At 59.9% G+C, this 57,671-nt stretch carries 50 protein-coding genes and 1 other RNA gene (2 of these 51 only partly in view); 39 read left to right on the forward strand and 12 right to left on the reverse strand.

Annotated elements, in window-relative coordinates; genetic code table 11:
• Both ACSQ3J_RS09425 and ACSQ3J_RS09430 read right to left on the reverse strand, forming a co-directional pair.
• Positions 1–185 carry the start of a pyrophosphate--fructose-6-phosphate 1-phosphotransferase gene (locus ACSQ3J_RS09425; protein ID WP_436039030.1) on the reverse strand. It extends 1,030 nt beyond the left edge of the window, so only the first 185 of its 1,215 coding nucleotides appear in the window; it begins with the start codon at positions 183–185; its stop codon lies off the left edge, out of view.
• Positions 186–284: 99 nt separating this feature from the next.
• Positions 285–1,160, reverse strand: coding sequence for a DMT family transporter (locus ACSQ3J_RS09430; RefSeq protein WP_060506731.1), 876 nt, complete (start codon positions 1,158–1,160; stop codon positions 285–287).
• Between the two features lie 315 nt (positions 1,161–1,475).
• On the opposite strand from ACSQ3J_RS09430, the gene ACSQ3J_RS09435 reads away from it, so the two are divergent.
• The 17 genes from ACSQ3J_RS09435 to murB all read left to right on the forward strand — a co-directional run bounded on the left by ACSQ3J_RS09435 (position 1,476) and on the right by murB (position 19,850).
• Positions 1,476–2,183, forward strand: coding sequence for a J domain-containing protein (locus tag ACSQ3J_RS09435; RefSeq protein WP_060506732.1), 708 nt, complete (start codon positions 1,476–1,478; stop codon positions 2,181–2,183).
• The gene (locus tag ACSQ3J_RS09440) at positions 2,180–2,944 is read left to right on the forward strand and encodes an N-acetylmuramoyl-L-alanine amidase (RefSeq protein WP_060506733.1); all 765 of its coding nucleotides are present in this window, start codon (positions 2,180–2,182) and stop codon (positions 2,942–2,944) included. The genes ACSQ3J_RS09435 and ACSQ3J_RS09440 overlap by 4 nt, the downstream gene beginning before the upstream one ends.
• Before the next feature lie 227 nt (positions 2,945–3,171).
• Positions 3,172–3,702, forward strand: a complete 531-nt coding sequence (locus ACSQ3J_RS09445; protein WP_060506734.1) for a lytic transglycosylase domain-containing protein — start codon at positions 3,172–3,174, stop codon at positions 3,700–3,702.
• 107 nt (positions 3,703–3,809) lie between these two features.
• Complete coding sequence (locus tag ACSQ3J_RS09450; RefSeq protein WP_060506735.1) at positions 3,810–5,000, forward strand: NAD(P)/FAD-dependent oxidoreductase; 1,191 nt, start codon at positions 3,810–3,812, stop codon at positions 4,998–5,000.
• 66 nt (positions 5,001–5,066) lie between these two features.
• Positions 5,067–5,463, forward strand: an RNA gene (rnpB, locus tag ACSQ3J_RS09455) — RNase P RNA component class A.
• Between the two features lie 423 nt (positions 5,464–5,886).
• Positions 5,887–6,327: a division/cell wall cluster transcriptional repressor MraZ gene (gene mraZ, locus ACSQ3J_RS09460; RefSeq protein WP_060506736.1), complete on the forward strand. Its 441-nt coding sequence runs from the start codon at positions 5,887–5,889 to the stop codon at positions 6,325–6,327.
• A gap of 14 nt (positions 6,328–6,341) precedes the next feature.
• Positions 6,342–7,367: a 16S rRNA (cytosine(1402)-N(4))-methyltransferase RsmH gene (gene rsmH / locus ACSQ3J_RS09465; protein WP_060506737.1), complete on the forward strand. Its 1,026-nt coding sequence runs from the start codon at positions 6,342–6,344 to the stop codon at positions 7,365–7,367.
• A gap of 3 nt (positions 7,368–7,370) precedes the next feature.
• Positions 7,371–7,781, forward strand: coding sequence for a cell division protein FtsL (ftsL, locus tag ACSQ3J_RS09470; protein WP_060506738.1), 411 nt, complete (start codon positions 7,371–7,373; stop codon positions 7,779–7,781).
• Complete coding sequence (locus ACSQ3J_RS09475; protein ID WP_060506739.1) at positions 7,781–9,526, forward strand: peptidoglycan D,D-transpeptidase FtsI family protein; 1,746 nt, start codon at positions 7,781–7,783, stop codon at positions 9,524–9,526. Before ftsL ends, ACSQ3J_RS09475 begins: the two co-directional genes overlap by 1 nt.
• Positions 9,527–9,589: 63 nt before the next feature.
• Positions 9,590–11,050, forward strand: coding sequence for a UDP-N-acetylmuramoyl-L-alanyl-D-glutamate--2,6-diaminopimelate ligase (locus ACSQ3J_RS09480; RefSeq protein ID WP_436039031.1), 1,461 nt, complete (start codon positions 9,590–9,592; stop codon positions 11,048–11,050).
• A gap of 1 nt (position 11,051) precedes the next feature.
• Positions 11,052–12,485 (forward strand): UDP-N-acetylmuramoylalanyl-D-glutamyl-2,6-diaminopimelate--D-alanyl-D-alanine ligase, encoded by a 1,434-nt coding sequence (locus ACSQ3J_RS09485; protein ID WP_436039032.1) that lies wholly within the window; start codon positions 11,052–11,054, stop codon positions 12,483–12,485.
• Positions 12,486–12,606: 121 nt separating this feature from the next.
• Positions 12,607–13,707, forward strand: a complete 1,101-nt coding sequence (gene mraY, locus ACSQ3J_RS09490) for a phospho-N-acetylmuramoyl-pentapeptide-transferase (RefSeq protein WP_037096333.1) — start codon at positions 12,607–12,609, stop codon at positions 13,705–13,707.
• A 6-nt stretch (positions 13,708–13,713) separates the two neighbouring features.
• Entirely contained in the window at positions 13,714–15,105 is a 1,392-nt protein-coding gene (gene murD / locus ACSQ3J_RS09495) for a UDP-N-acetylmuramoyl-L-alanine--D-glutamate ligase (protein ID WP_436039034.1), read from the forward strand.
• Positions 15,106–15,165: 60 nt separating this feature from the next.
• Positions 15,166–16,320, forward strand: a complete 1,155-nt coding sequence (gene ftsW, locus ACSQ3J_RS09500) for a putative lipid II flippase FtsW (RefSeq protein WP_060506743.1) — start codon at positions 15,166–15,168, stop codon at positions 16,318–16,320.
• 22 nt (positions 16,321–16,342) lie between these two features.
• The gene (gene murG / locus ACSQ3J_RS09505; RefSeq protein WP_060506744.1) at positions 16,343–17,467 is read left to right on the forward strand and encodes an undecaprenyldiphospho-muramoylpentapeptide beta-N-acetylglucosaminyltransferase; all 1,125 of its coding nucleotides are present in this window, start codon (positions 16,343–16,345) and stop codon (positions 17,465–17,467) included.
• Positions 17,464–18,879 (forward strand): UDP-N-acetylmuramate--L-alanine ligase, encoded by a 1,416-nt coding sequence (murC, locus tag ACSQ3J_RS09510; protein ID WP_060506745.1) that lies wholly within the window; start codon positions 17,464–17,466, stop codon positions 18,877–18,879. Before murG ends, murC begins: the two co-directional genes overlap by 4 nt.
• On the forward strand, positions 18,876–19,850 hold the full coding sequence (murB, locus tag ACSQ3J_RS09515) for a UDP-N-acetylmuramate dehydrogenase (protein ID WP_060506746.1): 975 nt from the start codon (positions 18,876–18,878) through the stop codon (positions 19,848–19,850). The genes murC and murB overlap by 4 nt, the downstream gene beginning before the upstream one ends.
• A gap of 81 nt (positions 19,851–19,931) precedes the next feature.
• Here the strand turns inward: murB and ACSQ3J_RS09520 are convergent, their stop codons facing one another.
• Positions 19,932–21,236 (reverse strand): MFS transporter, encoded by a 1,305-nt coding sequence (locus tag ACSQ3J_RS09520; RefSeq protein WP_060506747.1) that lies wholly within the window; start codon positions 21,234–21,236, stop codon positions 19,932–19,934.
• Between the two features lie 381 nt (positions 21,237–21,617).
• On the opposite strand from ACSQ3J_RS09520, the gene aqpZ reads away from it, so the two are divergent.
• From aqpZ to ACSQ3J_RS09600, 16 genes are all read left to right on the forward strand, one after another.
• The gene (gene aqpZ, locus ACSQ3J_RS09525; protein ID WP_060506748.1) at positions 21,618–22,304 is read left to right on the forward strand and encodes an aquaporin Z; all 687 of its coding nucleotides are present in this window, start codon (positions 21,618–21,620) and stop codon (positions 22,302–22,304) included.
• 318 nt (positions 22,305–22,622) lie between these two features.
• Entirely contained in the window at positions 22,623–23,546 is a 924-nt protein-coding gene (locus tag ACSQ3J_RS09530; protein ID WP_436039035.1) for a D-alanine--D-alanine ligase, read from the forward strand.
• Positions 23,534–24,466 (forward strand): cell division protein FtsQ/DivIB, encoded by a 933-nt coding sequence (locus tag ACSQ3J_RS09535; protein ID WP_060506750.1) that lies wholly within the window; start codon positions 23,534–23,536, stop codon positions 24,464–24,466. Before ACSQ3J_RS09530 ends, ACSQ3J_RS09535 begins: the two co-directional genes overlap by 13 nt.
• On the forward strand, positions 24,463–25,794 hold the full coding sequence (gene ftsA, locus ACSQ3J_RS09540) for a cell division protein FtsA (protein ID WP_060506751.1): 1,332 nt from the start codon (positions 24,463–24,465) through the stop codon (positions 25,792–25,794). Before ACSQ3J_RS09535 ends, ftsA begins: the two co-directional genes overlap by 4 nt.
• Before the next feature lie 93 nt (positions 25,795–25,887).
• Positions 25,888–27,669: a cell division protein FtsZ gene (ftsZ, locus tag ACSQ3J_RS09545; protein ID WP_060506752.1), complete on the forward strand. Its 1,782-nt coding sequence runs from the start codon at positions 25,888–25,890 to the stop codon at positions 27,667–27,669.
• A 346-nt stretch (positions 27,670–28,015) separates the two neighbouring features.
• The gene (lpxC, locus tag ACSQ3J_RS09550; protein WP_060506802.1) at positions 28,016–28,948 is read left to right on the forward strand and encodes a UDP-3-O-acyl-N-acetylglucosamine deacetylase; all 933 of its coding nucleotides are present in this window, start codon (positions 28,016–28,018) and stop codon (positions 28,946–28,948) included.
• A 234-nt stretch (positions 28,949–29,182) separates the two neighbouring features.
• Positions 29,183–30,016, forward strand: a complete 834-nt coding sequence (locus ACSQ3J_RS09555) for an outer membrane protein assembly factor BamD (RefSeq protein WP_436039229.1) — start codon at positions 29,183–29,185, stop codon at positions 30,014–30,016.
• A gap of 34 nt (positions 30,017–30,050) precedes the next feature.
• Positions 30,051–31,724, forward strand: coding sequence for a DNA repair protein RecN (gene recN / locus ACSQ3J_RS09560; RefSeq protein ID WP_060506754.1), 1,674 nt, complete (start codon positions 30,051–30,053; stop codon positions 31,722–31,724).
• Between the two features lie 83 nt (positions 31,725–31,807).
• Complete coding sequence (gene ligA / locus ACSQ3J_RS09565) at positions 31,808–33,967, forward strand: NAD-dependent DNA ligase LigA (protein ID WP_060511780.1); 2,160 nt, start codon at positions 31,808–31,810, stop codon at positions 33,965–33,967.
• Between the two features lie 106 nt (positions 33,968–34,073).
• Positions 34,074–34,718 carry a DUF47 family protein gene (locus ACSQ3J_RS09570; RefSeq protein ID WP_060506756.1) on the forward strand — a complete coding sequence of 215 codons (645 nt, stop codon included), beginning with the start codon at positions 34,074–34,076 and terminating at the stop codon, positions 34,716–34,718.
• A complete protein-coding gene (locus ACSQ3J_RS09575; protein WP_060506757.1) occupies positions 34,718–35,719 on the forward strand; it encodes an inorganic phosphate transporter in 1,002 nt (333 codons plus the stop codon). Before ACSQ3J_RS09570 ends, ACSQ3J_RS09575 begins: the two co-directional genes overlap by 1 nt.
• Positions 35,720–35,868: 149 nt before the next feature.
• Positions 35,869–36,615: a fumarylacetoacetate hydrolase family protein gene (locus ACSQ3J_RS09580; protein ID WP_060506758.1), complete on the forward strand. Its 747-nt coding sequence runs from the start codon at positions 35,869–35,871 to the stop codon at positions 36,613–36,615.
• Between the two features lie 192 nt (positions 36,616–36,807).
• On the forward strand, positions 36,808–37,683 hold the full coding sequence (panC, locus tag ACSQ3J_RS09585) for a pantoate--beta-alanine ligase (protein ID WP_436039038.1): 876 nt from the start codon (positions 36,808–36,810) through the stop codon (positions 37,681–37,683).
• 2 nt (positions 37,684–37,685) lie between these two features.
• A complete protein-coding gene (gene panB / locus ACSQ3J_RS09590) occupies positions 37,686–38,507 on the forward strand; it encodes a 3-methyl-2-oxobutanoate hydroxymethyltransferase (RefSeq protein ID WP_060506760.1) in 822 nt (273 codons plus the stop codon).
• A gap of 182 nt (positions 38,508–38,689) precedes the next feature.
• Positions 38,690–39,406, forward strand: a complete 717-nt coding sequence (locus ACSQ3J_RS09595) for an AzlC family ABC transporter permease (RefSeq protein WP_060506761.1) — start codon at positions 38,690–38,692, stop codon at positions 39,404–39,406.
• A 2-nt stretch (positions 39,407–39,408) separates the two neighbouring features.
• Positions 39,409–39,720: an AzlD family protein gene (locus ACSQ3J_RS09600; protein WP_060506762.1), complete on the forward strand. Its 312-nt coding sequence runs from the start codon at positions 39,409–39,411 to the stop codon at positions 39,718–39,720.
• A gap of 38 nt (positions 39,721–39,758) precedes the next feature.
• Here the strand turns inward: ACSQ3J_RS09600 and ACSQ3J_RS09605 are convergent, their stop codons facing one another.
• From ACSQ3J_RS09605 to ACSQ3J_RS09630, 6 genes are all read right to left on the reverse strand, one after another.
• Positions 39,759–41,594, reverse strand: a complete 1,836-nt coding sequence (locus tag ACSQ3J_RS09605; protein ID WP_060506763.1) for an aminopeptidase P family protein — start codon at positions 41,592–41,594, stop codon at positions 39,759–39,761.
• Between the two features lie 345 nt (positions 41,595–41,939).
• Positions 41,940–42,119, reverse strand: coding sequence for a hypothetical protein (locus ACSQ3J_RS09610; RefSeq protein WP_156393892.1), 180 nt, complete (start codon positions 42,117–42,119; stop codon positions 41,940–41,942).
• A complete protein-coding gene (locus ACSQ3J_RS09615) occupies positions 42,106–42,984 on the reverse strand; it encodes a 50S ribosomal protein L11 methyltransferase (protein WP_060506803.1) in 879 nt (292 codons plus the stop codon). Before ACSQ3J_RS09615 ends, ACSQ3J_RS09610 begins: the two co-directional genes overlap by 14 nt.
• A gap of 86 nt (positions 42,985–43,070) precedes the next feature.
• On the reverse strand, positions 43,071–44,201 hold the full coding sequence (locus ACSQ3J_RS09620) for an FAD-dependent oxidoreductase (RefSeq protein WP_060506764.1): 1,131 nt from the start codon (positions 44,199–44,201) through the stop codon (positions 43,071–43,073).
• Between the two features lie 20 nt (positions 44,202–44,221).
• Positions 44,222–44,821 (reverse strand): SCO family protein, encoded by a 600-nt coding sequence (locus ACSQ3J_RS09625; RefSeq protein WP_060506765.1) that lies wholly within the window; start codon positions 44,819–44,821, stop codon positions 44,222–44,224.
• 104 nt (positions 44,822–44,925) lie between these two features.
• A complete protein-coding gene (locus tag ACSQ3J_RS09630) occupies positions 44,926–45,192 on the reverse strand; it encodes a hypothetical protein (protein ID WP_060506766.1) in 267 nt (88 codons plus the stop codon).
• Positions 45,193–45,360: 168 nt separating this feature from the next.
• Between ACSQ3J_RS09630 and ACSQ3J_RS09635 the strand changes: the two genes are divergently transcribed.
• The 3 genes from ACSQ3J_RS09635 (at position 45,361) to pncA (ending at position 48,591) form a co-directional block, all read left to right on the forward strand.
• The gene (locus ACSQ3J_RS09635; RefSeq protein ID WP_112834599.1) at positions 45,361–47,334 is read left to right on the forward strand and encodes a methyl-accepting chemotaxis protein; all 1,974 of its coding nucleotides are present in this window, start codon (positions 45,361–45,363) and stop codon (positions 47,332–47,334) included.
• Positions 47,335–47,336: 2 nt separating this feature from the next.
• A complete protein-coding gene (locus ACSQ3J_RS09640; RefSeq protein WP_037096270.1) occupies positions 47,337–47,801 on the forward strand; it encodes a chemotaxis protein CheW in 465 nt (154 codons plus the stop codon).
• A 160-nt stretch (positions 47,802–47,961) separates the two neighbouring features.
• Positions 47,962–48,591 (forward strand): bifunctional nicotinamidase/pyrazinamidase, encoded by a 630-nt coding sequence (pncA, locus tag ACSQ3J_RS09645; protein WP_060506768.1) that lies wholly within the window; start codon positions 47,962–47,964, stop codon positions 48,589–48,591.
• Positions 48,592–48,597: 6 nt separating this feature from the next.
• Here pncA and ACSQ3J_RS09650 read toward each other — a convergent pair whose 3' ends face one another.
• Both ACSQ3J_RS09650 and ACSQ3J_RS09655 read right to left on the reverse strand, forming a co-directional pair.
• A complete protein-coding gene (locus ACSQ3J_RS09650) occupies positions 48,598–49,095 on the reverse strand; it encodes a CreA family protein (RefSeq protein ID WP_060506769.1) in 498 nt (165 codons plus the stop codon).
• Positions 49,096–49,166: 71 nt separating this feature from the next.
• Positions 49,167–50,417 carry a GGDEF domain-containing protein gene (locus tag ACSQ3J_RS09655; RefSeq protein WP_060506770.1) on the reverse strand — a complete coding sequence of 417 codons (1,251 nt, stop codon included), beginning with the start codon at positions 50,415–50,417 and terminating at the stop codon, positions 49,167–49,169.
• 804 nt (positions 50,418–51,221) lie between these two features.
• Between ACSQ3J_RS09655 and ACSQ3J_RS09660 the strand changes: the two genes are divergently transcribed.
• Together ACSQ3J_RS09660 and ACSQ3J_RS09665 are read left to right on the forward strand one after the other, a co-directional pair.
• A complete protein-coding gene (locus ACSQ3J_RS09660; protein WP_060506771.1) occupies positions 51,222–52,370 on the forward strand; it encodes a DUF2778 domain-containing protein in 1,149 nt (382 codons plus the stop codon).
• Between the two features lie 226 nt (positions 52,371–52,596).
• Positions 52,597–53,544, forward strand: a complete 948-nt coding sequence (locus ACSQ3J_RS09665) for a FecR family protein (protein WP_436039039.1) — start codon at positions 52,597–52,599, stop codon at positions 53,542–53,544.
• Between the two features lie 43 nt (positions 53,545–53,587).
• Here the strand turns inward: ACSQ3J_RS09665 and ACSQ3J_RS09670 are convergent, their stop codons facing one another.
• Positions 53,588–55,804 (reverse strand): CHASE2 domain-containing protein, encoded by a 2,217-nt coding sequence (locus tag ACSQ3J_RS09670; RefSeq protein ID WP_436039040.1) that lies wholly within the window; start codon positions 55,802–55,804, stop codon positions 53,588–53,590.
• 192 nt (positions 55,805–55,996) lie between these two features.
• On the opposite strand from ACSQ3J_RS09670, the gene ACSQ3J_RS09675 reads away from it, so the two are divergent.
• Positions 55,997–57,671, forward strand: the 5' portion of a protein-coding gene (locus ACSQ3J_RS09675) for a diguanylate cyclase (protein ID WP_060506804.1). It continues 128 nt past the right edge of the window; the window shows 1,675 of its 1,803 coding nt (coding positions 1–1,675); its start codon is at positions 55,997–55,999; the stop codon falls past the right edge of the window.

Below are 57,671 nucleotides of genomic sequence, written 5' to 3' on the forward strand. Positions count from 1 at the left end.
TCGCGCATATCGCGGGTGATTTCGATGCGATCGACCAGCAGCAGGCCCTGATAGCCGGAGCGATAGGCTACCAATTCGATATCGGGCGCAATGTCGGTATAGCGCTCGATCAGGCCGCCCACGGCAGAGGATAGGCATGGCGCGAGCCCGCCTGCGGTCAGCATTGCAACTTTCTGTTTGGCCATGGAGTCCTCCTCGGGGATTGCGGCAAGATCGTTCGGGGTCTCTCTAGCGCAATTCCCATGGAAGTTAAATGACATGCTGCATGTATGGCGGTGGACGGATCAGGCGATCCGCGCTTTTCGTCCGAGCCAGACGATCAGGGCAACGGCAATGGCAAAGCCAATTGTCGAGGGGCTGATCACTTCACCGAGCAGGACGGCGGAGACGGCGAGCGTGACGAATGTTTGCAGCAGTTGCACCTGCGCCACCCGCGCGATACCGCCGAGCGCCAGCCCGGCATTCCAGAAGATGAAACCGGCAAACATCGACATCAGGCCGAGATAGGAGAGGGCGCCGAGTTCGGCAGCCGTTGGAGCTTGAATTCCATCCTTCATCACCAACAGCGTGGCAACGACGGAGAGCGGTGCGGTGATGACCAGCGCCCAGGAAATCACCTCCCATCCCGGGATGATCCGCGAGACCTTGGCCGACAAGACATAGCCGAGCGACGCGGTGATGGCGGCGAGAAAGAGCCATGCGTCGCCGGCCTGCAGGTGAAAGCCACTTTCGCGGATGGAGAAGAACACCACCAGTGCCGCACCGGCAAGGCCATAGGCCCAGAAGGCCGCACCCGGCCGCTCGCCATCGACAAGGGAGGCGAAGATCGAGGTCAAGAGCGGCAGGATTCCGAGGATGACGCCGCCATGGCTGGCAGGAATGGTCTGCATCGCTGTGGTGGAGAAAATGGGGAAACCGTAGACTACGCAGATGCCAGCGCCGAGCAGAATTGTGCCCTGTCCTTTTGGCCATCGCCTGCGCATCACGAGCAATGTTAGTCCGGCAGCGATCGAGGCAATGACGGCGCGGCCGAAGGTGATGAAGAAGGGGGAAAAGCCGCCAAGTGCGATGTGGGTCATCGGCAGGGTGACGCCGAAGATGATGACGCCGATCAGGCCAAGTGCCATGCCCATGGCCTGCGGGTGGGTGGAAATACGCATCGGAACTCCAACGGAACGTGGGTTGTCCGGTCGCACCTTGCCTGGTTCGAAGCCAAATTCATTTGCATGATTGGACGATCACGACAACGAATGCTATAATAGTGAGGTGCCATCACAAATTCGTCATTTCAGTCTGATCCGCGGCTCTGGCGCCTTGCAATCCGCGCCAACATCTGGTCATGCTGGTTGGTGAGCTGCATGATTGTCGTGGCGGCACAGCCGTGCGAGCCGCCTTGCATTTGCGCATGGACGCACTGCCCGTGCCATTTCCACTTCAAATACGTGGATCAGCCAACTATGGGAAAGAACGTGCCTATGTCATTCTGGGATAGCATCCTCAGCATCGTCACCGCGACGGGCAATGCGCTCGCCGGTGTGATTGAAGCTGTGCGGACGCTGTTTGAAGGCGATCCGGAAACGCGCCGAAAGGTGGCGTTTTCCGTTGCCATGATCGCGCTGTCCGCCAAGATGGCAAAGGCCGACGGTATCGTCACCGAGGCCGAAGTGTCGGCATTCCGCGATATCTTCAAGTTTCCCGACGACCAGGCACAGAATGTCGCCCGGCTCTACAATCTGGCCCGTCAGGACGTCGCCGGCTACGAGGCCTATGCCGAAAAGCTCGCTTCGCTTTGCGTGTCCTGCGATCAAAATTGCCCCGTGCTGGAAGACATCATCGACGGGCTCTTCCATATCGCCAAGTCCGACGGTGCCGTTCATGAGAAGGAATTGAACTTTCTCACGCGCGTTGCCGAGATCTTCCACATGAAGGAAGAGCGCTTTCAGGAGATTATGGCCCGCCACATTCATAGCGCCGGCGCCGATCCGTACAAAATCCTTGGCGTCTCGCCGAAGGACGATTTTGCGATCATCCGCAAGCGCTACCGTGTGCTGGTGTCGGAAAACCATCCGGACGTTCTGGTTGCCCGGGGCGTGCCGCAAGAACTGCAGGCGATCGCCAATGATCGCATGGCTGAACTCAATGCCGCCTATGAGGCGATCGAGAAAGAACGCCGCGCCGCATGACGGACTTCGCCTGTGACTACCCCACAGCACGTTTCGTGCCATCGCCCAATCATGGCGAAAGGGCAGGCGGGCTGAAGCCCGACATGATCATCCTGCATTATACCGGCATGGAGACGGCGGCTGCAGCCCTCGATTGGCTCTGCCGCGACGAAAGCCAGGTTTCCAGTCACTATTTCGTCCATGAGGATGGCCGTGTCGATCAGCTGGTTGCAGAGGATCGCCGCGCCTGGCATGCGGGCAAGAGCAGCTGGAAGGGCGAGACCGACATCAACTCGCGCTCGATCGGCATCGAAATCGCCAATGCCGGCCATCCCGGCGGGCTGCCAGATTTCCCCTCCATACAGATTGATGCGGTCGTTGAACTGTGTCGAAATTGCGGCGAGCGGTGGTCGATAACCCCGGAAAGGGTGCTGGCTCACAGCGATATCGCCCCTATTCGCAAGGTTGATCCAGGAGAAAAATTTCCTTGGGAACGGCTGCATACCGGCGGCGTCGGGCATTGGGTTCCACCGGCCCCGATCGGTGGCGGTCGATTTTTCCAGCGTGGCGATCAGGGCCAGCCTGTCGAGGCTGTGCAGACTATGCTGTCGCTCTATGGCTACGGAATTGAAGTGACAGGCGTTTTCTGCGAGAAAACCGAAGGTGCGGTGGCCGCGTTCCAGCGGCATTTCCGTCCAGCGCAGGTCGATGGCATCGCCGATATTTCGACGCTGGACACGCTGCACAGGCTGCTCTCGACCCTGCCGGATTTCAGCCGCTGAACCGTTGCCCTGCCGGTCATTCCGAAGGCCGTTTCCGGCTGCTTTCCGATTAATTTTGTGCACTGCCACATCATCACCACGATGCCGGGGTCTTTTGCGGCCATACCAAACCGCAGGGAATTCAGGCCTCCAGCCATTCCTGTTGATGACGAAAATCGGGATGTGAGACGGCAGGGCGGGGTGCGCCCAAGAGGCCGTGGCGCCCGAAAGTGGAGACTTCAAGCTAAATGAGACTATCGTATCTTGCTGCGGCGGCGGCATGCTTCTGCATGCTGTTTTCTGGGGTTGAAACGTCGTATGCCGGGGGCACCGACAAGACCATCACATCCTCCATCAAGCCAGTAAACAGAACGACCGGTTATCCCTCACCGGGCACGGATTCCCTCAAATCTTCCGTCTACAGCGGCCTGATCAAGACCTATGCCAAGCAGTATGGCGTCCCGGTCGATCTCGCCCATGCGGTGATCAAGGTCGAAAGCAATTTCAATCCCAAGGCACGCGGCAGCGCCGGCGAAGTCGGGCTGATGCAGATCAAGCCCGCAACAGCGCGCATGATGGGGTATTCCGGGGGGAAACAGGGCCTGTTCGATCCCGAAACCAACATCAAATTCGGTATGAAATATCTCGCCATGGCACATGAATTGTCCGGCGGTTTCACCTGCGGCACGATCCTGCGCTACAATGCCGGGCACGGCGCCAAGAAGATGAACCCGGTATCGCGCCGTTATTGCGGCAAGGTTCAGGCGATCATCGATTGATGCCAGAGGATGCCGGACCGAAAATCCGGCGCCGTATTTTCAAGTTCGCAGATGCCAGCTGGCTGGTGCCATGATATTGCCGAGGGATCGTTTCCCGAGGGCGCATCATGGCAGGCACATTCGATTTCATCATTGTTGGCAAAGGCATGATGGGGGCGGCGGCAGCCCGCCATCTGGCAAAGAGCGGCGCAAAGATCGCGCTGATCGGGCCGGACGAGCCGGAAAATTGGGCGAGCCACGATGGTGTTTTCAGCAGTCATTACGACAATGGCCGCATCACCCGCACGATCGATCCCGATCCTGTCTGGGCGCTTCTGGCGCAGCGATCCATTGAGCGCTACGCCGATATCGAAACGGGCAGTGGTGTCGGCTTCTACAGCGAAGCGGGCTGCCTGATCGCCGCACCTTTGCCGGGTGGTGAGGAAACAACGCTCGACCACGTCATCGCCGCCCGCAACCGTCTTGGCGTCGAGGCACCGTTTGTCGATGAGCAGGAACTGGCTGGGCAGTTTCCCTGGTTCCGGTTTCCGCCGGGCTATGGCGGCGTCTTCGAACCGCGCAACGCGGGCCATATCGATCCGCGCGCCTTGGTCAAGGCCCAAGTCATTCTCGCTCAAAAGGCCGGGGTTACGGTTGTTTCGTCAGAGGTCTCTGCAGTCGCGCGTGTCGGAAGCAGTGTGAATGTTCGTACGGTTGACGGAGCGATTTTGAAGGGCGGCCGCGCCGTTATCGCTGCTGGCGGATTTTCGATATCCGCGAAATTACTTGCCCGGCCTCTGGATCTCACCGTCAAGGCGCGCACCGTGCTGTTTGCCGAGGTGGCGGAGGCTGATCTCCCTCGATTTGCCGGAATGCCGTCGCTGATTGGGTCTGCGCTTCAGCAAGACGAGAGCTATTATCTCTTGCCGCCGATCCGTTATCCAGGTGGTAAGTTTTATATCAAGATTGGTGGCGATCCGAGCGACGTCAATATTGCATCGGAGCCGGAGGTTCGCGCCTGGTTCCGGGGAGAGGCCAATCGATCCGCTGCCGACCATATGGCGGGCTTGTTATCCCGCGCCATGCCGTCCTTTGTGCCTGCTTCGCTCCGCTGGAGCCCTTGCGTGACCACCTTCACCCGCCACGGTTATCCCTATATCGGCTTTGCCGATACGGATCGCGTTGCTGTTTTGACTGGTGGCAATGGCGCGGCGGCAAAAAGTTCGGACGAGATCGGCCGGCTCGGCGCGTCGCTGCTTTTGAACGGTGTGCTCGATGCGCCCGAATACGATACGGATTTTGCCGTCTGCTTCAGATAGAGTGCCCGCATATCTTTTTACTTTTGTCACTGGCAATTGCCGGACACCTCGGCTATGGACCGCGGGCCAGTTGGCCGGGCAGCCGCGCTCCGCTATGACCGAAAGGTTGCGGGGGGAGGAAAGTCCGGGCTCCACGGGAAAACGGTGCCGGATAACGTCCGGCGGGGGCGACCCCAGGGAAAGTGCCACAGAGAGAATACCGCCTGCCTCGGCAGGTAAGGGTGAAAGGGTGGGGTAAGAGCCCACCGCACGCATGGCAACATGAGTGGCAAGGCAAACCCCACCGGGAGCAAAACCGAATAGGGATGACGTGGTTCGCGCAAGCGTTCCGGCCTTTTCCGGGCCAGTCATCCGGGTGGGTTGCAGGAGGCAGCGCGCAAGCGTTGTCCCAGATGAATGGCTGCCACGTTCCGGCTTTCGGGCCGGAGCCATACAGAACCCGGCTTACAGGCCAACTGGCAAATTTCCCTTCTTTTTCAACTTCACAGGTGGCGATCTTCTAAATCTCGTATCTGTTTGAATATGTATTTAAATTTTAGATTACTAAAATATAATACACGAAATCCATGCGGCATGATTCGCCGGGGAATCCAAAGTCTTGACTGTGCGTTTGTAACCATTTGTTAAACTTAACAGACTATCAATATTTGCTGACGACGCGTGCTGAAATAGAGCAAATCCCATTGACGCCCATATGGTCCCATGTTATCCCAGTCATGCACTGCACACGGGCTGATTCAAGCCTACTCACCGCAAGTTTCGGAGTTGCTCCGTAAGGGGTTTTCGATCGGGCATGTCGCCCGGCTGTGGGGTGCTGCGTGTCCTTTTGATGGTGCGTGTGGGCTGTTGGGGCTGGCATGTCCACCGGGAACGGCTGTACCGTGTCATGAACCGCTTCCTTTCGCATGCGACAAACAGGATCGATTCCAAGGGGCGGGTTTCCGTTCCTTCGATGTTTCGTTCTGTCTTGTCGGCGCTCGATATTCGGGAGCTTTACTGCTTTCAGGATTTCGTCTTTCCGGCTATCAGCGCCGGCGGTCCCGAATTGCTGGATCGCTTCGAAAGGCAAATCAGTGGCGAGGATCCGTTCTCGCCACGGGCCAATCAGATGTCGCTCCTGGTTCATGGGGGCGGGGTCTTCATGAAGCTCGACCAGGAAGGCCGGTTGATGGTCACGGATTTCATCCGCGATTTCACGGGTATCGACACGGAAGTCACTTTCGTGGGGCGGGCGGATCATTTTCAGTTGTGGGCGCCGCACGTGTTTGCGGAAGCGCAGGCAGCGGCAAGGGAAGAGCACAGATTGCGAGGTCTGCGCTCGGGCTAGAGTGGAGAGGCGGAATGATGACGGATCAAGGCACAGGTTTTGCTGATGCCGAAGGCGGACCGGTCCGTCACATTCCGGTTCTTCTCCCCGAGGTTCTCGCAAGCCTGGATCTTGCTCCAGGTAAAATCATCCTTGATGGAACGTTTGGCGCGGGCGGTTACACGTCGGCGATTCTTGCTGCTGGTGCCGATGTGATCGCGCTTGATCGCGATCCGGCAGCCATTCTGGGCGGTCAGCCCTTGGTCGCTGCCAGCGCCGGTCATCTCACCCTTGTCCATTCCCAGTTCTCCGATCTTGCGCAGCATGCTCCCGACGGTGGTCTTGATGGCATCGTGCTGGATATCGGGGTTTCCTCAATGCAGATCGATGAGGCGGATCGCGGCTTTTCCTTCCAGCGGAAAGGCCCGCTCGATATGCGCATGTCGTCGGATGGCGTCTCTGCCGCCGATGTCGTCAATCGCGCCAAGGTGTCGGATCTCACACGCATCTTCGGCTTTCTCGGTGAAGAGCCACAGTCCGGCCGCATCGCCCGCGCCATCGAGAAGCGCCGCCTCGAAGAGCCATTCGTCACGACCCGCGATCTCGCCGGTCTGATCGAGCTGGTGACGCCGCGCAAGGCCAAGGACAAGATCCATCCCGCCACGCGCGTCTTCCAGGCGTTGCGCATTTTCGTCAATGACGAGCTTGGCGAGCTTGCCCGTGCGCTGTTTGCGGCTGAACGTTGCCTGAAGCCCGGCGGGCGGCTGACTGTGGTCACTTTCCATTCGCTGGAAGATCGGATCGTCAAGAAATTCTTCCAGGATCGCGCCGGCAAGGCCTCGGGTTCCCGTCATCTGCCGATCGCGCATGAACGCGCGGCAACTTTCGCACCAGTTGGAAAGTCTATGGTGGCGGCAAGCGAAGAAGAAGCATCCCGCAATCCACGCGCCCGGTCCGCCAAAATGCGGGTTGGTGCGCGGACCGCGGCTCCGCCCGAGGCAGATGACCTGTCCATTTTCGATTTGCCGAACCTTGCAAGCCTTGGAAAGATGGGGGGCTGAGACATGTTGCGTAGTTTTGACATCGTCCTGATCGTCGTCATGACAGCCGCCGCCACGGTCACGTACACGATCAAGCATCAGGCCGAGAACAAGCTTGAAGAGGTTCGCAAGCTGGAGGCGGGGATCAAGCTTGAGGAAGACACGATCGATCTCCTGCGCGCCGACTGGGCGCTGCTGACGCAGCCAAACAGGCTGGAGAAACTCGTCGGCGTCTACCAGCAGGATTTGCAGCTTGCGCCCACCGACCCGACCCAGCTTTCCCGCCCGGAAGAATTGCCGATGTTGAAGGCCGACATGCCGCCGCCCGCGGACGTTCTGGAAGCCATGGGGTTGGCGAAGGGCAAGGGCAACACCAAGGCGAAGAAGCCCGTGGTTGACACGGACGATATTGCAACCGGTTCGGTGGATCGCTGATGTCTTTTCTTTCCCGCATCATGGTCGTCAAGAGCAAGGCTCACTTCTCCGCCGGCGGCAACAATCATCCCGGTGATCTCGGCAAGCCGTTCGAAGGCACGCGCAAGCGGACCAGCAATCAGGCGAAAAGCCGGGTTGCGATCGTCATCGCCAGCTTTACGGCTGTTTACTGCATCATAGGTGGCCGTCTGGTCCAATACGGTCTGGCCCAGCCGGAGATGGTCTCGAGCATCGGCCGTGCCGATAATCTGATGGCGTCGCGCCCCGATATTCTTGATCGCAACGGTGAAATCCTCGCGACCGATATCCGCACGGTCTCGCTCTATGCGGAACCGCACAAGATCGTCGATGCCGATGAAGCCGTCGAGCAGCTGTCAACCGTTCTGCCCGGCCTGAACGTCGCCGATATCTACAACAAGCTGAAATCGCAGTCGCGTTTCCAGTGGCTGCGCCGTCAGTTGACCCCCAAGCAGCAGAGCGAAATCCTGGCGCTGGGCATTCCTGGTATCGGCTTCCGGCCGGAAAAGCGCCGCTTCTATCCGGGCGGCGCAACTGCCTCGCATATCGTCGGTCACGTCAATGTCGACAACCGCGGTATCGCCGGCATGGAACGCTGGATCGACAATCAGGGGCTGGCCGATCTCGCTGCCATCGGCATGACCAGCGATGCCAAGCTTGAGCCCGTCAAGCTGTCGATCGACCTTCGGGTGCAGAATATCATGCGCGATGTCATCGTCGACGCGATGACGAAATTCCGTTCGCTTGCCGCAGGTGGCGTGGTGATGGATGTGAAGACCGGCGAAATCCTCGCCATGGTCTCCTATCCGGACTACGATCCCAACAAGCCGGCCGATGGAGCCAAGGAAGGCTGGATGAACCGCATGTCGAACGGTACGTTCGAGATGGGCTCGACCTTCAAGTCCTTCACAACGGCGATGGCGCTCGATTCCGGCAAGGTAAAGCTTACCGACAGCTTTGATGCCACCAACCCGATCCGCATTGGCGGCTTCACCATCAAGGACTTCCACGGCAAGCGCCGTGTTTTGACCGTACCGGAAATCTTCCAGTATTCATCCAACATCGGTACCGCCAAGATGGCCGACATCGTCGGCATCGAAGACCACAAAGAGTTCCTGACCCGCATCGGGTTGCTGACCAAAATGCCGACCGAACTGCCGGAAGTGAAAACGCCGAGCCAGCCGCGTGTGTGGAAGAAGATCAACTCGATCACCATCTCCTTCGGCCATGGCGTCTCGACCACACCGCTGCAGACGGCAGTGGCGGGAGCGGCCCTTCTGAACGGCGGCAGTCTGATCGAGCCGACCTTCCTGCCGCGCACGGTGGAGCAGGCTCAGGCGGCCTCGACGAAGGTCATCAAGAAATCGACCAGCGACGACATGCGCTTCCTGTTCCGCTGGAACGGCGTCAACGGCTCAGGCCGCAACGCCCGCGTGCCGGGCTTCAATGTCGGCGGCAAGACTGGTACGGCCGACAAGGTCGTCAACGGCCGCTATTCGAACGACGCCAACTTCAACGCCTTTCTGGCCGGCTTTCCGATCGATGATCCGCGTTACGTGGTCCTGACCTTCATTGACGAGCCGAAAACCGACAAGGGCAATGGCGCGGCACTGGCAGGCAACACCGCTGCACCGATGGTGCGCGATATCATCAGCCGTTCGGCGCCGCTTCTCGGCGTCGAGCCGAAGTTCGGTGAAGACGGTTCTGCCTTGCTTGTGTCTTATTGACCATGGAATGACAATCTGGAGGATTCGCCGCCCGGCGCGTCGGTATAACTGAAAAGTGCATCCATGAAGATCAAAGACCTGATCGGGAAGGATTTCCCGGAAATTGCGTCACAGCTGGGCTCAGGGGCCGGCGACATCGATATCGCCGCCATTACCGCCGATAGCCGGCAGGTTGCCCCGGGTTCATTGTTCGTTGCTCTCTCGGGAAGCAAGGCCGACGGCAAGGCTTTTATCGACGATGCCATCGCCCGCGGGGCGGCTGCCGTTGTGACCGGCGTCAAGGCTGCAGGCGAGACGCCCGTTCCGGTCCTGTCTGCCTTCACACCGCGCCGCGTGCTGGCGATTGCCGCAGCCAACTTCTATGGAAACCAGCCGGATACGATGGTTGCCGTCACCGGGACCGCAGGCAAGACCTCAGTTGCCTCCTTTGCCCGGCAGATCTGGGCGCATGCGGGCTTTGCGGCTGCGATGATCGGCACGACCGGCGTGATTGCGCCCGGCCGCAACGATTATGGTTCGCTGACGACGCCCGACCCGGTTTCGCTGCACAAACTGCTGGCCGAACTGGCCGATGCCGGTGTTACCCATGCTGCGATGGAGGCGTCCAGCCACGGATTGGACCAGAACCGGCTTGATGGCGTCCGCCTTGCTGCTGCTGGCTTCACCAATCTTGGCCGCGACCACATGGATTATCATCCGACCGTCGAGGACTACATGGCTGCAAAGATGCGGTTGTTCGATGGTGTCTTGCCAAAAGGCTCGCCGGCGGTGATCTTCTCCGATGATGCCTGGTCGGCACAGGCGATTGCTGCTGCAAGAGCCGCGGGACATCTGGTGCTGACTGTTGGCCGTAAAGGTGACTACCTGTCGCTGAAGCGGGTCGAGCATTTCCGTCACAGGCAGATTGCCGAAATCCATGTCGGCGACGAGATTTTCGAAGTGCAAGTGCCGCTTGCCGGCGATTTCCAGATATCGAACGCGCTGGTTGCGGCAGGTCTCGCCATGTCGACCGGCGTTAGCGCCCGAGCGACGATGGCTGCCCTTGAAAAGCTGCAGGGTGCGTCCGGCCGTCTCGAACTGGTTGGTCATACCAAAGAGGGCGCACTCGCCTATGTGGACTATGCCCACAAGCCGGATGCCCTGGAAAACGTCCTGACCTCCGTCCGTCCGTTTACCACCGGCCGCATCATCGTGGTGTTCGGCTGCGGCGGTGACCGTGACAAGGGCAAGCGTCCGATCATGGGTGAGATCGCTACGCGGCTTGCCGATGTGGTGATCGTCACCGACGACAATCCGCGCTCGGAAGTGCCTGCCGTCATTCGCAGCGAAATCATGGCTGCGGCGAAAGGCGCCACCGAGATCGGCGACCGCGCCGAGGCGATCAAGGCTGCTGTCGACATGCTGAAATCGGGCGATACGCTGATCGTCGCGGGCAAGGGGCATGAGGAGGGGCAGACCATCGGCTCCGTTACCCTGCCATTCTCCGATCATGACGAATTGCGCAAGGCATTGGGAGGTCATTGATTTGGGCTTTCTGTGGACCACGAGCGACCTGATGGCGGCTATGCACGGCCGCCCGATGGGCAATCTGCCGGAAGGCATCACCGGCATTTCCATCGATAGCCGGTCTCTCGGCAAGGGAGAGGCCTTCTTCGCCATCAAGGGCGACCGTGTCGATGGGCATGATTATGCCGGTATCGCGATGGCCAATGGCGCAACCCTTCTGGTTGTCAGCGAAGCGAAACTGCCAGCACTTGGACGGTTGAACGCGCCGATGATCGTCGTCGATGACGTTCTCGACGCTATGGTGCGGCTCGGCTGCGCCGCGCGTGACCGCAGCGCCGCCAAGATCATCGCCGTCACCGGGTCTGTCGGCAAGACGACGACCAAGGAAATGCTGCGGCACATGCTTCAGCCATCCGGCCGGGTGCATGCGTCTGTCGCGTCGTTCAACAATCACTGGGGCGTGCCGCTGACCCTGTCGCGCATGCCGGAAAATACCGATTTCGGTATTTTCGAAATCGGCATGAACCATGCCGACGAAATCCGGCCGCTGGTCAAAATGGTGCGCCCGCACGTGGCGATCATCACCGCGATCGCTGCCGCCCATCTTGGCAATTTCAAGGACCTCAAGGAAATCGCTGCCGCCAAGGCGGAGATCATGGAAGGCCTTGTCGATGATGGCCACGTGATACTCAACCGCGATAACGAACAGTTTGCCATGCTTGAGAAGGCGGCAAACGCGCTCGGCGTTGCTCATGTTCATAGCTTCGGCAGCAGCGCCAAGGCCGATTTCCGCATGGTCGAATATGCCGGCGGCTCGGAACGCGGTACGCTTTGGGCCGCGCTTGACAACAAGACGCTGGAAATCCCGATTGGTGCGCCCGGTAGGCACATCGCGGAGAATGCCCTTGCAGCTCTGGGGGCGGTCAGCCTCGTTGGCGCGAATATGGAGGCGGCCATTGCTGCGCTCGCCACACTTCAGCCCGAGAAGGGACGCGGTGCACGCCATCGCCTGGCGATCGGGCCGGGTGCGTTTGTGTTGATCGATGAAAGCTACAATGCCAATCCGGCTTCGATGCGGGCTGCGATCTCGCTTCTGAAAGACACGGCCCTGCCTGAAGGAGGGCGCCGGATCGCCATTCTCGGCGACATGCTGGAAATGGGCGAATCCTCTGGCGACGTTCATGCCGGGCTGGCGCTTCCGCTGGTTCAGGCCGGGATTACCGATATCTGGCTCGCTGGCCCGGAAATGGCGCATCTGCGCGATGCTTTGCCGGATAACGCGCATGTCGAATACCGTCCGTCGGTCGGTGAACTGAAGGAATTTGCGCTTGGCTCCATCACCGCTGGGGATGTGGTGATGATCAAATCGTCGAAAGGAACCGGCTGCGGCAGGATCGTTTCGGCTCTTCTTGAGCGATATCCGGCCTCTTTTGGCCCGGAACACACTGAATAAGGCAGGACAAGGCTTTATTGGCCGCTGTTCTATGCTGACACTTTTGATACCACGCAGTTATCCTTCCATCAGGTGATTCTGATGGATGGCACTGCAACGAACCTTTGGGGAAAGGTCCCTCATGCTCATCTGGCTTGTCGAACTGGCGGACCATTTTCAATTCTTCAACCTGTTCCGCTACATCACGTTCCGGACCGGCGCCGCCCTGTTCACCTCGGCATTGATCGTTTTCCTGTTCGGGCCGCGGATGATTTCGTCGCTGCGTGTGCGGCAGGGACGTGGCCAGCCGATCCGCGCGGATGGCCCGCAGACCCATTTCAAGAAGGCGGGAACGCCGACGATGGGTGGCCTGATGATCCTTGCCGGTATTGTCGGAAGCTCGTTGCTCTGGGCTGACCTGTCCAGCGTCTACGTCGTCTCGACATTGCTGGTGACACTCGGTTTCGGCGCCATCGGCTTTTACGATGACTATCTGAAGGTAACGAAACAGTCCGACAAGGGCTTTTCCGGCAAGGCTCGGCTCGGTATCGAATTCCTCGTTGCTGGTATCGCCGTGTTCTTCATGATGCGCACGGCGCTTTCGGCTGGTGTATCGGGTTCGACCTTTGGATCGTCGCTGACATTCCCGTTCCTCAAGGATTTCACGCTTAATCTCGGTTATTTCTTCATCCTGTTCGGCGGTTTCGTCATCGTCGGCGCTGGCAATGCCGTCAACCTGACGGATGGCCTCGACGGTCTCGCGATCGTTCCGGTGATGATTGCTGCCGCCTCCTTTGGGGTGATCGCCTATCTCGCCGGTAACGCGGTGTTTGCAAACTACCTGCAAATCCACTTCGTGCCGGGAACCGGTGAGCTTGCCGTTATTCTAGGGGCCGTCATCGGGGCAGGGCTGGGCTTCCTGTGGTTCAACGCCCCGCCGGCGGCTATCTTCATGGGCGATACCGGTTCGCTGGCGCTCGGCGGCCTGATCGGTGCCGTTGCCGTCGCCACCAAGCACGAAATCGTCATGGTCATCATCGGTGGCCTGTTCGTCATGGAAACCCTGTCGGTGATCATCCAGGTCTTCTGGTTCAAGCGCACCGGCAAGCGCGTCTTCCTGATGGCGCCGATCCATCACCATTTCGAAAAGCTCGGCTGGACGGAAAGCCAGGTGGTTATCCGCTTCTGGATCATCGCCGTCATCCTCGCCATGGTCGGCCTTTCGACCCTGAAGCTGCGGTAAGAGACTATGATCCCGGTCACCACATTCAGCGGCAAAAAGGTCGCATTGTTTGGTCTCGGCGGATCAGGCCTTGCGACCTCACAGGCGCTGGTTGCCGGTGGCGCGATTGTCACCGCCTGGGACGATAATCCGGACAGCGTGGCAAAGGCTGCGGCTGCCGGGATCGGTAACGGCGATCTCCATCAGGCGAATTGGGCTGATTTTTCCGCCTTCGTTCTGTCGCCAGGCGTGCCGCTGACGCATCCGAAGCCGCATTGGACGGTCGATCTCGCCCATGCCGCCGGTGTCGAGATCATTGGCGATGTCGAACTGTTCGTGCGAGAGAGGCGGGCGCATGCGCCCGATTGCCCGTTTATCGCCATCACCGGCACCAACGGCAAATCGACGACCACGGCGCTGATCGCGCATATCCTGAAATCCAGTGGCCGCGATACGCAGCTCGGCGGCAATATCGGCACGGCGGTGATGACGCTCGATCCGCCAGCGCCTGACCGGTTCTACGTCGTCGAGTGCTCGTCCTACCAGATCGATCTGGCTCCGACGATCAATCCGTCGGCCGGCATCCTGCTCAACCTGACGCCCGATCATCTGGACCGGCATGGTAGCATGGAGCACTATGCTGACATCAAGGAACGGTTGATTGCCGGTAGCGACACGGCAATCGTCGGCGTCGATGACGTTTACACCGAAGCAATCGCCGACCGGGCGACATTGGCCGGTCAGCGGGTCATGCGGATCGCCCGCCACCGCGCGCTTGGCGAAGGACTGTTCGCGGATGGCACGCGTGTCATGCGTGCCGAGGGCGGACTGGCGGCAGAGATTGCCGATCTCGACGGTATCGCCACGCTGCGGGGCAATCACAATGCCCAAAATGCGGCGGCGGCCATTGCGGCCTGCCTGTCCGTCGGCGTTTCCGAAAGCGAAATCCTTGCCGGGCTATCTTCGTTTCCCGGATTGAAGCACCGCATGCAACCGGTTGGCCGCAAGGGCAGCGTCGTTTTCGTCAATGACAGCAAGGCGACCAATGCCGATGCGGCTGCACCGGCGTTGTCGAGCTATGAGCGAATCTACTGGATCGCCGGCGGCCTTCCCAAGGAGGGCGGGATCACGACGTTGGCACCCTTCTTTCCGAAAGTCGCCAAGGCCTACCTGATCGGCGAGGCCGCGCCGGCCTTTGCCGCGACGCTTGGCGAGGCGGTTGCGTTCGAGATTTCCGGAACTCTGGAGCGGGCGGTTGCCCATGCTGCCGCCGATGCGGCCAGCGACACGGCCGAACTATCGGCGGTGATGTTGTCACCGGCCTGCGCAAGCTTCGACCAGTACAAGAACTTTGAAGTGCGCGGCGATGCCTTCGTCAGCCATGTCGCTGCGATCGACGGCGTGACGATGCTGATATGAGGGCGATGGCCCTGACTTTGAGAGATTGGCGCCGGACGCGCCGTTGAAGGGGACGAACAAATGGTAAGCCGTGCCGAACGTGGCCCCGTGGCCGACTGGTTCTGGACGATCGACAGGTTCTTTCTGGCGACCTTCATTCTGTTGATGGGCATCGGTTTCATGCTGTCCTTTGCGGCAAGCCCGGCGGTGGCCGAGCGGCTCAATCTCGACAGCTTCCATTTCGTCAAGCGTCACGCGGCTTTCCTTTTGCCGTCGCTGGCGGTGATGGTCGGCATCTCCTTCATGTCGCCGCGGCAGGTGCGCCGCACGGCGATGATCCTGCTTTTGGCGTCGCTCGCCATGATGGTTCTGGCGCTGTTCTTCGGGGCAGAGGTCAAGGGATCGCGTCGCTGGATCTCGCTGGCCGGCTTGTCGGTGCAGCCGTCCGAATTCATGAAGCCGGCTTTTGTTGTCGTCTGCGCCTGGCTGTTTTCCGAGCATGCCCGCCAGCCGGAAATCCCCGGAAACCTGTTTGCCATCCTGTTGTTCGGCATTGTCGCCGCACTTCTCGTTGCTCAGCCTGACCTTGGTCAGACGATCCTGACCACCGCCGTCTGGGGTGGCATGTTCTTCATGGCCGGCATGCCCTGGCTGTGGATTGTCGTGCTGGGAGGTTCCGCTGTCGGTGGCCTGGTGGTCGCCTATACTGTTCTGCCGCACGTGGCCGGACGTATCGACCGGTTCATGACCGGTGAGGGCGACACGTTCCAAGTGGATACGGCCCTGCAGGCGATCATCCGCGGTGACTGGTTCGGACAGGGACCGGGTGAGGGTGTCGTCAAGCGGATCATCCCTGACAGCCACACCGACTTCATCTTCTCGGTTGCTGCGGAAGAATTCGGTATCGTCTTCTGCATGGTGATCGTGCTGATCTTCGCCTTCCTCGTCATGCGTGGTCTGAGCCATGCGTTTCGCGAGCGCAATGATTTCACCCGCTTTGCCGTTGCGGGCCTGGTGCTGCAGATCGGCATCCAGTCGATGATCAATATCGGCGTCAATCTGCAGTTGCTGCCGGCCAAGGGCATGACCCTGCCGTTGATCTCCTACGGCGGTTCGTCCATGGTGGCGATCTGCGTGACGGCGGGATTCATCCTGGCGTTGACCCGCCATCGTCCGGAAAAGCGCGCTGTCGAGCGTAGCCTGTTTCGTTCCGGCATGGGCGTTCCGGCCGAATAGGCCGATGGAATAAGGACTGAACATGACCAAAGGCATTATCATGCTCGCCGCCGGTGGTACCGGCGGCCATCTGTTTCCGGCGGAAGCGCTGGCGCACGAACTGAAGGCGCTCGGCTACTCCATTCATCTGGTGACGGACAGCCGGGCAGAACGTTTCGCCGGCAAGTTTCCGGCCGATGAAATCCACGTCGTTCCATCGGCGACGATCGGATCGAAGAACCCGTTGAAAGTCGCATCGTCGCTGTGGACGCTCTGGTCGGGTATCCGCGTTGCTGGCCGTCTGATGAAGAAGGTACGGCCGAAGGTGGTCGTCGGTTTCGGCGGTTATCCGACCATCCCACCACTGCTGGCCGCCGTACGTGCCGGCATCCCCTCGATGATCCACGAGCAGAACGCCGTCATGGGCCGCGCCAACAAAGCCTTGGCCAACCGTGTGCGGGCGATCGCCGGAGGGTTCCTGCCTGAAGCCGATGGCCCCTATGCGGCAAAGACGGTGACGACGGGCAATCCGGTGCGTCCGGCCGTTCTGGAGGCCGCGAAGGTTGCCTATCAGCCATCCGGAGAAGGCGAGGAGTTTCGTCTCGTGGTGTTCGGCGGCAGCCAGGGCGCCCAATATTTTTCGAAAAGCGTGCCGACGGCCATCAGTTTGCTCGATGACAATCTGAGGCAGCGGTTGAAGGTGACGCAGCAGGCGCGTGCTGAGGACATGCCGATGGTCGAAGGCTGTGTTGCCAAGCTTGAGATGACCGCCGATATTGCCCCCTTTTTCAACGATATGGCCGAACGGATTGCCAAGGCGCATCTGGTCATCTGCCGCTCGGGCGCCTCGACGGTTTCGGAAATCGCGGTGATCGGACGGCCGGCCATCCTGGTGCCTTATCCCTATGCACTTGATCACGATCAGGCGGCGAATGCGGCGGCGCTGGCTGCGACCGGTGGTGCCAAGGTGATCGCCCAGGCCGAACTTTCACCGGAGAAGCTGAGCAAAATTCTCGCCGGGGCGATGACCAGCCCGGAGAAGCTCGCGACAATGGCGGCAAACGCCAAACAGGCGGGCAAACCCGATGCCGCGCGCTTGCTTGCCGCCATGGTTGAAGCTATTGCCAGCGGTTCGACGATTGCACAGTTCAAGGAAACACGCTCATGAAAATGCCGCAGACAATCGGCCTGGTTCATTTCATCGGTATCGGTGGTATCGGCATGAGCGGTATCGCCGAGGTGCTGCACAATCTTGGCCACAAGGTTCAGGGCTCCGACCAGTCCGACAGCGCCAATGTTCAGCGCCTGCGTGACAAGGGCATCGAGGTTTTCGTTGGCCACAAGGCCGAGAATATCGGTGATGCGGAAGTCGTCGTGGTTTCCACCGCGATCAAGAAGAGCAACCCGGAACTGATCGCCGCGCGTGAAAAACTGCTGCCGGTGGTGCGCCGGGCCGAAATGCTCGCCGAACTCATGCGCTTCCGCAATGCCATCGCCATCGGCGGCACGCACGGCAAGACGACGACGACCTCGATGGTCGCGACGCTTCTCGAGGCCGGTGGTCTCGACCCGACCGTCATCAATGGCGGTATCATCAATGCCTACGGCACCAATGCCCGCATGGGCGAGGGTGAGTGGATGGTGGTCGAGGCCGACGAATCGGACGGCACCTTCCTGAAATTGCCCGCCGATGTTGCCGTCGTCACCAATATCGACCCGGAGCATCTCGATCACTATGGCAATTTCGATGCCGTGCGCGCCGCGTTCCGCCAGTTTGTCGAAAACGTGCCGTTCTACGGCTTTGGCGTCATGTGCCTCGATCATCCCGAAGTGCAAACGATGGTCTCGAAGATCGAGGACCGTAAGGTCATCACGTATGGTGAAAACCCGCAGGCCGACGTGCGCTTTTCCAATATCCGCATGGACGGCGCTACCTCGGTCTTCGACGTCGAAATCCGCCGCCGCCGCACCGGCAAGGTGATCCAGTTGAAGGATCTGCGCCTGCCGATGCCGGGCCGTCACAATGTCTCCAACGCCACCGCCGCTATTGCGGTTGCCCAGCGCCTCGGCATTTCGCCCGAGGATATTGCCAAGGGGCTGGCAGCCTTTGCCGGCGTCAAGCGCCGCTTCACCTTTACTGGCGAATGGAACGATGTTCGCGTCTACGACGATTACGGCCACCATCCCGTCGAGATCAAGGCGGTGCTGAAGGCCGCGCGCGAAGCCTGCCAGGGCCGCGTCATTGCCGTGCATCAGCCACATCGTTTCTCGCGTCTGCACAGCCTGTTCGAGGATTTTTCCGCCTGCTTCAACGAGGCAGATACGATCCTTCTGGCGCCGGTCTATTCGGCCGGTGAAGAGCCGATCGAGGGCATCAATTCCCAGGAGCTCGTCTCCCGCATCAAGGCCGGCGGCCATCGTGACGCGCGCTTCATCGACGGTCCGGAAGCAATCGCTCCGATTGTATCAGCCATTGCACAACCGGGTGACTTTGTGGTTCTCTTGGGGGCTGGCAGTATCACGTATTGGGCTGCGGCACTTCCGAAGGAACTCGCAGGCATTTCAGGAAATTCCGCATGAAACAGGTACACGGAGAAAAATTGCTGGCCTCGCTGGGGGATGGCGTCAAGGAATTGCGCGGACGTTTGACACCGGATGCGCCGATGGACCGCGTCACCTGGTTTCGTGCCGGCGGACTTGCCGAGCTGATGTTCCAGCCGCATGACGCAGACGATCTCATCACCTTCCTCAAGATGCTTCCCGCCGAGGTGCCCGTGATGGTTGCGGGCGTCGGCTCTAATCTTCTGGTGCGCGATGGCGGCATTCCGGGTGTTGTTATCCGGCTTTCCGCTAAGGGTTTTGGCGATGTCGAGCTGGTTTCGGAAACACGGGTCAAGGCCGGAGCGATCTGCCCCGACAAGAATCTTGCGGCAATGACACTCGATCATGGTATTGGCGGTTTCGCATTCTACTACGGCATTCCCGGCACGATCGGCGGTGCACTGCGCATGAATGCCGGCGCCAATGGCGGCGAGACGCGCGAGCGCGTTGTCGAGGTGCACGCGGTCGATCGCCAAGGCAATACGCATGTGCTGTCGAACGCCGACATGGGTTACAGCTACCGCCATTCGTCGGCGCCGAAGGGGCTGATTTTCACCCACGCCGTTTTCGAAGGCTACCTTGAAGACAAGGCGAAGATTCGCGCAGATATGGATGCGGTGCGCCAGCATCGCGAAACCGTACAGCCGATTCGCGAGAAGACCGGTGGCTCGACCTTCAAGAACCCGGAAGGCCATTCAGCCTGGAAGCTGATCGATGAGGCGGGCTGCCGCGGTCTGATGATCGGCGGCGCCCAGATGTCGCCGATGCACTGCAATTTCATGATCAACACCGGCCAGGCGAGCGGCTACGAGCTCGAATATCTCGGCGAAACGGTGCGCCAGCGCGTGTTTGAAACATCGGGCATCTCGCTCGAATGGGAAATCAAGCGGGTCGGCACGTTTATGCCGGGCTATGAGGTCAAGGAATTCCTCGGCGAACTGACAGCCTGAGCCGTTGCCAATGAATTGATATGAAGAAGCCGCCGTGGAGTGATCCGCGGCGGCTTTTTGGTGTTTGATGTTTGCTAAGCCTCAGACTTCATCCTTGCCGGAAAGCAGGATGCAGACCAGCGTGATCACGGCTGCTGCGCCGAGATAATAGCCGACATAAGCCATGCCGTAGTTCACCTGCAGCCATGTCGCGGCATAAGGAGCAAGCGAGGCCCCGAAAATGCCGGCGAGGTTGAAGGTGATCGACGAGCCGGTGTAGCGCACGTTGGTCGGGAAGGGGGCCGCAAGCGCCGTGCCGATCAGGCCGTAGGTCAGGCCCATCAAGGCCATTGCAATGATTGCAAAGACGAAGATGGCGGCTTCACCCGATGTCATCAGGATGTTCAGGAAGAACGAGAAGATACCGATAAGCACCGTCGTTACGATCAGCACTTCGCGCCGGCCAAAGCGTTCTGCCAGCTTGCCGGCGATCGGAATGAAGATACCGAACATGATCGAACCGACGATCTGGATTTCCAGTGCATCGAGGAACGGGATCTGCAGAACCTTGACGTTGTAGGAAAGCAGATAGGCCGAACCGATGTAGAACAAGACGAAAGTCGCCAGGGCTACGAAGGTGCCAAGCAGGAGGCTCCGCTTGTGGCTGCGGAACAGTTCCATCACCGGCACCTCGACGCGCTCATGCTTGTCGATGGCCTTCTGGAACGCCGGCGTCTCGGTGATCGACAGACGTACCCAGAGACCGACGGCGATCAGGATGATCGAGGCGATGAACGGGACGCGCCAGCCCCAGCTCAGCAACTGCTCCTGGGTCATCAGGTGCAAAAGCAGCCAGAAGACGCCCGAGGACAGGAACAAGCCAACAGGGGCGCCGAGCTGCGGGAACATGCCGTACCAGCTGCGCTTGCCTTCCGGCGCATTTTCCGTGGCGAGCAGGACGGCGCCGCCCCATTCGCCACCGAGACCGAAGCCCTGGCCAAACCGGCACAGCGCCAGCAGAAGCGGTGCGATGACGCCGATCTGCGCGTATGTGGGGAGCAGGCCGATGATGACCGTCGAAATGCCCATGGTCAGAAGAGCCGCCACCAGGGTCGTCTTGCGGCCGACCCGGTCGCCGAAATGGCCAAACACGACGGCGCCCAGCGGGCGCGCGAAAAATGCGATCGAGAAGGTCGCGAAGGAGGCGAGAAGTGCGGTGGTGGGATCGCTGTTCGGGAAGAACAACGCCGGAAACACCAGCACGGCGGCCGTGGCGTAGACGTAGAAGTCGAAGAATTCGATGGTCGTGCCGACCAGGCTTGCGAGGAGAACGCGGGCTGGCGAATTGAGTGGGCCCTTGTTCAACGGCTCTGCCGTCGGCGACGACGTGGAGAGTGTGTCGCTCATTATCATATGTCCGTCTTGGGAATGTTAGTGCCGTCTTGGGAGGCAGCCGCCCGGCTTTAACGCAGACGAACCGGCAATAAAACCCTTCAAGCGCAACTATCGGCAAGATTTCGGGGTGGATAGATTGTAAAAGTGTCGTCTGAGATGCAGCTTTATCGCCCTCTATTTCGTCAGGTTGATTAAAAATGCCACCTGATGCGCTCCTGGCGTGCTCAATCCTTGACCAGAATCGAATTGTCGCAAATCTTGGGTTGTGCACCCGGTGACCGGGTGCGGCAAACAGGCTGGGGTGCGCATGCGTTTCCTTCAGGGGGTCTGATGGGGCGCTGATGATGCGCATCGGGCACTTTAGGGGCATTTGCTCCGTTTGAAGGGGAAACCATGTTCAAGAAGCTTTCTGCTGAATTTTTAGGAACATTCTGGCTTGTGTTTGGCGGTTGCGGCAGCGCGGTGTTGGCAGCGGCCTTTCCGGACGTCGGCATCGGCCTGCTCGGTGTTTCGTTTGCCTTTGGTCTCACCGTCCTGACCATGGCCTATGCGGTCGGCGGCATCTCGGGCGGCCACTTCAATCCGGCTGTGTCCGTTGGTTTAACGGTTGCCGGCAAGTTTCCTGCCTCTTCGCTTCCCGGCTATATCATTGCCCAGGTGGCGGGCGGCATCGTCGCAGCCGCAGCTCTTTATCTGGTTGCGAGCGGCAAGGCTGACTTCCAGCTCGGCGGTTTTGCGGCCAATGGTTATGGTGAACACTCGCCAGGCGGATATTCGTTGACCTCGGCTCTGGTGATCGAAGTGCTTTTGACCGGCTTCTTCATCTTCATCATCCTGGGGGCCACTCACGGCCGCGTGCCGGTCGGCTTTGCGCCGATTGCCATTGGACTGACATTGACGCTCATTCACCTGATCTCGATCCCGGTCACCAATACATCGGTGAACCCCGCCCGTTCCACCGGTCAGGCGCTGTTTGTCGGCGGCTGGGCGTTGCAGCAATTGTGGCTGTTCTGGCTTGCCCCGATCGTTGGTGCTGCCATCGGTGCCATTATCTGGAAGGTTGTCGGCGAAGACGACTGATACGCTGCCATCCGACATGTTCCGCTTACGAAAGGCCCCGCAGAAATCGCTGCGGGGCCTTTCCGTTTTATCGGCCCCGTCAGCAGCCTTTTTCCTTGCGTTGAGAGTAACACTCTGATTCTAGGCGATGAATCTGAGCGCCGGCATGAATCGGCGGGAAATATTTTACCCATGTCTTGGATAGGGTTAACCAAAGTAAACGGTTCGTTAACCATAATGACGCTCTATGGGGGTGTGCCTGAAAGACGCGACTCGTCTGTGTCAACAAGCTAGGCGCAAGCAGCGATTTGTAAGGCTGGCGTAATGTCGGGGGTTTTTATGAGCAAGCATGTGGCTGTCCTAATGGGCGGATTTTCTTCGGAGCGGCCGGTGAGCCTGTCTTCCGGGGCTGCGTGCGCCGATGCTTTGGAGGCCGAGGGCTACCGCGTCACCCGAATCGACGTCGATCGCAATGTCGCGTCCGTTCTGGCGAATCTGCGTCCCGATGTTGCCTTCAACGCCCTGCATGGCCCTTTCGGTGAGGATGGTACCATCCAGGGCATCCTCGAATATCTTGAGATTCCGTATACCCATTCCGGCGTTCTTGCTTCGGCTCTCGCCATGGACAAGGCGCAGGCTAAGCTTGTTGCCGCTGCTGCCGGTATTCCTGTTGCTGAGGCGCGCGTCATGGATCGCCATGATTTCGGCTCGGCTCATCCGATGAAGCCGCCCTATGTCGTCAAGCCGGTTCGCGAGGGCTCGAGCTTCGGTGTGGTGATGGTCAAGGAAGATCAGTCGCATCCGCCGCAGATCGTTACGTCCAGCGAGTGGCGCTATGGCGATCGGGTCATGGTCGAGCGCTACGTGCATGGCCGCGAGTTCACCTGTGGCGTCATGGGGGATACGGCGCTTGGTGTCACTGAAGTGATACCGCAGGGACACGCCTTCTACGATTACGATTCAAAGTATGTGAAAGGTGGCTCAAAACACGTCATCCCGGCAGATATTTTACCAAATATTTACCAAAAAATACAAACACTCTCAGTCATGGCGCATCAGGCGATTGGATGCCGCGGCGTAAGCCGCTCCGACTTCCGCTTCGACGACCGTTTCTCTGCAGAAGGAGAGCTTATCTGGCTGGAGGTTAACACTCAGCCCGGAATGACTCCCACCTCTCTGGTCCCTGAAATGGCCGTTCATGCAGGCCATACGTTTGGTGAATTCCTCAAGTGGATCGTGGAGGACGCGTCGTGTTTGCGTTGAAGGGCAGGAAAGCAGCAAGAGGACGGGCTCCGCTGGAGGCGGTTGATCTTGATGGTCAGCGCGTTCTGCCGCGGCCGCTGCGCCGTGTTGTGCGTTTCCTTGTCAGTCTTGGAACGGGCCGCATCCACTTCATGCCGTATACCGGCACAGTCTCCGCTGTGGCGTTTTTCGCCGCGACCGGTTTTTATGGCATGTCGCTCGGCGGTCACAGTCAGGATTTTGCCCAGACGACCACCACGGCCGTTGGTTTTGCGATCGAGGACGTCAAGGTGTCTGGCAACGACCAGACCTCGGAAATCGACATCCTGCAGCAACTTGGGCTTGATGGTGCAACTTCGCTGGTTGCCCTCGATATCGGCGTGGCGCGCAAGCTGATCAGCGAAATGCCCTGGGTCGAAGACGTTGCCGTGCGCAAGGTCTATCCGGGCACGATCGAGGTTAGTCTGAAGGAGCGCAAGGCGTTCGGCATCTGGCAGCATGGCACCGATCTGTCGCTGATCGAAAAGAGCGGCAGCGTGATTGCGCCGCTGCGCGACAACAAATTCTCCGAACTGCCACTGTTCGTCGGCCGTGACGCCGAGACGACAGCCGCCGCGTTTTACGCCCGGTTCGAGCAATGGCCGGAAATCAGCAAGCGGGTCAAAGCCTATGTTCGCGTAGCTGGCCGCCGCTGGGATCTGATGCTCGACAACGGCATCACCATCAAACTGCCCGAGCACGATCTGGACCGCGCCATGCAGGTGCTCTCGACGATGGAAGAGGGGCAGCAACTGCTTGAACGTGACATTGCTGCGGTCGATCTGAGGCTGGAGGATCGCACCACGATCCAGTTGACCCCGGAAGCCGCTGCCCGCCGTCAGACTGTTCTGGAAGCCCGCACGAAGTTGTTGAAGAAGCAGGAAAAGGAAGGCCGTACATGAGCATCTTCGGCTCCTCGAATTTTGGGCTGCCGCGTCTGAAGCCGCTTTCTTCCAAGCGGTCGCATGTCGTTTCCGTGCTCGATATCGGCTCGACCAAAGTGGTCTGCATGATCGGCCGGCTGACGCCGCGCGCCGAAAGCCAAATCCTGCCGGGCCGCACCCATTCGATCGAAATCATCGGTATCGGCCACCACAAATCGCGCGGCATGAAGAATGGCGTGATTGCCGATCTCGACGCCGCTGAAAGCGTCGTCCGTCTCGCCGTCGATGCCGCTGAGCGTATGGCGGGGCTGACCATCGACAGCCTGATCGTCAACATTTCTGCTGGCCGTCTGCAAAGCGATATCTACACCGCTTCCATCGATCTCGGTGGCCAGGAAGTCGATTCGGCGGACCTGAAGAAGGTTTTGGCGGCTGCCGGCCAGCAGTCGCTGCGCCAGGACCGCGTCATCCTGCATTCGCTGCCCACGGGCTTCTCGCTCGACGGCGAACGCGGCATCCGGGATCCGCTCGCAATGTTCGGCGATGCGCTGGGTGTCGACATGCACGTGCTGACCGCCGAACGCGCTGCACTGAAGAACCTCGAACTCTGCATCAACCGTGCGCATCTATCGGTCGAAGGCATTGTCGCGACACCGTATGCAAGCGGTCTTGCGGCTCTGGTCGATGACGAGGTTGAACTCGGTTGCGCCGCCATCGACATGGGTGGCGGCACCACGACGATCTCGGTCTTTGCCGAAGGTAAGCTTGTTCATGCCGATGCGATCAGCCTTGGCGGTCACCATGTCACCACAGACCTTGCACGCGGTCTTTCGACCCGCATCGAAGATGCCGAGCGCCTGAAGGTCGTTCATGGTTCGGCACTGCCCAATAGCGCCGACGAGCGCGACATCGTTTCCGTTCCGCCGATCGGCGAGGACGACCGCGATCAGCCGACACATGTGCCGCGCGCACTGGTTTCGCGCATCGTGCGGGCTCGCATCGAGGAAACACTGGAACTGATCCGCGACCGTATCCAGCGGTCCGGCTTCTCGCCGATCGTCGGCAAGCGTGTCGTTCTGACGGGCGGCGCTGCACAGCTGACCGGTCTGCCCGAATCGGCACGCCGGATTCTCGCCCGCAACGTCCGCATCGGCCGTCCGCTCGGCGTTTCGGGATTGCCGGCAGCGGCAAAAGGCCCGGCCTTTTCGACGGCCGTTGGACTGATGATCTATCCGCAAGTCGCGGACATGGAAACACATGCGGCGCAGGGCGGTCTGCTCTCGTCGCTTGCAGGAAACAACAGCCGTATCGCCCGGATGGGTCAATGGCTGAAGGAAAGCTTTTGAGCCCTTCGGCTTCATGCTGACGGGATGCAATACGGGATTTAGTGATTTGGCCGGCTCGGCAAGGCGGCCAGAAACCAGGAAGGAACGGGAACAATGACGATCAACTTGCAAAAGCCGGATATCACCGAGCTGAAGCCCCGCATCACCGTCTTCGGTGTTGGCGGGGGCGGTGGCAATGCTGTTAACAACATGATCACGGCAGGCCTCGAAGGCGTCGATTTCGTCGTCGCCAACACCGATGCCCAGGCGCTGACCATGACCAAGGCTTCGCGCATCATCCAGATGGGTGTTGCCGTGACCGAAGGTCTGGGTGCCGGTTCGCAGCCTGAAGTCGGCCGCGCGGCGGCTGAAGAGTGCATCGATGAAATCATCGATCACCTCAACGGCACACATATGTGCTTCGTCACCGCCGGCATGGGTGGCGGTACCGGTACCGGTGCTGCTCCCGTCGTTGCCCAGGCTGCCCGCAACAAGGGCATCCTGACGGTCGGCGTCGTTACCAAGCCGTTCCACTTCGAAGGCCAGCGCCGCATGCGTCTCGCCGACATGGGCATCCAGGAACTGCAGAAGTCCGTCGACACCCTGATCGTCATTCCGAACCAGAACCTGTTCCGGATCGCCAATGACCGCACCACGTTCGCCGATGCGTTCGCAATGGCCGACCAGGTTCTCTACTCCGGCGTTGCCTGCATCACCGACCTGATGGTCAAGGAAGGCCTGATCAATCTCGACTTCGCGGACGTCCGCTCCGTAATGCGCGAGATGGGCCGCGCCATGATGGGGACCGGCGAAGCATCCGGCGAAGGCCGCGCAATGGCCGCTGCCGAAGCTGCAATCGCCAACCCACTGCTCGACGAGACCTCGATGAAGGGTGCTCAGGGCCTGTTGATCTCGATCACCGGTGGCCGTGACCTAACGCTCTTTGAAGTCGATGAAGCAGCAACCCGTATCCGCGAAGAAGTGGATCCGGACGCCAACATCATCCTCGGCGCGACATTCGACGAAGAACTCGAAGGCCTCATCCGCGTTTCGGTTGTGGCAACGGGTATCGATCGGACCGCTGCGGAGGTGGCCGGTCGCAATGCCGACTTTCGTCCGGTAGCAGCCAAGCCGATCGTTCGTCCGTCCATCGCAATCCCGGCAGCGCCAGTCCAGCAGACGGTTGCCGTTCAGCAGCCGGCTCCGGTTGCCCAGCAGCCAGTCGTTCAGCAGCAGCAGGCCGCCCAGCCGGTTCAGCAGACGAGTGATTCGATTGCCGAAGCCATCCGTGCAGCCGAACTGGAACGCGAACTGTTCCTGTCGATGCCGCGCGGTGGCGCAACTGCGCCGGTTCAGCAGGCTCAGGACGATTTCCGTCCGCAGAGCAAGCTTTTCGCGGGTGCTGCACCGGTTGAACAGCAGCCTGTCGTCCAGGCCGCCGCTCCGGTTCAGCGTGCGATCGAAACGCCGGTTTACCAGCAGCCCGTCGCCCAGGCTCCGGTTCGCCAGGAGCCCGCCGCTCCGGTAATCCGCCAGCAGGCCGAGCAGGTTCGCATGCCGCGCGTCGAAGACTTCCCGCCGATGGTCAAGGCCGAAGCCGAACATCGCGCACAGCCGGTTCAGCAGGAAGAGCGCGGCCCGATGGGCTTGCTCAAGCGGATCACCAATTCGCTCGCACGCCGCGAAGAAGAAAGCCACGATGTGGCTGCCGACATGACCTCCGGTGCGCCGGCCGCTGCCTCGCAGCAGCGACGTCCGTTGTCGCCCGAAGCCAGCGTTTATGCGCCGCGCCGGGCTGCTCCTCTCGATGACCGTGCCCGCGCTGCCTCGCAGCCGCGTGCACATGAAGACGATCAACTCGAAATCCCGGCGTTCCTGCGCCGCCAGTCGAACTGATTTTTCTACCCACCTTCCTCCTTGCCGAAATGCCCGGGTTTGCGCCCGGGCATTTTTTATGAATTATTGAATTCTTCCAATATCTAAGCACCTTGTGTGCGTCGCGTAACAAAGCGAAAGAAACAGTGATTTGGAATGACGGACCACAGCAATTATCTTCACAATCAGAACTGATGGGACAGCATTGCGATTCTAAACGCGAAAGCTTGCATATTGGACCGGGCGGTGACGGCAAGACCTCGCTTCCCGACGGTGTGGCTTGCGGCTTTGGAAAGCGCACAACTCTTGTCCTATCGAGACATTCGGCGGCAACGCCACGTAGCATTTGAAGGCGATAGGCATGGGACTGGGAATTGGACTGCTTGGATTTCAGACAACGATTGCACACTCTGTAACTCTGAGCGGCACGGGCGTACATTCTGGCGCCGAGGTAGCGATCACCTTTCATCCAGCGGAAGCAGACAGCGGCATCGTTTTTCAGCGCGTCGCCGGTGAGCAGACGATCAGCGAATTCAAGGCGGTCTCTTCGCAGGTCGGCAACACCGATCTCTGCACCATCCTCGGCTTCTCGCCTGCCACCTCGATCGCTACGATCGAGCATGTGATGGCGGCCATCTATGCGCTCGGCCTCGACAATCTTCTGATCGAAGTGCACGGCGCCGAAATGCCGATCATGGATGGAAGCTCCGCGCCGTTCATCGACGCTATCGAGCAGACCGGTATCAAGGCGCTGGGCGTCAAGCGCCGTTATATCCGCATCCTGAAGCCAGTGCGTATCGAATCGGGTGCCTCCTGGTCGGAATTCACGCCCTATGACGGCATGCGCTTCGAAGTAGAGATCGATTTCGATTGCCCGCTGATCGGCCGTCAGGCCTGGAAGGGCGACATTACTCCGGCGGTCTTCAAGACGGAATTGTCGCGCGCCCGCACATTCGGCTTCATGCGCGATGTCGAGCGTATGTGGGCTGCCGGTCGCGGTCTCGGTTCGTCGCTGGAAAATTCGGTCGTCATTGCTGATGACAACACCGTCATCAACATGGAAGGCCTGCGTTACAAGGACGAGTTCGTCCGCCACAAGACGCTGGACGCCGTGGGCGACCTGGCTTTGGCAGGTGCGCCGTTCATTGGCTGCTACCGGTCCTATCGCGGTGGCCACAAGATGAATGCCAACGCGCTGAAGGCGCTGATGAGCGATCCGACCGCCTATGAAATCGTCGAGACAGCAACACAGCGCCAACGCTCTGCGCCGCGGGAAGTGATTGCCGTCAATGCGCCGTAAAGCGCAGCTACTTGTTCCTGAAAGGGAAAATCTGGTCTGATGTTTGATGAGAGCCGGTCTTTTGACCGGCTTTTTCATGACGGGACTGCCACAAAATTGCGTTAATCAATCATCATGACGTTGCGGTCTTGTTGCATCTTGATCTAAAACGCGGTTCATAGGCGGCGGTATTCTTACCGGTGCGGGAGTTGGGATTTACGAATGGTAATTGCAGGCCAGTTTGAATTGAAGAAGATGGCACGTGTTGTTGTCATTACGCTTGCGGCTTGTGCGGGTAGCGTTTTGATCACCGCCTGCCAGAACGATCCCGACATCGACATTACAAAGCTGGCCGCCGAGACAGACCCGCCGGAAGTACTCTACAATCAGGGCCTTGCCAACCTGAACGCGGGCAAGACGACGGAAGCGGCGCGCAAGTTCGACGCGATCGACCAGCAGCATCCCTTCTCGGAATATGCCCGCAAGGCGCTGGTGATGCGCTCCTTCATCAACTACCGCAACGGTCAGTACCAGGACGCTATAAATGGGGCGAGCCGGTACCTGAACCTCTATCCCGAATCCGAAGATGCAGCCTACGCGCAATATATTGTCGGTCTGGCCTATTCGAAACAGATCCCGGCGGTGACGCAGGACCAGAAGCCGGCCTTCAAGACGATCGAGGCGATGCAGGCGGTCATTACCAAATATCCTGATTCCGAATATGTCGAGGACGCGCAAGCCAAGCTGCGCTTTGCCAAGGACCAGCTGGCCGGCAAGGAAATGCAGGTTGGCCGCTACTATCTCGAGCGTAAGGAATATCTGGCCGCAATCACGCGCTTCCGTTCGGTCGTCGAATCCTATCCGAACACCAACCAGGTCGAAGAGGCGCTGGCGCGTCTGGTCGAAACCTACTTCGCCATGGGTATTACCAGCGAGGCGCAGACCGCCGCCGCCATTCTCGGACACAACTATCCTGACAGCCAGTGGTATGCCGACAGCTACAAGCTCCTGCAGACCGGCGGTCTGGAACCGCGTGAAAACGGCAACTCGTGGATTTCGCGAGCAGGCAAGAAGCTTCTGGGCGCCTAGAAACAGGACCCAAGACGAAGAGATTTGAACCGGGATGCTTTCACAGATCTCGATCCGCGATATCGTCCTGATCGAACGGCTTGACCTGTCCTTCGATGCTGGCCTGTCCGTATTGACCGGCGAAACCGGCGCCGGAAAATCCATTTTGCTTGATAGTTTGTCGCTGGCGCTCGGTGGGCGCGGCGACGGTTCGCTTGTTCGCCACGGTGGCGACAAGGGGCAGGTGACGGCGGTCTTCGATGTCGGCATGGGACATCCGGCCCGGCTTCTCGTTCGCGAAAACGGTATCGACGATGACGGCGACCTGATTTTCCGCCGGGTGCAATCGGCCGATGGCCGCACCAAGGCCTATGTCAACGATCAGCCGGTTTCGGTGCAGTTGATGCGCCAGGCAGGCCAGTTGCTGGTCGAAATCCATGGCCAACATGACGACCGCGCCCTTGTCGACACTCACGCCCACCGCACCCTTCTTGATGCCTTCGGTGGTCTTGCCGAGGAAGCGCAGGCGGTGTCCGGGCTTTACCGCATCTGGAAGGATGCCGAGCGGACGTTGAAGAAGCACCGCGACAAGGTCGAGGCAGCTGCCCGCGAGGCCGATTATCTGCGCTCCGCCGTCGAAGAACTCGAAGCGCTGTCGCCACAGGATGGTGAAGAAGACGATCTTGCCGAGCGCCGTTCGCGGATGATGAAGGCCGAGCGCATCGCTGTCGACATCAATGAAGCGAGCGAGTTTCTCAATGGCAACGGTTCACCGGTTCCGCTGATTGCCTCTATGGTGCGCAGGCTGGAACGCAAAAGCCACGAAGCGCCAGGTCTTCTTGAAGAGACTGTCGAGCTTTTGGACGCAGCCCTCAACCAGCTTTCCGACGCCCAGATGGCCGTTGAGGCGGCGCTGCGCAAGACCGAATACGATCCGAAGGAACTGGAGCGTGTCGAGGAGCGGCTGTTTGCGCTGCGCGCCGCAGCCCGCAAATATTCCGTACCGGTGACGTCGTTGCCGGCGCTGGCCGTGCGGATGATCTCCGATCTTGCTGATCTGGATGCCGGCGAAGAAAAGCTGAAGCAGCTGGAAGCTCAACTTGGCCTGACCAAGGGTGCCTTTGACGCGGCAGCCGTGGCTCTGTCGGCCAAGCGTCGCAACACGGCGACGGCACTGTCCGACGCCGTCATGGCAGAGCTTCCCGCGTTGAAGCTCGAGCGTGCCCGGTTCATGGTGGAAGTGACCTCCGATCCCGATGTTGCCGCCGCCGAAGGGATCGATGTGGTCGAGTTCCACGTTCAGACCAACCCTGGCACGCGGCCCGGCCCGATCATGAAGGTAGCATCCGGCGGCGAGCTGTCGCGCTTTCTGCTGGCGCTCAAAGTGGCGCTCGCGGATCGGGGCTCCGCGCCGACGCTCGTTTTTGATGAAATCGACACCGGGGTTGGCGGTGCGGTGGCGGATGCCATCGGCCAGCGGCTCAAGCGGTTGTCGAAAACCGTCCAGGTGCTTTCGGTCACCCACGCGCCGCAGGTGGCAGCGCGGGCCGCAACGCATCTCTTGATTTCCAAGGGGCCTTCGGCGGAAAAGTCCGAAACGATTGCCACCCGTGTGGCCCGCATGGACGACAAGGCCCGTACCGAAGAGATCGCCCGCATGCTGGCGGGGGCCTCGGTGACGGATGAGGCAAGGGCGGCTGCGGCGAGTTTGTTGGCTGGGAATGGGTAGTTCTACCCTCCGGTGAAGGATAGGGAGCATCTTCCCATTCCCCCAAAATTCTCTAAAACGACTCTCAAATCAGGAGTCCCAGCATGTCGACCTTATCCATTGCCGTTGAAGATTTGACGCTTGAAGATGCGGTAACAGAGTTGGAACGGCTGGCGGCCGAACTGGCGCGACACGATGCGCTCTATCACGGCAAGGATGCGCCGGAGATTTCGGACGCGGACTATGACGCGCTGAAGCGGCGCAACGAGGAGATCGAGGCGCATTTTCCGGAGCTGGTGCGGGCCGACAGCCCGTCGCGCAAGGTCGGCGCGGCACCCTCCGGCATTTTTCAGCAGATCACTCATGCGCGGCCGATGCTGTCGCTCGACAACGTGTTTTCCGACGTGGATGTGCAGGACTTCATCGGCAGCGTATACCGGTTCCTCGGGCTTTTGCCGGATAATTCGATCGCTTTCACTGCAGAGCCGAAGATTGACGGCCTGTCGATGTCGCTGCGATACGAAAACGGCAGGCTGGTCAGTGCTGCGACACGCGGCGACGGCACGACCGGTGAGAACGTGACAGCCAATATCCGCACCATCATGGAAATCCCGCAGACCCTGCCGGCCGGTGCGCCTGCAATCGTTGAGGTTCGCGGTGAAGTCTATATGGGCAAGAGCGACTTTCTGGCGCTGAACGCGCAGATGGTTGCCGAGGGCAAGCAGACCTATGTCAACCCGCGCAACACGGCCGCCGGCTCGTTGCGTCAGCTTGATCCGACCATTACCGCCAGCCGCAAGCTGAAATTCTTCGCCTATGCCTGGGGCGAAATTTCGGAGATGCCAGCCGATACCCAGTTCGGCATGGTCGAGGTGTTCAAGCGCTGGGGGTTCCCGGTCAATCCTCTGATGCAGCGTTTGTCGTCGATCGATGCGATTCTTGCGCATTACAATGACATCGGTCTCAAGCGCCCCGACCTCGACTATGATATCGACGGTGTCGTCTACAAGGTCGACCGGCTGGACCTGCAGCAGCGGCTGGGCTTTCGCTCGCGTTCGCCGCGCTGGGCAACCGCACACAAGTTTCCGGCCGAGCAGGCATTTACGACAGTCGAGAATATCGACATCCAGGTGGGGCGTACCGGTGCGCTGACGCCGGTGGCGCGGCTGACGCCGGTCACGGTCGGCGGTGTCGTCGTCACCAATGCGACGCTGCACAATGCCGATTATATCGAAGGCATCGGCAATGGTGGTGAGCGTATTCGGGAAGAGGACCACGATATCCGCATCGGCGATACCGTGATTGTCCAGCGGGCAGGGGATGTCATCCCGCAGGTGCTCGATGTGGTGATGGAAAAGCGCGTAGCAGCGGCGGAGCGCTATCAGTTTCCGAAAGTTTGCCCGGTTTGCGGCAGTCACGCCGTGCGCGAGAGAAACGAGAAGACCGGCAAACTCGATTCCGTCACGCGCTGCACCGGCGGCTTCGTCTGCCGGGCCCAGGCGGTCGAGCACTTGAAGCACTTCGTTTCGCGCAATGCCTTCGACATCGAAGGGTTGGGATCGAAGCAGATCGACTTCTTCTTCGAGGCCGAGGACCCGGCATTGTCGATCAAGACCGCGCCGGACATCTTCACGCTGGAGAAACGGCAGAATGGCTCGACCCTGACCAAGCTCGAAAATATCGACGGGTTCGGCAAGGTCAGCGTCCGCAAACTTTATGATGCTATCAATGACCGGCGCCAGGTGGCGTTGCACCGGCTGATCTACGCGCTCGGTATTCGCCATGTCGGCGAAACCACGGCAAAGCTTTTGGCGCGTTCCTACGGCAGTTACACAGCCTTCGCTGACGCGATGAAGGCGGCCAGCGATATCACCTCGGAGGCGTGGAGCGACTTGAATACGATCGACGGCATCGGTGATGTCGTTGCGCGGGCCATCGTTGAATTCTACAAGGAGCCGCGCAACATGGATGTCGTGTCGCGCCTGCTTGATGAGGTGACGCCGCAGGATGCGGAGGCACCGGTGGCAAGTTCCAGCCCGGTTGCGGGCAAGACTGTCGTGTTCACCGGATCGCTGGAGAAGATGACCCGCGACGAAGCCAAGGCCATGGCCGAGCGGTTGGGAGCCAAGGTTGCGGGCTCCGTGTCGAAGAAGACCGATCTTCTGGTCGCAGGCCCCGGCGCCGGCTCAAAACTGGAAAAAGCCCGCGAACTCGGCGTCGAAACCACCGATGAGGATGGCTGGTTCGTCCTAATCGGTGGGTAATCGCCCTTCCGTTGCCTTAAAATGCTTTCCTCGATCCCCTGTCTTCTCTATGAGGGCTGCCAGATTATGACAGTTTCGTGACAACGCGAAGATAGGTGGATGAACAATGCTGGGTTGGTTTCGCAAGCTGATGCCGCGCGAGGACAAGTTCTTCGAGCTTTTCGAGGCGCATTCGCGCACGGTCGTTGGCGCGGCCGAGGCGATGAAAGCTCTGCTTGCCGGCGAGGGTGATCTTGATGCCCATTGCGACCGGATCATCGCCCTGGAAGACCAGGCTGACGCGATCACCCGTGACGTCCTGCTTGCGGTCCGGCTGAGTTTCATCACACCGTTCGATCGCGGTGACATCAAGGACCTGATCCAGTCGATGGACGATGCCATCGACATGATGCACAAGACGGTGAAGACCATCCGGCTGTTCGAGCAGAAGACTTTTGATCCCGGCATGCGCGAAATGGGCGTTCTGATCATCGATTCTGCCCGGCTGGTTGCCGAAGCCATTCCGCTGCTCGACCGCATCGGCGCCAACGTACCGCGGCTGACCGCCATTGCCGAGGAAGTGACCCGGCTTGAGGGGCGTTCCGATCAGCTGCATGACGAGGGCCTCAAGGACCTGTTCCGCCGCCACGGCACCTCCAACCCGATGGCCTATATCATCGGTAGCGAAATCTATGGCGAGTTGGAAAAGGTCGTCGACCGTTTCGAGGACGTCGTCAATGAAATCAGCGGCATCGTGATCGAGAACGTCTGATGGACGCGACCCTCGCCTTGCCGTTGCTTATCGCCCTGATCGGCGTTGCGCTGTTCTTCGATTTTCTCAACGGCCTGCATGACGCCGCCAATTCGATCGCCACGATCGTCTCGACGCGGGTTCTGCGGCCGCAATATGCCGTCATGTGGGCGGCGTTCTTCAACTTTATCGCCTTCTTGTTCTTCGGCCTGCATGTTGCCGAGACGCTCGGAACCGGTATCATCGATCCGTCCATCGTCACGCCGCAGGTGATCTTTGCCGCCTTGATGGGGGCGATCATCTGGAACATCGTCACCTGGATTTTCGGCATTCCCTCCAGTTCGTCTCATGCGCTGGTGGGCGGGCTGGTTGGTGCGGGCCTTGCCAAGACCGGGGGCGACGCGATCGTTCTGACCGGCCTTCTGAAAACCGTCGGTGCCATCTTCATGTCGCCGATGATCGGCTTCATGCTGGCGCTGCTGCTTGTGCTGATCGTGTCCTGGGTTTGCCTGCGCCAGACGCCGTTTGCCGTCGATCGCAGCTTTCGCGGCCTGCAGTTCATTTCCGCCTCGCTCTACTCGCTCGGCCACGGCGGCAACGATGCGCAGAAGACCATGGGCATCATCGCGGTGCTGCTGTTCAGCCAAGGCTATCTCGGCGACACGTTCTTCGTGCCGTTCTGGGTGGTCATCACCTGCCAGTCGGCCATGGCGCTCGGCACACTGTTCGGCGGGTGGCGGATCGTCCACACGATGGGCTCGAAGATCACCAAGCTCAATCCGATGCAGGGGTTTTGCGCGGAAACCGGCGGGGCGATCACCCTGTTTGCCGCGACATGGCTGGGTATTCCGGTCTCGACCACGCATACGATTACCGGCGCCATCATTGGTGTCGGTGCGGCACGACGCGTCTCGGCAGTGCGCTGGGGGCTGGCGGGCAACATTCTGATCGCCTGGATCATCACGTTGCCAGCGGCAGCGCTGATCTCCGCGCTGTTCTATTTCGCGGTGGGGCTGCTCTAGTCGGCGAGGCGATTGACCATAGCCGTCGAAAGGCGGCTATGGCTTCCCGATCGCAAATTCGGCGCGACACCCGCCGCCAAATAGTATCCTATGGGGCAGGCGGTCAAAGAACTGCCGGTGTCAACCAGAACCCGAGGAACACGCAAGCGATGAAACTGGCCACTCTGAAAGACAGTACCCGCGACGGCAAACTCGTCGTCGTTTCCAAGGATCTGACCCGCTGCTCGGAAGTCGGCCATATCGCCCGCACCCTTCAAGCCGCGATCGATGACTGGGCGCACGCCGGACCCCGGCTGGCGCGGGTTGCCATTGGCCTCGAGACCGGCGCGCAGCCCACCATGCGGTTTCATGAACACGACGCTGCTTCACCGTTGCCGCGCGCGTTTTTCTGGGCTGGCGGCTCCGGTGGTTTTACCGGCCCGCGCGATCCCGTCACGATCAGGGAGGGGGCTTCGAAACTGTCCACGACCGCTCAACTCGCCGTCATTGTCGATGACGTGGGTGTGCAGGCGGATGCCGAGGCGGCAAAGCAGGCTGTTCTTCTCATCCTGCTCGCCAACGATGTTTCGGCTGATGGTGCCGGTGCTGTTTCGTCGTTTTCGCCGGTGGCAGTTACGCCGGACGAACTGGACGAAAGCGCGGATCTTTCCTTGCTTGTTCGTCTCAACGGCAAGCCGGTCGAGGGTGGCAAAGGCAGCGTGAAGGACAGTGCCACCGCTGTGGCAGCGGCTGCAGGTAAGCGGCCGCTGATCGCGGGTAGCATTGTTGCAACCGGCTCCTGCCTCGTCACCTCGGCCCTGTCTTTGGGCGACGTCGTTCGCGTCGAGATGAACGACCGTACGGGGCATTCTATTTTCGGTGCGATCGAGCAGACGGTCGAAACCCGCAGCAAATGAAGGGGCGGGCTCCGGGGCAACCGGAGCCTGTTTCTCTTCGTGACAATTCCTGCCTTCAATTCTTGAATTGTCTTTTTGCACTGCACACGTTAGGAAAGCCGCGCCGGGTTTCATGCGGATGCTCGCAGCGAAAACCGGCAAGGCCAGCCGCCGTGAACAAGGTGGCATGCTTGCGGATTGGAGGATCCCGAGATGGAAACAATCACAACCATTGCCGATCTGCGCGCCCGCCTGAGCGGCCATCGCCGCGCCGGAAAAACCATCGGTCTCGTTCCGACCATGGGTTATCTGCATGTCGGCCACATGGAACTGGTCGCCCGCGCCCGCGCGGCAAACGACATCGTCGTCGTCAGTCTGTTCGTCAATCCGCTGCAGTTCGGCGCCAATGAAGACCTGACCAAATATCCGCGCGATCTTGCTCGTGATCAGGCGATGCTGGTTGAAGGCGGCGCTGACTTTCTCTTTGCACCCGGTGTGAGCGATATGTATCCGCGGCCAATGGAAACGGTCGTCGATGTGCCGACGCTTGGCAGCGAGCTGGAAGGCTCGGTTCGCCCCGGACATTTCGCTGGTGTCGCCACGGTCGTTACCAAGCTGTTCAATATCGTCCAGCCGGATCGTGCCTATTTCGGCGAGAAGGATTTCCAGCAGTTGCAGATCATCCGCCGCATGGTCGAGGACATGGCGCAGCCGGTCGAGGTGGTCGGCGTGCCGACGGTGCGCGAAGCCGATGGTCTCGCCTGCTCGTCGCGCAACGTCTACCTGACGCCGGCCGAACGGGCGGCTGCGGCAATCGTGCCGAAGGCGCTCGATGAGGCCGAACGGCTGATTGCCGGTGGCGTGATGGATGTGGCAGCACTTGAAAAGGCAGTAGGCGATTTCATCGCATCCGAGCCTTTGGCAAAGCCCGAGGTGGTCGCTCTGCGCGACCCCGAAACCCTTCATGAATTGACGGAAATCAGCGAGAAACCGGTTCTTCTGTTGCTTTTTATCCGCTTCGGGAGCACCAAGTTGCTCGATAACCGGGTTTTCAGCCCAAAAACCGCAAAATTTGCAAAGGTGGCATAAGCATGAGTGTACAGGCAGTAAAGCGGCGCCTGAGCCCCGGCAATATCGAAGCATTGAAGGGCGAGCGGCCGATCGTCAGCCTGACGGCCTATACGACGCCGATTGCGCGATTGCTGGATCCGCATGTGGACTTCATGCTGGTTGGCGATTCCCTCGGTATGGTTCTCTACGGTCTTGATTCGACCGTCAGCGTGACCCTTGATATGATGATCGCTCACGGCCAGGCCGTCATGCGTGGGTCCGAAAAGGCCTGCGTCGTCGTTGACCTGCCGTTCGGTTCCTATCAGGAATCCAAGGAGCAGGCGTTCAAGAGTGCCGCCCGCATTCTCAAGGAAACCGGCTGCAGCGCCGTCAAGCTCGAAGGCGGCGCGGAGATGGCGGAAACCGTCGATTTCCTCACCCAGCGTGGTATTCCGGTGCTCGGCCATGTCGGCCTGATGCCGCAACTCGTCAATACGATGGGCGGTTACCGTTCGCTCGGCCGCAACGACAAGGAAGCAGCCAAGATCAGGCGCGACGCAAAGGCCATCGACGATGCCGGTGCCTTTGCAATTGTCGTCGAAGGTACGGTCGAGCCCCTGGCACGCGAGATTACAGAAGCGCTACGCGCGCCGACCATCGGTATCGGCGCATCGCCAGCCTGCGATGGCCAGATACTCGTGACCGACGACATGCTCGGTATTTTCAGCGATTTCAAGCCACGTTTCGTCAAGCATTTCGTCGAACTCGCACCGCAGATGTCAGCCGCTTTCGAGGCCTATGCCAACGAGGTCAAGGCGCGGACGTTTCCCGGCATCGAGCATACGTTTCAGGTCAAGCGCTGAGGCGTTGAAGGACGGGCCGGGCGTTGCCCCGGCTTCCGTCTGATCAGAAATTTGGATCACTGCATCAATCTTATTGAATTGTTCGATAGGTCCGCCGGACCTATCTGTGCGTTCCATCATGAACGCATCTCGGCACGTGTGACCTAGCCGATGGCTGCCGTCACTCCGGAAAGTTTCCTTCAATGACAAAAGATGATTTCTGGCAGGGCGTTCGTGGCGGGTTTCCCGTCATGGTGTCCGCCGCGCCCTTCGGGGCACTGTTCGGAGCGCTGGCGGTCGATAACGGGTTTTCCGTTTTCGACGCGGTGTTCATGAGCGCCACGGTTTATGCCGGTGCCAGCCAGATGGTTGGCCTGGAACTGTTCGGTCACAATGTTCAGCCCTGGCTGATTGTCCTGTCGATATTCGCCGTCAATTTCCGTCATATTCTTTATTCAGCGTCGATCGCCCGGCATATCCGCCATTTCTCCGGACTGCAGAAGTTCTTTGCTTTCTTCCTGCTGGTCGATCCGCAATATGCCGAGACGGAAAAGCGGGCGGAGCGCGGCGAGCCGGTGACTTTTGCGTGGTATCTCGGGTTCGGGATGATCATCTATCTGCCCTGGCAGATCATGACGCTGCTTGGCGCGATCTTCGGGCAGATGATCGGCGATCCGAAGGCCATCGGTCTCGATGTGTTGCTGCCGATCTATTTCATGGGGCTGGTTCTCGGGTTCCGCAAGCGCGACAACTGGCTGCCGGTCGTTGCGGTCAGCTCGCTGGCTTCGATTGCGGCCATGCATGTCGTCGGCTCGCCCTGGCATGTCAGCATCGGCGCTATCGCCGGTATCCTGCTTGCCGCCTGCATGCCGCTGTCGAAACGGCATGAGGAACCGGTGACGTTGGAGCATGAGGTCTGATCATGGATAATGCAGAACACATGCACCTGATCTACGTGATCCTCGCTGCGGCTGTTGCGACGTTTCTCACCCGCATCGGCGGCTATGTGATGATCACGCAGATGAAACGTATCCCGCCGCGCATGGAAGCGGCGTTGAACGCGGTGCCGGCAGCCGTGCTATCGACACTGGTTGCGCCCGCCTTCCTCTCCGGCGGCTGGGACGTGGCTGTGGCCATGCTTGTCGCTCTGGCCGTGGGTTTGCGCTACTCATCGCTCTGGATGCTGCTGGCTGGCTGGCTCGTCGTCATGGCGATCCGGCATCTGCTGGTCTAGTAAAAAGGCCCGCTCCTTGCGAAGCGGGCCGGATTTTTTTAGCGATTGAGCGGTGCCGTCGCCGCTTTCAGCCAGGTTTGCGCCGCCTCATCCGAAATCAACGGCAAGAGCTTTTCCTGCGTTTCCTGGTGGTACGCGTTCAGCCAGGACAGTTCCTCGTCTGTTAGCAGGGCCGTAACGACCAGGCGGCGATCGATCGGGCAGAAGGTGAGTGTTTCGAAGCCCAGCATAGGCAGGTCGCCGCCCTCGATTTCGGTGGCCGCAAATACGTGCATGAGATTCTCGATGCGGATGCCGAAGGAGCCGGGGCGGTAGTAGCCGGGCTCGTTGGAGAGAATCATGCCGGGCAGCAGTTCCTGCATCGAGGCGCGGGAAATGCGCTGCGGACCTTCGTGGACCGACAGATAGGAGCCAACGCCGTGGCCGGTGCCATGGGCGAAATCGGCGCCCGCCTTCCACAGGGCAATGCGCGCCAGCGGATCGAGGTCGATGCCGCGCGAGCCTTTCGGGAAGCGGGCAACGCTGATGGCGATCATGCCCTTCAGGACCAGCGTGAAGAAGCGGCGCTGCACGTGCGGTACGGTGCCGATCGCGACGGTGCGGGTAATGTCTGTGGTGCCGTTGACATACTGGCCACCCGAATCGATCAGGAACATGGTGCCATCGGCGATGGTAAGGTCGCTTTCGGTGGTAACCCGGTAATGCATGATCGCCGCATGCTCGCCAGCGCCCGAAATGGTGTCGAAGGAAACATCCTTCAGCGGGTTCTGCATCCGCTGGCCGACAGCCGCGCGGCAGGCTTCGAGCTTTTCAACGGCAGCGATCTCGGAGATCGTCCCCGGCTGTGTCTGGTCAAGCCAGGCGAGGAATTCGACCATCGCGGCACCGTCCTGCAGATGGGCGCGGGCCGAGCCTTCAAGCTCGGCAATGTTCTTGCAGGCGCGGGGCAGGCGGGCAGGGTCGATGGCTTCGATGATCGTACCACCGCTGACGCGGATGCGTTCGGCCAGCGCGAAAGGTGCATGGTCTGGATCGATCATGATCGTCTTACCGGTTGCCGCAAGGGCTGCGACCTTGTCGTCGAAGGAAGACGGTGCCTCGAGGCTGGAGAGTTGGGTGAGGTAGGCTTCCTCCTCGATCCCGGCCTTGCGCTTGTCGAGGAACAGTTCGGCCGTTGCATCAGCATGGACAATGGCACGGGCGAGGGGATGTGGCGTATGTGGCACGTCGCTGCCGCGGATATTGAAGGTCCAGGCGATCGACGATGGATCGGTCAACACGACAGCGTCGGCACCGGCCTTGGCGATCTCTGCCGCCATTGCTGTCAGCTTGTCCTTGGCAAGAATGCCGGAATGATCGAGCGGCTGGATCTTGACGCGGCCAAGCGGTGCGGCCGGCCGGTCCTTCCACTGGCGATCGAGAGGATTGTGGTCGAGGAAGACCAGCGAACCGCCGAGCCCTTCCAGGGCCTTTTCCAGCTTGCGGACTTCGGCACCCGTATGCAGCCACGGATCGATGCCGAGGCGGAAGCCTTTTTTACCATTGTGTTCCAGCCACAGATGCGGCGGTTCGCCGACGAGGTCCCCACCGGTGAAAACACTGCCGTCGACCTGCTCCTTGAGTTGCGTGACGTAGCGGCCATCCACAAAGACAACCGCTTGACTTTGCGTCACGAGAACAACGCCGGCGGAACCGGTAAATCCGGTGAGCCAGGACATGCGTTCGGCCGATGCAGGCACGTATTCGCCCTGGAATTCGTCCGCGCGCGGAACCAGAAAGCCATCGACGTTCAGGGCGGCAAGCGCGGCGCGCAGCGCATTGACACGCTCCTTGCCAAACTGAGGTGTGGAAGTGACTGCGAAAGACTGGAACATGGATTTTTCCTGCGATGGGAAGGAGCCGGGACCGGGATCGCGCTATGCGAGGCAGATCGATTCCTCAAGAGGGTGCGGACAGTCTAGCGGAAACAACCAGCGCTGCGAAAGCCCGTCTTTCTTGCCTAGTTTTTGTTGAACGATTTTTCCGTGTTGTGGAACGTATGCAGCATGTGCATGGCACCCATGCTGCAATGCGGCTAGACCTGCTTTCAAAATAGTCTATAAACCCACTCAACGAACACGGACGCAAATCTGTTGTTCACGCGAATGCCGAAAGGCAAGAGCTGCACGGTCTGAACATGGTTGGTCATCCTTCTCCTCCTCCCTCCCGGGTGGCCAATTTCAGACTGTGAAGAGTCCGCTTGAGCGCTCCTCCTCCTCAAGCTCGCGGACATGACCGGCTTGCCGGTCAGCGGGCGGTGCTTCGGCATCGCCTTTGTATTGAAAAACCCGCTTGTCCATGACGGACAGGCGGGTTTTCCTTTTTAAGGCTTTAGAAAACCCTCCGTCACGGACGGTCAAGATGAATCGTCACCCAGCCGTTGCGCCAGATGGTGCGGACATGGCGCAGGTGCTGGCCGTTATAGGCCGACAGCACCTTCCAGCGTTGTGACGCAAGAATGCCTGAAAGAATGACCGAACCACCCGGTGCCAGATGGCTGGCGAGCTGCGGTGCCATCTTGATCAGCGGACGCGCCAGGATATTGGCGATAATCAGGTCGAACGGACCGTGCTGTGCAAAGGCCGGCGAGTGGAAGCCGGGCGCGGTGATCGTGGTAACGCCGGTGGCGATGCCGTTGCGCTTGACATTCTCGGCGGCGACGCGCGTGGCGATCGGGTCGATATCGGTTGCCAGAACCGGGACGGGCTTGATCTTGCGGGCGGCTATGGCCAACACACCGCTGCCAGTGCCCAGATCGAGCGCGTTGCGAACTTTACGGGCGCGCATGACGGTTTCGATCACTTCAAGGCAACCCGCCGTCGTGCCGTGATGACCGGTGCCGAAGGCCTGGCCGGCGTCGATCTCGATAGCGATATCGTTCGGCTTGACCTTGTCGCGGTCATGGGATCCGTGCACGAGGAAACGTCCGGCGCGCACCGGCGACAGGCCCTCCAGCGATTTGGCAATCCAGTCGACATCCGGAATGACTTCCCGCTCGATCACCGCATCCGGGAACTGATCTGCGAGAACCCCTGCAAAGCGCACCCGCATTTCATCTTCTTCGTCGAAGTCAATATAGAGCGAGGCTTCCCAGATATCCTTCTTCTCGTCCATTTCCATGGTGGCGATGGCATAGCCTTCGTCCTCGAAGGCATCGGTCATCAAATCCAAAACGACTTCCGAGAGCTTTTCGGTCGTGGTGATGAAGAGGCGCAGGTCGGCCATGTCTTTGTCCTTGTCGGCAAGTGCTTGCCGTCGGGGCGGCTTGCGGCGCTCTAGCATGCCGGGCGATGCGAGGTAAAGCGCAGCGCCTATTGCGCGCCGGGAATCCAGGGGGGAGGCGGGGTGTCCTGACCGGCAGCATTGCGCAGAAAGGCAGTCGAAACGCTGGGAAGGTGATCGACCAGTGGCAGCAGGCGCGAGCGCAGTCCTGTCAGGACCGGGTTTTTCAGCGTGATGAAGGCCGTATTGCGCCGGGTATCCTTGAGCACGGTTTTGACCGCCGGAATCCGCAGGCTGGAATATTCCTGTTCGCGGCCTTCCGATATCAGAAAGGCAAGCCAGCAGGCGTCCTCGATGCCGAGATTCATGCCGCGTGCGCCAGCCGGTGAATGCACATGGGCGGCGTCTCCGGCCAGAAATACATGGCCACGGCTCATGGTTTCGACGTGGCGGAAGCTGATCCGGAATTCGGAACTCCAGGTTCGCTCCAGCACCATCGCTGGATGTTCGATGCGGGTTTCGAAATCTGCGTCCGTTGAAAGGTAGCGCAGTGTATCCTCGTTCACTGGTAACCGGCCGAGCACGCCGGGATTGAGGAAATTCAGTTCGATGAAACCGGTGTCGACCGGCTGTGCATAGCGATAATCCGCGAGGAAAAAACGGCTTTCGATGGCATTGCCCGGAAAGCCAAAACCAAAGGCTTTGCGCACGGCTGAATGGGCGCCGTCCGCGCCGACCAGCACGTCCGGCTCGGCCGTTTCGACCCGGCCGTTGGCATGCTGCAGGGTGATTACCGGCTTTTCGACGTCGCCGGACACAGTGGTGAGTTCGGTCGACCATTCCGGAAAGATGCCGAATGCTGACAGTCTTTGCAGCAGCAGCCGTTCCGTTTCGCCCTGGGCCAGGATCTGGATTGGGCAATAGCGGCTGCGGAAACTTTCTGTCTCGACCGTCGCCAATGGTTTGCCGGCGGCCAGTATCTTGAATTTCGTAAGTCGCCTGGCCTTGGCAAGGATCAAAGCGCTGACGCCAGAGGCTTCCAGCAGTGTCAGGGTCCTGGCATTGACGCCAAGCGCGCGGCTTTCGTGGATGGGGGTTGGCCCGGCCGCCTTTGCCACGATACGGGATTTCAGGCCCCGCCGCGCCAGTTCGAGTGCCAAGGTCAGCCCGGTTGGGCCGGCCCCGGCGATCAGAATGGACTTTTCGCTGCGCTCACCCATCAGGCCCTCGTGGCGACCCTTTATCTCTTGGTCAGGTTTTCCAGTTTCTTGACTGCGGTTTCCGGATTTTCCTCATAGGCGATCGTGCCGCTGAACTTGCCTTTGGAATCGAGCAGGAACACCGATGCAGTATGATCCATCGTATAGTCGCCGCCAGGGTTCTTTTCGTCCAGCGGAACTTTCTTGGCATAGACCCGGAAACCCTTGACCATTTCCATGACCTGGGCCGGCGGACCGGAAATGCCGGTGATGCGCTTGGAGACGTTGGAGACATACTGCCCGAGGACTTCCGGCGTATCGCGTTCCGGATCGACGCTGATGAAATAGGCCTGCAGTTTGGTGCCGTCGGGATCGACCTTTTCCAGCCAGCCGTTCAGCTCGAACAGGGTGGTCGGGCAGACTTCCGGGCAATGGGTGAAGCCGAAGAACAGGGCTGTCGGCTTGCCGGTAAAGGCTGCCTGCGTGATCGGTTGTCCGGTCTGCGAAACCAGTTCGAAGGGTACCCCGAATGGACCGGCGGCGATCTCTTCCTTGCCGGTGGTCATCTGATAGCTGATCCAGCCAAGTGAAGCTGCGACGACGGCAACGGCCGCCCAAAGAACGATGCGAAGTGTTTTCATGATGATGTCCGCTCAAAACCTGCCAAATATCGCTGTTCAGATAGCGGTTTGGTTCTGAGGTTGCAAAAGATTACGCCGCTAGCGTCAAAATGCGGCAGGCTTCGTCAGAAACACCAGGACATGCCGTTTTCGGCCATCGTGAGCAAAATTTCCGGCCCCTGGACGATCCATCCGATAAAGGCGGCAAGGCACAGGAGCAGGAAAACACCACCAATAGCGGCGATCATCAGGTTCTGCGGCTGTTTCCTGGCTTCGTCATGCATGCCGAGATGATATCCTGCCAACGCCAATTTTGAAAGTCGTTTCGCCAAGGGGCGGCAATGCGCCGCGAGGCCTGCCAGAGCTATTTTGCCCAAGAATTCGGCAATCATTTTAGCAAAAGTTTAATTTGTGTTTGCCATGTTCTAGGCGCGTGAAGGGGTGCCTATCCCTTGCTGACATGACGTCGCCGGTTTTTATCCAGTCCGGTCCTGCGCATCAACGCTCTCCCGAATTTGTGCGCTCACCGCTGCATTCAAGAACTGGATCAATGCCGCATGATGTCTCCTGCAATGATCGATCGCAAACTTTCCCTCAGCCAGCGGCTGGCCACGCTGGGGCTCGCCGCCTTTGTCGGCTTCGGTTCGATGCTCGCCGTCGGCTGGTATGAAAATTCACGGGTGGATCAGGCGTTGGACCGCGCGATCGTTGCCCAGAACGCGATCAAGAATGCCAGCACCATGCGGCTGACAAGCGTCGAGCTGACGCTGGTGGCGATGGATGTGATCGTTGATCGTGGCGATCGCCAGGTGTCGCAGGAGCGCCAGAAGCTGATTGCTGATTCGATCGCGGTGCTGGAGGCCGGAAAACCGGCGGCGATGGAGTTGGCCGCCTCGGTCGGCAAGCCAGAGATCATGGCGACGTTCGATGCTGATCTCACCGAGATGACCAAGGTCATTCAGACCGATTTGAAGAAGATGGTCGAGGACGGTGCCGCGCCGGAAGCGTTCGATGCGGTCGATGATGCGATTGATGGGGCGGGCGAGCGCATGACCATGTCGCTCGGCAAGCTCTACGATGAGGCGGGGATTGCGCTTGGCGCCCGTGTCGCCGAAGCAACGGTACGGTCGGCTCAATCCATCCAGTTGCAGCTCGCGCTTGGGCTTCTCGCCATGGCGTCGCTCCTGGCGCTGCTTTGTTTCCACGGCAACATTCTTCGCCGGGGTGTCTTTGCTATCCGCGACAGCATGCAGCGGATTCTTGGTGGCGATTATCAGGCGGCTGTTGAAGCCGTGAGACGCGGCGATGAAATTGGCGAGATGGCGCGTTCGGTCGAGATGTTCCGGGCTGCTGCCGTCGAAAAGCGCGAACTTGAGCAGGCAGCGGCGGCAAGCCGGACTGAAAACGAGATCGAGCGTGAAGCGCGCGAAGCTGCCAGTGCTGAAGAGGCGCGCCAAGTTCAGCGCGCAGTCACCGCACTGGGGCAGGGGCTCAACCGCCTGTCCGATGGAAACCTGACCGCGACGATCGATCAGCCCTTCCGCCACGACCTGGAGACACTGCGCCGGGACTTCAACCACACAGTCGAGAAGCTTCAGGGCGTCTTGTCCAACGTTCAGGAAAACAGCAACTCGATCCAGTCGAACAGCCGGCAGATGCGTGGTGCGGCCGACGATCTCGCCAAGCGGACCGAACAGCAGGCTGCCTCGCTGGAAGAAACATCCGCGGCGCTCGACCAGATCACCGTGACTGTGCGCACCGCCACGCAGCGCGCCGAAGAAGCGAGCCAGATGGTCGGCGAAACCCGCAGCAATGCCGAGGAATCCGGCCGTATCGTCCGCGAGGCTGTCGAAGCCATGGCCCGGATCGAGAACGCCTCCTCCGAAATCGGCAAGATCATCAATGTGATCGACGAGATCGCCTTCCAGACCAATCTGCTTGCGCTGAATGCCGGTGTCGAGGCAGCACGCGCCGGCGAGGCGGGCAAGGGGTTTGCTGTCGTCGCCCAGGAAGTGCGCGAACTTGCCCAGCGCGCGGCTGGTGCTGCCAAGGATATCAAGGTGCTTGTCGGCCGTTCCAGCAGCGAAGTCGGCACCGGCGTCAAGCTGGTGCAGGCAACCGGCGAGGCGCTTGGCCGGATCGGCACCGATGTGGCGCGGATCAACGGGCATATGACGTCGATCGTCAATGCCGCTCGTGAGCAGTCGGTCGGCCTGCAGGAAATCAACACGGCGATCGGCCAACTCGATCAGATGACCCAGCAGAATGCTGCCATGGTCGAACAGACCAATGCTGCCAGCCATACGTTGGCACAGGACGCTGAAGGTCTGACCGTTCTGATCGGCCAGTTCCAGCTCAGCGGTGCGTCTGCCCGCCCCATTCCCCAGCCTATTCGCGTCGCCACGCCAGCGACAGCGCGTCCAGCACCATCTCCCGCCAAAGCCCTGATGGGCAAGCTGGCGGGTGCCTTCAACAGCCCCGCGTCATCCGTGCCGAAGGCATCGGGTTCCGCCGAAAATTGGGAAGAGTTCTGATCATGTCAAACGCAATCAAGCAGTCCGGTGCCTATCTGGAAATCGTCTCGTTCCACCTGGGCGATCAGGAATTCTGCATCGATATCATGGCGATCCGCGAAATCCGCGGCTGGGCGCCGGTCACCCCTATGCCGCACACGCCGCCATACGTTCTTGGCCTCATCAACCTGCGCGGCGCGGTGATCCCGGTCATCGACATGGCCTGCCGTCTCGGCATGAAGATGACGGAGCCGTCGGAGCGCTCGGCGATCATCGTCACTGACATTGCCGGCAAGCTGGTCGGTCTCCTGGTCGAACAGGTCTCCGACATGATGACCATCAAGAGTGAGGCCTTGCAGCCGGCGCCGGAAATTATTCCAGAAGCACAGCGTGCCTTCTGCCGCGGCATCGTGGCGCTGGAAAAGACCATGGTCTGCTTCCTCAATCTCGATACGGTCATCGCCGACGAACTGGCGCAGGCCGCTTAAACAAGCCACGCTGAATGGAACAAGGACGCCATCCGTGAACCGGGTGGCGTTTTTTGGCGTTTGGACAGGCGGTACGACTTGCGAAACGCGTTACCTCATTGTGCGCTTTAGCCGTTGCGAATAGCATGTCTGCGCGAAGCCTAATTTCAGGAGATGACCCGTGAGATGCCTGCTGCTCGTCGATATCCAGAACGGTTTTTGTTCAGGAGGAAACCTTGCGGTACCTAATGGTGAGGAGGTCGTGCCGATCATCAATCGGCTGATCGCCGAAGGCCAATATGATCTCGTCGTCGCCTCGAAGGACTGGCACCCGGCCGATCATGGCAGTTTCGCATCGCAGCACCCGGGCAGCAAGCCCTTCGACACGGGCACGCTCAGCGGCAAGCCGCAGGTGCTTTGGCCGGATCATTGCGTCCAGGGAACCCTTGACGCAGACTTCCATCCCGGCCTCAATATTGCGGGCATCGACCACGTGCAGCGCAAGGGCGAAGATCGCAACGTCGACAGCTATTCCGCTTTTCGCGACAATGATCAGTCGGCGCTAACAGGACTTTCGGATTATCTCACGCGGGCGGGTGTTGGCACGCTCGATATCTGCGGTCTAGCGACTGATTATTGCGTCAAGGCTTCGGCGCTTGATGCCAAGGCGCTGTTGCCCGCTGTCAGCGTCCGCTTCATTGCCGATGCAAGCCGCGGCATCGATGCGGCCGGTGTTGAAGCTGCGATTGACGAGATGAAGGCCGCGGGCGTTCACGTCATCGCATCCAGGGACGTTTTCGCAAAGGAGTAGAATCGACTATTTCGGCGTACCGTTTGTCCAGGTAACCGGCTGCTCAAACAGCGGAATGGTGGAGATCGACATCTTGGCGGAGCCATCGGTCAACTCTCTCGAATGGGCGAGATAAATCAGCGTGTTGTTCTTCTTGTCGTAAACGCGGGTGACCACCAGCTTCTTCCAGACGAGGGAGAGACCCTCGCGGAACACTTCCTCGCCTCCCTGGCCAAGCTCGATGTCGCCGATCGTCACCGGACCGGTCTGGCGGCAGGAGATCGAATTGTTGGAGGGATCCTCGAACCAGTTGCCGTTCTTGAGGCGATCGATGACGCTGCGGTCGAAATAGGTGACATGGCAGGTGATGCCCGCGACCTTGGGATCGCTGACTGCATCGATGGTAATGTCATTGCCGAGCCAGTCGACGCCGACTTCCCCGACCGTTTCGGCTTGCGCGGAAAGACCGGCGAGGCTTGTCGCGAGAAAAGCGCAGGCGCTGATGAAGCGGATGGGAAGTGGCATTGTTGGTTCTCCGGATACGATGCCACTGAAATAGGATAGGCAGCCGCCAATGCAAGCGGCCTGCGCGCATATCAACCCGTGCTAGAAAGCGGTTGGCCCGGTCCTATGGCAGCGCGCATCTGGGCTGCGGCGCCGGCAAGGGCGCGGGCGCTGGCAACAGATGCGGCATGAAGGCTTCCGGCCATGCTCAGCCCGTCACGTCCCAATGCCTTTGCCTCATAAAGTGCCACGTCCGCCTGTACCATGGCATCGGACAACGAGCCGCCGGGATCGACCATGGCTATGCCGATGCTGACCGTCAGGCCAATTTCCAAGTCACTGTTGGTCTGCACGGGGGTCGTTCTGACAGCGGTGCAGATCGCCTCGGCAATCTCCGCCACCTCCAACCGGCCAGCGCCGGCAAGGGCGATACCGAATTCTTCGCCGCCCAGGCGCCCGAGGATACCCCGGCCTGCCAATGTCGCGTGAGCGATCCGGGTGAAGTGGACAAGGGCTGCGTCTCCACCGGCATGCCCATGAAGGTCATTGATCTGCTTGAACCTGTCCAGATCCAGCAGCATGAACGCCGTCTGCTGCCGGGATCCCGTGGCCGCCGCAAACATGCGCTCGAACGCGGTCATGAAGGCGCGGCGTGACAGGGCACCGGTCAGGTCGTCATGGGCGATCATGTGGCGGAGATTGGTGATCATCCAGCCATGCAGCATCAGGATGATGCCCAGAAAGAACAGCGGCATGATCAGCAGGCGTGCCGCAAGGAAGGCTGTCGCCCACATCGGCGGAGCAAGCATACTGTTCACAAGGTCGAAGCCGGTCATGGCCGTTACGACCCGAAAGGCATGAAGGAGAGCGACCAGGAAAGCCATGACGCAGCAAAACAGCATGTATGGTGCGATCGCCCGTTCCTCTGGCCAATGGCGCAGGATGGTCGCGCCGATGAGAACGCAGATGAGGCTCAAAAGCCCGTTGCCGATCACGATGCGTGCCAGGTGACTATGAGCGCCGTGGCTGAAGAACAGTAGTGCTGCGGAGACACCTGCAAGGCTGACGGCGATCAGCCATGCTCCGGGGAGCGTGCAGCCCAGGAACTGCCGAAAGCCGCTGAGCATCACAAGTCCGGCGGCGACTATCAGTATCCCGCCGGCTACCGTGTGAAACCACACAGGAACGATGCTGGCCGTCAGGGCCACAGATGCCGCAAGTGCTGTCAAAAAACACGCTGCACTGAAGCTTGCGACCCCCGGCACGCCGGTTTTGCGCAGCGACAGGAGCACGGGAAATGTGACCAAAAGGGAAATGACTGCAATAGCGGAAAGAAAGCTCATAGGCGCGGATTCCTGCCGGGTGGTGCTCAAAAAAGTTTGGTCCGGTGAAGCGGATAAGGCCAAATTCGTAGTCTCAGCGACTTAATTTTTTTAATCGAAAATCGCAGCAATTTTAATCAGTCCGGCAATAGGGTGCAATTTCCACGGGTATACGTTGCGTGAATCGGGAAATGCCTCCGGGCTCCTCAAATCCAGGCTGCCCCGATGTTCCGTCAGGCTCCAAAACGCCCCGGCGGCAGGGGATAGAGGAAAAATCCAGCGCGTAAGAAACGGGTGGCGCGAATGCGCAACTCAAAGGATAACTGTGACCCTAAGCTGCAGAAATCGCCATGCCGAAGGCGGCGCCGTCTCCTCGTTCCAGGCGGCCTGGATCACGCATGTTGCCGGGCCAGGAGCAGGCTGCTGCCGATAAAAACCACGGATCATGTGAGCGTCTCCTTATTCTCGCCAAAAATAAAAGCTCTGAGACCGGACGCAAATGCAGTTTTTTGAGCTTCAGGTTGAACGCAGGCGTTGATGCGCCGGAGTTCCAACTGATTGCCAGACCATGATGTCCTGGGCGGGGAGGGTTGTCCTCATCGCTTTTTTGCCTGCGGCAGGTGCCGCTCTCCTGTGCCCACCATGCTCCCTGATTTTCTTGGAGCCCGTGTAAAGGAATTGGTTACCATACTTTGTCATTCTTTTGATCGACCGGCAGGCCCCGGCAAGCGCGCAATTTGGCGCAAACTGGGCTTTGGACCGGCCTCGGCGGCAATGTGCCTTGTTGCTCTCCGATTGAGTAATGCGTTTCGGGTAACGAGTATCATGGCGTTTGCAGCAGAAAAATGCAGTCATCCCGCATCTTCCGGCCGACCGGGCGCGCGTTCCAGGCCGTTGTCGCGTTTGCTCGCGGGGGCGACCGTTACCGGCATCGGCATTGCCGCTTCCATATGGATGGTCGCGACTTTCGCGGCGATGCAGGGCATGGGCTCGTCACTGCCGTCCAACAAAGGTCCGCGGCTTGAGGCTTCATTGGGGCTCAAACCGATCATCCACGCCACCCCGCAACAGCGTGTTGTACATCTTTCCAAGTTTTCGCGGATCACCGTTCTGCCGCGTATGAATCTCGTCGCCACGGCGGTTCCGCAAAAGAGCCTGGCCGCAATCGCGATGGCCAAGCCCGCTGTGGATTTTGCCGAAAAGACGCAGGTTCTGGCGCTGGCGACGGCTGCTGCGGCCAGAGGCGATGCGATCATTACCGGCTCGACGCCGGTCACGGCCAACGCGCTTGTCGAGACCGTGTCATTGAAAGAACAGGGACTTGGCAAGCCCTTCAGTCTGGTCATGCCGGAACCGGCATCGTCGCTGAACGGCATGCTTCCTGATCTCGGACCGGTGCCATTGGCGAAACCGCGCGGCATCGCCGATGCCGTCCGCAAGTCCGATGACAAGGCAACGAAGCCGGCAGCCAAGGAGCTTGCCTACGCCAAGCCTGATTTGCCGATGGACGACGACAACGAGGTTCGTCCGTCGTTCCGCGGCAAGCGAGGGGTGGCCTACTATGACATCTCGGCCGGCGTCGTCTACATGCCGAACGGCGAGAGGCTGGAAGCGCATTCCGGTATCGGCAAGATGCGCGACAATCCCGATTACGTTCACGTCAAGATGAAGGGGCCGACACCGCCCGGAACCTACAAGGTGACGATGCGCGAGTCGCTCTTTCATGGTGTCGCCGCAGTTCGCCTGACCCCGGTGGATGGCGTCGCGCCGCATGGCCGTGACGGCCTGCTCGCGCACAGCTATCTCCTGAGAAACCGCGGCGATTCCCATGGCTGCGTCGCCTTTGAGGAATATCCCCGCTTCCTGAAGGCGTTCAAACGCGGCGAGATCACTCATATGGTCATCGTCAAGAGCATGAAGGGTTTCTCAGCTCCCAAGCGCACCTTTGCTTCGCTGTTTTCCAAGGGCGCGTAGACCGGCGCGCTTCGATTTTCGGCAAAATCTGACGATACGCATCCAGGCCGCGAAATCTGAATGGTTTCGCGGCCTGGATGCGTTTTATCACACCATCCCCTCGCCAACGGTTTCACACACAGGGCCAGCCCAGCTTTGCCCCTCGTTTCTACGCCTCCATCTACCCATTACAGACCGAAAGACATGTCATTTAAGATATGCTAATATAAGGTATTGGGAGGGGGAAATGTTTGCTCCTTATCGAGTAGGCGTCATTGCGTTTGGTTTGCTGGCCTTCGATGTTGCGCCATTGAAGGCTGTTGAGTCGATCGGCAAGGCGGTTGAAATCAAAACTGCCGTGACGGGCACGCGTGGCGACCTGTCAATCAACGACCCGGTGTTCCAGGACGAGCGGATCCGAACGTCAAAATCGGGCCTCGGCCAGTTTATCTTCCGGGACGGGACCAAGCTCGCGGTTGGATGGGGCTCATCCGTCGTGGTCGATAAATTCGTTTTCGACGGCTCCAATTCCGTGAAGAAGCTGACAATCAAGGCTGCCAAAGGGACTTTTCGCTGGGTCAGCGGAAAATCCAACCACACAGCCTATGAAATTTTGACGCCGGCCGGGACGATCGGCGTGCGAGGAACGGCCTTCGATTTCTATATCGGTGGGGATGGGACGACGGCCGTGGTGCTGCTCGGCGGCGCGGCGAGTTTTTGTGGGGCGGGTGGTTGCCGGCAGTTGACGCGGCGTTGCGATTACGTCGTCGCCAGACGCAGCGGTGCCGTGACCGATGTCCGCCGGGTTGATCGCGGCATCTTTACCACACTTGGCACCACCAAGGCTCTGCCATTCCTGTCCGGCAGTCAAAAGCTTACCGCCAGCGGCGGTTACGGCGGTTGTGGTCTTGCGAGAGCGGTCGATATCAAGCCGAACGATGTTCCCAAGCAAGTGCGACCAACGCCCAAGGAGCAAAAACCGGACCGCGACAAGCCAGATCGTGATAAACCGGACAAGGATAAACCGGACAAGGACAAACCAGACCGGGACAAGCCGGATCGTGATAAGCCAGACCGTGACAGACCGGATCATGACAGACCCGACCATGACAGGCCGGATCATGACCGTAACCACGACAAGAACGATAGGGGCAATGGCGATCGTAACGAGCCTGACAGGCCCGGTAACCGATGACCAATGGCGCTATGACGGGGCCAGGACGACTGGGACCGGATATTCAGCGGGTAGGGCTGGAGGACGGTATTTCCGGGGCGCCACTTGCGTAGATGGGGCCATCGTCTTCCTTTTGAGCCGCGCTGTGCGAAAAATGTTCGGTCCTGCGTGAGATGCGGCGATAGAACTCTGTCAAATTGACCGGTAGTACAGTTGCCTTCACTTTTGCGGCCTGCAGGAGTTTTCGTATGACCGGGGACTTGGACGCCAGTGCTTCGATCATCTGCAGATGGATGCTTTTCAGATCGTGAAACTCTGCGGAGGCGGCGACACGGTCGTCGCCGATCACCGCGAAGGTGCGCGTCCTTGTACTCTTGCCCTTGAGCGGCAAAGCGCCGGCTTCCAGCAAGGCATAATGCGACGCGCGATCCGCGGTGCTCTCCGAGATGAGTATGTCGAAACAGACCTCCTTGCAGGCTGTTTCAATACGCGCTGTGACGTTGACGGTATCGCCAACGGCGGAATAGTTGAAATGCGTCTCCGCGCCCATATTGCCGACGCAGGCGAGGCCGGTATGAATGCCTATGCCAATACCAACGGTCCGCTCGAGTCCAAATCCGAAGGCGTCCTCGGCATTGAGACGGGCAAGGGTCTCCCGCATACCCAGCGCCGCACGGACCGCTTTCCCAGGATGATCGGTGACATCGACGGGTGCATTCCAGAAAGCCATGATCGAGTCGCCGATAAACTTGTCGAGCGTGCCTTCGTTGGCGATGACGTGACGGCTTAGCGCGTCAAGAAAGGTGTTCAGGAAGCCGACGACTTCGGCGGGCGTCAACCGTTCGCTGATCTCGGTGAAATTTCTGACATCGACAAACATTACCGTCAGTTCCCGGTCATCGCCGCCAAGACGTAGGGCGTTCTGGGTGTGCTCGATGCGATAGAGCAGTGATGGGGAAAGGTAGTGACCGAAGGCCAGCCGGACTTCGCGCCGCTCCCGGTCTATCACCAGAAACCGGAATGCCGTTGCGGCGAAATGCGTGATGGAGCCGCTGACAATGGGTGCCAGCGGGTCGAAGAGAAGCCCGCCATAGATGAATGCACTCCATGATGCGGCAAGAGCGAGCGCTGTGATCGAAAGGCCGCAGGCCAGCGCAATTGCCGGACTGAGAAAGGTGGTCAGGAAAACCAGCAGGCTGCCCGCCACCGCGATAGACAGGATTTCAAGTCCATCGGCCCAATCGGGGCGCGACAGAAAATGCCCTGACAGAATCTGCTCAACGATCTGGGCTTGAAGCGAGACACCAGGGACATTTTCGCCGAGCGCCGTTGTTCTTATGTCCTGAAGGCCGGCGGCGGACGTGCCCACGAAGATGATGCTGCCGTTGATCTTGGCTGCTGTCCCTTCCGGGATATCGCCGTCAGCCAGCAGTTCCCGCGTTGAAATATAGCGGCCGGCATTGTCAGGCGTGACATGGAGCCACAATTCTCCCGCGGCGGTCACCGGAACGACGAAGTCGCCAATCTTGATCCTGGTTATCGTGTCGGGCACATCGGCCGCATCTGCGAGCAGATAGGTGGAGGCGCCCTGGGCGACGCGCAATGCTTCCAGTGCAAGGTTTGGATAGAGTTGTTCGCCGTCGCTGAGCAGCAAGGGTACGGTGCGCACCACCGACGACGGGTCGCCGGGCGTCAGGCTGATATGCCCGAGACCTGCGGCATTGGCCTCAAGTTGCGGCCGCAGCGGCGTTGAACCGAGGATTTGCGGGGGTGCATTGAACGGCGGCTCACCGGTAAAGGCAAAGCCGGCCTTCATTTCGGGGCGGCTGTTTCCTTTGTTCGACAGTGCAAACCCGAGCACGACGGGTTTCCCGGCAATCGCTTGCGCGAAAATTTCGTCATTGTCCGGCAGTCGCGCAAGCAGCGACGGGTCGATCCCCGCGATGTCGCGAATGACGGTGCGGGGCGAAAGACGGTCGGGCTCTGAAAAGAGGATGTCAAAGGCGATCGCAGAAGCGCCCATGGCGGAAAGGCGGACGACCAGCTTAGCCATCCGATCCCGTGGCCACGGCCACTGGCCGAACTCCTCAAGCGAAGCTTCGTCTATTTCCAATACATGAACCGGCATATCCTGAAAGGTACGCGGCGCGATGCGCTGATATTCATCAAATGCGACTTCGCGGGCCTGTCGCAGCAGCGGCGGGTCGCTTGCCCGCAGGATCGTAAGGATCGCGACAATCACCAGACCGACAATGACGCCAATTTGCTGCGCGCGTGTCATGACTATGCCATCCACCCCTAAGACCGGTTGAACTTAGCACAAGCGATGACAATGGGGAAAACAGGCATATCTGGCTTTGGGAGTGCCTCCTTATGAGACAGCGGGTCAGCGCGCCCGTGTGCGCAAGGTTGGGGAATTGCCACCGCGAGCACCGTGCTTTAATCCCGTCTACACTCTCTGGGGGTGGCTTTCATGCGAATCAATGCGATCACGAATTGGGCCTACGGCGTGACAGTCGTCCTGACCGTGCTTTCGGGCGGCGCTTTCATCCTGTCCACCAACAGTGCCAACGAGGAGCGGTTGGCGGTCGAAGAGCATCTGGCGCTGGATACGCTCGCGGAAGAATTGGCGCTCGGGGCCGAGGAGCGAAGCGACGAAGCCCGTCTGTATGTCATGCGCGGTGACGAACGCCATCTGGAAGCGTTTCACGCGAAGGAAGGCGAGGAGCGCCGCCGTGAGGCGGCGATCAAGAGTATCAAGGAACAGGGCGCCTCATCCGCAGAACTGGCAGCGCTTCAAGAGGTCGAGCTGGATGCCGAGGCACTGGACAAGATCGAGGCTGCCGCTATTGGCACCTATCGCAACGGCGATCAAGCGGCAGCACGGGAGGCACTCTTTGGTGCTGAACATGAACGCCTGCAGACGGATCTGCTCGATAGTGTCGGGCGGTTTCGCGATCTGACCGGGGCCCGTACCGGCGCTGCGCTGAATGCTGCGCGGTTACGAAGCGACTGGTTCGGTGTCGTCGCCAAGACGATGCTGGGGCTGACGGCGGCACTGTTCCTCGGTGTTCTCTATTTCGTCCTCAAGCGCCGCATCGCCATGCCGCTGACGCGTATGACCGGTATCGTTACACGGCTGGCAAAGCAGGATTATGCCGTGGACGTTCCGCTGGATCAGCGCCGCGATGAAATCGGCGAAATGAACGAAGCCATCCATATTTTTCGTGCCAATGGGCTGGAACGCGACCGGCTGGATGCGGAGAGCCGGCTCGACCAGCAGACCAAGGATTTGATCCTGCAGATGATGCACCGGCTGCAAGCTTGCCAAACGCAGAGCGAACTGGCCGACGTGGTGGCGCGGTTCGCACCGCAGATATTTCCCAATCTCGCCGGTCACCTCTATGTCTTGAACGAAAGCCGGACACTGCTGTCGACCGTTGGAAGCTGGCTCGATCCGCAGCAATCGGCAGCATCCTTTGCGTCCAGCGCCTGCTGGGGACTGCGGCGGGGCCGTCCGCATCTGAGCAACCGCGGTCACAGCGACATTGCCTGCCAGCATCTCGAGGAGACCAATGTCGCCGGTCTTTGCGTACCGCTGACGGCGCAGGGCGATACGATCGGGCTTCTGTATTTCGAGGAGCGTTCCGGGGCGGTGACGGACGTCGAAACCTCACGCCTCTATCTGGAGCTGATTGCAGAAAACATCGGCCTTGCCGTTGCCAATCTTCAATTGCGCGAGAAGCTCACCCATCTTGCCGTGCGCGATGCGCTGACGGGGCTGTTCAACCGGCGCTGGCTGGATGAGACCCTCAACCGCCACGCACGCGAGGAGGCAACCGATCCGCTGGCCTGCCTGATGATCGATATCGATTATTTCAAGCGCTTCAACGACGAGTTCGGGCATGATGCCGGCGATGTCGTCATGCAATATGTGGCGCAGATCGTCATCGACACGGTGGGGGAATCCGGTAGTGCCTACCGCTTTGGCGGCGAGGAATTCACCGTGCTCCTGCCGGGGATGACTGAGGCGGCAGGCTTCGAATTTGCCGAACAGCTAAGGACCAGGATCGCGACGGCGCCCTTGTCGCACCGCGGCCGAATCCTAGGATCGGTGGCCGTTTCCATCGGCGTTGCATCCGCTCCCG

Origin of the sequence: Rhizobium sp. LjRoot98, assembly GCF_964252935.1 — a bacterium.
Taxonomy (GTDB): Bacteria; Pseudomonadota; Alphaproteobacteria; order Rhizobiales; family Rhizobiaceae; genus Pararhizobium.

Coding starts and splice junctions, on each gene's coding strand:
- ACSQ3J_RS09430 (WP_060506731.1), bottom strand. CDS start 1,160: ATGCGTATTTCCACCCACCCGCAGGCCATGGGCATGGCACTTGGCCTG.
- ACSQ3J_RS09575 (WP_060506757.1), top strand. CDS start 34,718: ATGGACGCGACCCTCGCCTTGCCGTTGCTTATCGCCCTGATCGGCGTT.
- ACSQ3J_RS09625 (WP_060506765.1), bottom strand. CDS start 44,821: ATGAAAACACTTCGCATCGTTCTTTGGGCGGCCGTTGCCGTCGTCGCA.
- recN (WP_060506754.1), top strand. CDS start 30,051: ATGCTTTCACAGATCTCGATCCGCGATATCGTCCTGATCGAACGGCTT.
- ACSQ3J_RS09475 (WP_060506739.1), top strand. CDS start 7,781: ATGTCTTTTCTTTCCCGCATCATGGTCGTCAAGAGCAAGGCTCACTTC.
- mraZ (WP_060506736.1), top strand. CDS start 5,887: ATGAACCGCTTCCTTTCGCATGCGACAAACAGGATCGATTCCAAGGGG.
- ACSQ3J_RS09530 (WP_436039035.1), top strand. CDS start 22,623: ATGAGCAAGCATGTGGCTGTCCTAATGGGCGGATTTTCTTCGGAGCGG.
- ACSQ3J_RS09630 (WP_060506766.1), bottom strand. CDS start 45,192: ATGATTGCCGAATTCTTGGGCAAAATAGCTCTGGCAGGCCTCGCGGCG.
- ACSQ3J_RS09520 (WP_060506747.1), bottom strand. CDS start 21,236: ATGAGCGACACACTCTCCACGTCGTCGCCGACGGCAGAGCCGTTGAAC.
- ACSQ3J_RS09665 (WP_436039039.1), top strand. CDS start 52,597: ATGTTTGCTCCTTATCGAGTAGGCGTCATTGCGTTTGGTTTGCTGGCC.
- ACSQ3J_RS09635 (WP_112834599.1), top strand. CDS start 45,361: ATGTCTCCTGCAATGATCGATCGCAAACTTTCCCTCAGCCAGCGGCTG.
- ACSQ3J_RS09640 (WP_037096270.1), top strand. CDS start 47,337: ATGTCAAACGCAATCAAGCAGTCCGGTGCCTATCTGGAAATCGTCTCG.
- rsmH (WP_060506737.1), top strand. CDS start 6,342: ATGATGACGGATCAAGGCACAGGTTTTGCTGATGCCGAAGGCGGACCG.
- panC (WP_436039038.1), top strand. CDS start 36,808: ATGGAAACAATCACAACCATTGCCGATCTGCGCGCCCGCCTGAGCGGC.
- ACSQ3J_RS09440 (WP_060506733.1), top strand. CDS start 2,180: ATGACGGACTTCGCCTGTGACTACCCCACAGCACGTTTCGTGCCATCG.
- ACSQ3J_RS09445 (WP_060506734.1), top strand. CDS start 3,172: ATGAGACTATCGTATCTTGCTGCGGCGGCGGCATGCTTCTGCATGCTG.
- murD (WP_436039034.1), top strand. CDS start 13,714: ATGATCCCGGTCACCACATTCAGCGGCAAAAAGGTCGCATTGTTTGGT.
- ACSQ3J_RS09450 (WP_060506735.1), top strand. CDS start 3,810: ATGGCAGGCACATTCGATTTCATCATTGTTGGCAAAGGCATGATGGGG.
- aqpZ (WP_060506748.1), top strand. CDS start 21,618: ATGTTCAAGAAGCTTTCTGCTGAATTTTTAGGAACATTCTGGCTTGTG.
- ftsZ (WP_060506752.1), top strand. CDS start 25,888: ATGACGATCAACTTGCAAAAGCCGGATATCACCGAGCTGAAGCCCCGC.
- mraY (WP_037096333.1), top strand. CDS start 12,607: ATGCTCATCTGGCTTGTCGAACTGGCGGACCATTTTCAATTCTTCAAC.
- murG (WP_060506744.1), top strand. CDS start 16,343: ATGACCAAAGGCATTATCATGCTCGCCGCCGGTGGTACCGGCGGCCAT.
- panB (WP_060506760.1), top strand. CDS start 37,686: ATGAGTGTACAGGCAGTAAAGCGGCGCCTGAGCCCCGGCAATATCGAA.
- murC (WP_060506745.1), top strand. CDS start 17,464: ATGAAAATGCCGCAGACAATCGGCCTGGTTCATTTCATCGGTATCGGT.
- ftsA (WP_060506751.1), top strand. CDS start 24,463: ATGAGCATCTTCGGCTCCTCGAATTTTGGGCTGCCGCGTCTGAAGCCG.
- ACSQ3J_RS09600 (WP_060506762.1), top strand. CDS start 39,409: ATGGATAATGCAGAACACATGCACCTGATCTACGTGATCCTCGCTGCG.
- ACSQ3J_RS09670 (WP_436039040.1), bottom strand. CDS start 55,804: ATGACACGCGCGCAGCAAATTGGCGTCATTGTCGGTCTGGTGATTGTC.
- ftsL (WP_060506738.1), top strand. CDS start 7,371: ATGTTGCGTAGTTTTGACATCGTCCTGATCGTCGTCATGACAGCCGCC.
- ACSQ3J_RS09435 (WP_060506732.1), top strand. CDS start 1,476: ATGTCATTCTGGGATAGCATCCTCAGCATCGTCACCGCGACGGGCAAT.
- ACSQ3J_RS09595 (WP_060506761.1), top strand. CDS start 38,690: ATGACAAAAGATGATTTCTGGCAGGGCGTTCGTGGCGGGTTTCCCGTC.
- murB (WP_060506746.1), top strand. CDS start 18,876: ATGAAACAGGTACACGGAGAAAAATTGCTGGCCTCGCTGGGGGATGGC.
- ACSQ3J_RS09605 (WP_060506763.1), bottom strand. CDS start 41,594: ATGTTCCAGTCTTTCGCAGTCACTTCCACACCTCAGTTTGGCAAGGAG.
- ACSQ3J_RS09580 (WP_060506758.1), top strand. CDS start 35,869: ATGAAACTGGCCACTCTGAAAGACAGTACCCGCGACGGCAAACTCGTC.
- ACSQ3J_RS09570 (WP_060506756.1), top strand. CDS start 34,074: ATGCTGGGTTGGTTTCGCAAGCTGATGCCGCGCGAGGACAAGTTCTTC.
- ftsW (WP_060506743.1), top strand. CDS start 15,166: ATGGTAAGCCGTGCCGAACGTGGCCCCGTGGCCGACTGGTTCTGGACG.
- ligA (WP_060511780.1), top strand. CDS start 31,808: ATGTCGACCTTATCCATTGCCGTTGAAGATTTGACGCTTGAAGATGCG.
- ACSQ3J_RS09620 (WP_060506764.1), bottom strand. CDS start 44,201: ATGGGTGAGCGCAGCGAAAAGTCCATTCTGATCGCCGGGGCCGGCCCA.
- ACSQ3J_RS09615 (WP_060506803.1), bottom strand. CDS start 42,984: ATGGCCGACCTGCGCCTCTTCATCACCACGACCGAAAAGCTCTCGGAA.
- ACSQ3J_RS09555 (WP_436039229.1), top strand. CDS start 29,183: ATGGCACGTGTTGTTGTCATTACGCTTGCGGCTTGTGCGGGTAGCGTT.
- ACSQ3J_RS09650 (WP_060506769.1), bottom strand. CDS start 49,095: ATGCCACTTCCCATCCGCTTCATCAGCGCCTGCGCTTTTCTCGCGACA.
- ACSQ3J_RS09660 (WP_060506771.1), top strand. CDS start 51,222: ATGGCGTTTGCAGCAGAAAAATGCAGTCATCCCGCATCTTCCGGCCGA.
- ACSQ3J_RS09480 (WP_436039031.1), top strand. CDS start 9,590: ATGAAGATCAAAGACCTGATCGGGAAGGATTTCCCGGAAATTGCGTCA.
- ACSQ3J_RS09655 (WP_060506770.1), bottom strand. CDS start 50,417: ATGAGCTTTCTTTCCGCTATTGCAGTCATTTCCCTTTTGGTCACATTT.